At 65.9% G+C, this 55655-nt stretch carries 59 protein-coding genes, 1 tRNA gene and 1 pseudogene (2 of these 61 only partly in view); 45 read left to right on the top strand and 16 right to left on the bottom strand.

Going from position 1 to position 55655, the window contains the following annotated elements:
* Positions 1-155: the 5' portion of an FAD-binding oxidoreductase gene (locus tag WMF27_RS20790; RefSeq protein ID WP_437767145.1), read on the bottom strand. 1252 nt of this gene lie to the left of the window's left edge; the window shows 155 of its 1407 coding nt (coding positions 1-155); the start codon lies at positions 153-155; its stop codon lies off the left edge, out of view.
* A 170-nt stretch (positions 156-325) separates the two neighbouring features.
* On the opposite strand from WMF27_RS20790, the gene WMF27_RS20785 reads away from it, so the two are divergent.
* The 3 genes from WMF27_RS20785 to WMF27_RS20775 all read left to right on the top strand — a co-directional run bounded on the left by WMF27_RS20785 (position 326) and on the right by WMF27_RS20775 (position 3567).
* Positions 326-1312 (top strand): alpha/beta hydrolase, encoded by a 987-nt coding sequence (locus WMF27_RS20785; RefSeq protein WP_437767146.1) that lies wholly within the window; start codon positions 326-328, stop codon positions 1310-1312.
* 558 nt (positions 1313-1870) lie between these two features.
* The gene (locus WMF27_RS20780; protein WP_437767147.1) at positions 1871-2296 is read left to right on the top strand and encodes a hypothetical protein; all 426 of its coding nucleotides are present in this window, start codon (positions 1871-1873) and stop codon (positions 2294-2296) included.
* Positions 2297-2742: 446 nt separating this feature from the next.
* Positions 2743-3567: a CBS domain-containing protein gene (locus WMF27_RS20775; RefSeq protein ID WP_437767148.1), complete on the top strand. Its 825-nt coding sequence runs from the start codon at positions 2743-2745 to the stop codon at positions 3565-3567.
* Between the two features lie 23 nt (positions 3568-3590).
* Here the strand turns inward: WMF27_RS20775 and WMF27_RS20770 are convergent, their stop codons facing one another.
* From WMF27_RS20770 to WMF27_RS20760, 3 genes are all read right to left on the bottom strand, one after another.
* Positions 3591-5402: a hypothetical protein gene (locus WMF27_RS20770; protein ID WP_437767149.1), complete on the bottom strand. Its 1812-nt coding sequence runs from the start codon at positions 5400-5402 to the stop codon at positions 3591-3593.
* Between the two features lie 126 nt (positions 5403-5528).
* Positions 5529-6599: an HmuY family protein gene (locus WMF27_RS20765; protein ID WP_437767150.1), complete on the bottom strand. Its 1071-nt coding sequence runs from the start codon at positions 6597-6599 to the stop codon at positions 5529-5531.
* Entirely contained in the window at positions 6596-8494 is a 1899-nt protein-coding gene (locus WMF27_RS20760; protein WP_437767151.1) for a TonB-dependent receptor plug domain-containing protein, read from the bottom strand. The genes WMF27_RS20765 and WMF27_RS20760 overlap by 4 nt, the downstream gene beginning before the upstream one ends.
* Before the next feature lie 843 nt (positions 8495-9337).
* Between WMF27_RS20760 and WMF27_RS20755 the strand changes: the two genes are divergently transcribed.
* Positions 9338-9412, top strand: a tRNA-Glu gene (locus WMF27_RS20755).
* Between the two features lie 545 nt (positions 9413-9957).
* On the opposite strand, the pseudogene WMF27_RS20750 reads toward WMF27_RS20755, so the two are convergent.
* Positions 9958-11016, bottom strand: a pseudogene (locus WMF27_RS20750) (recombinase family protein); the annotation flags it as partial.
* Positions 11017-11231: 215 nt separating this feature from the next.
* Positions 11232-11726 (bottom strand): RNA polymerase sigma factor, encoded by a 495-nt coding sequence (locus WMF27_RS20745; protein ID WP_437767152.1) that lies wholly within the window; start codon positions 11724-11726, stop codon positions 11232-11234.
* A 403-nt stretch (positions 11727-12129) separates the two neighbouring features.
* Here WMF27_RS20745 and WMF27_RS20740 point away from each other — a divergent pair, with 403 nt between their 5' ends.
* Complete coding sequence (locus WMF27_RS20740) at positions 12130-12903, top strand: hypothetical protein (protein ID WP_437767153.1); 774 nt, start codon at positions 12130-12132, stop codon at positions 12901-12903.
* 11 nt (positions 12904-12914) lie between these two features.
* On the opposite strand, the gene WMF27_RS20735 is transcribed toward WMF27_RS20740, so the two are convergent.
* The 6 genes from WMF27_RS20735 to WMF27_RS20710 form a co-directional block, all read right to left on the bottom strand.
* A complete protein-coding gene (locus WMF27_RS20735) occupies positions 12915-13109 on the bottom strand; it encodes a hypothetical protein (RefSeq protein WP_437767154.1) in 195 nt (64 codons plus the stop codon).
* Positions 13096-13467 (bottom strand): hypothetical protein, encoded by a 372-nt coding sequence (locus WMF27_RS20730; protein WP_437767155.1) that lies wholly within the window; start codon positions 13465-13467, stop codon positions 13096-13098. Before WMF27_RS20730 ends, WMF27_RS20735 begins: the two co-directional genes overlap by 14 nt.
* Positions 13464-13634: a hypothetical protein gene (locus WMF27_RS20725; protein ID WP_437767156.1), complete on the bottom strand. Its 171-nt coding sequence runs from the start codon at positions 13632-13634 to the stop codon at positions 13464-13466. Before WMF27_RS20725 ends, WMF27_RS20730 begins: the two co-directional genes overlap by 4 nt.
* Positions 13631-13846, bottom strand: coding sequence for a hypothetical protein (locus WMF27_RS20720; protein ID WP_437767157.1), 216 nt, complete (start codon positions 13844-13846; stop codon positions 13631-13633). Before WMF27_RS20720 ends, WMF27_RS20725 begins: the two co-directional genes overlap by 4 nt.
* Before the next feature lie 140 nt (positions 13847-13986).
* Positions 13987-16485, bottom strand: a complete 2499-nt coding sequence (locus WMF27_RS20715) for a VapE domain-containing protein (protein ID WP_437767158.1) — start codon at positions 16483-16485, stop codon at positions 13987-13989.
* A gap of 205 nt (positions 16486-16690) precedes the next feature.
* The gene (locus WMF27_RS20710) at positions 16691-16855 is read right to left on the bottom strand and encodes a hypothetical protein (protein ID WP_437767159.1); all 165 of its coding nucleotides are present in this window, start codon (positions 16853-16855) and stop codon (positions 16691-16693) included.
* Between the two features lie 459 nt (positions 16856-17314).
* On the opposite strand from WMF27_RS20710, the gene WMF27_RS20705 reads away from it, so the two are divergent.
* The 3 genes from WMF27_RS20705 to WMF27_RS20695 all read left to right on the top strand — a co-directional run bounded on the left by WMF27_RS20705 (position 17315) and on the right by WMF27_RS20695 (position 19755).
* Positions 17315-18169 (top strand): AlbA family DNA-binding domain-containing protein, encoded by an 855-nt coding sequence (locus WMF27_RS20705; RefSeq protein ID WP_437767160.1) that lies wholly within the window; start codon positions 17315-17317, stop codon positions 18167-18169.
* Between the two features lie 278 nt (positions 18170-18447).
* Positions 18448-18690, top strand: a complete 243-nt coding sequence (locus WMF27_RS20700) for a hypothetical protein (RefSeq protein WP_437767161.1) — start codon at positions 18448-18450, stop codon at positions 18688-18690.
* A gap of 243 nt (positions 18691-18933) precedes the next feature.
* Complete coding sequence (locus WMF27_RS20695; protein WP_437767162.1) at positions 18934-19755, top strand: hypothetical protein; 822 nt, start codon at positions 18934-18936, stop codon at positions 19753-19755.
* 120 nt (positions 19756-19875) lie between these two features.
* Here WMF27_RS20695 and WMF27_RS20690 read toward each other — a convergent pair whose 3' ends face one another.
* Complete coding sequence (locus tag WMF27_RS20690; protein ID WP_437767163.1) at positions 19876-21027, bottom strand: DUF2806 domain-containing protein; 1152 nt, start codon at positions 21025-21027, stop codon at positions 19876-19878.
* Between the two features lie 325 nt (positions 21028-21352).
* Between WMF27_RS20690 and WMF27_RS20685 the strand changes: the two genes are divergently transcribed.
* The 33 genes from WMF27_RS20685 (at position 21353) to WMF27_RS20525 (ending at position 47156) form a co-directional block, all read left to right on the top strand.
* Positions 21353-21862 carry a hypothetical protein gene (locus WMF27_RS20685; protein WP_437767164.1) on the top strand — a complete coding sequence of 170 codons (510 nt, stop codon included), beginning with the start codon at positions 21353-21355 and terminating at the stop codon, positions 21860-21862.
* A gap of 299 nt (positions 21863-22161) precedes the next feature.
* The gene (locus tag WMF27_RS20680; protein WP_437767165.1) at positions 22162-22563 is read left to right on the top strand and encodes a hypothetical protein; all 402 of its coding nucleotides are present in this window, start codon (positions 22162-22164) and stop codon (positions 22561-22563) included.
* Between the two features lie 20 nt (positions 22564-22583).
* A complete protein-coding gene (locus WMF27_RS20675; protein WP_437767166.1) occupies positions 22584-23126 on the top strand; it encodes a hypothetical protein in 543 nt (180 codons plus the stop codon).
* A gap of 116 nt (positions 23127-23242) precedes the next feature.
* Positions 23243-23872 carry a LamG-like jellyroll fold domain-containing protein gene (locus tag WMF27_RS20670; protein WP_437767167.1) on the top strand — a complete coding sequence of 210 codons (630 nt, stop codon included), beginning with the start codon at positions 23243-23245 and terminating at the stop codon, positions 23870-23872.
* Positions 23872-24138, top strand: coding sequence for a hypothetical protein (locus WMF27_RS20665; RefSeq protein WP_437767168.1), 267 nt, complete (start codon positions 23872-23874; stop codon positions 24136-24138). The genes WMF27_RS20670 and WMF27_RS20665 overlap by 1 nt, the downstream gene beginning before the upstream one ends.
* Positions 24139-24204: 66 nt before the next feature.
* Entirely contained in the window at positions 24205-24768 is a 564-nt protein-coding gene (locus WMF27_RS20660; RefSeq protein WP_437767169.1) for a hypothetical protein, read from the top strand.
* Entirely contained in the window at positions 24765-25094 is a 330-nt protein-coding gene (locus tag WMF27_RS20655; protein WP_437767170.1) for a hypothetical protein, read from the top strand. The genes WMF27_RS20660 and WMF27_RS20655 overlap by 4 nt, the downstream gene beginning before the upstream one ends.
* Before the next feature lie 173 nt (positions 25095-25267).
* Positions 25268-26464 (top strand): terminase large subunit domain-containing protein, encoded by a 1197-nt coding sequence (locus tag WMF27_RS20650; RefSeq protein ID WP_437767171.1) that lies wholly within the window; start codon positions 25268-25270, stop codon positions 26462-26464.
* 50 nt (positions 26465-26514) lie between these two features.
* Positions 26515-28032 carry a DUF4055 domain-containing protein gene (locus tag WMF27_RS20645; protein ID WP_437767172.1) on the top strand — a complete coding sequence of 506 codons (1518 nt, stop codon included), beginning with the start codon at positions 26515-26517 and terminating at the stop codon, positions 28030-28032.
* Between the two features lie 137 nt (positions 28033-28169).
* Positions 28170-28769 (top strand): hypothetical protein, encoded by a 600-nt coding sequence (locus WMF27_RS20640; protein WP_437944437.1) that lies wholly within the window; start codon positions 28170-28172, stop codon positions 28767-28769.
* Between the two features lie 40 nt (positions 28770-28809).
* Positions 28810-29844 carry a phage major capsid protein gene (locus WMF27_RS20635; protein WP_437767174.1) on the top strand — a complete coding sequence of 345 codons (1035 nt, stop codon included), beginning with the start codon at positions 28810-28812 and terminating at the stop codon, positions 29842-29844.
* Between the two features lie 18 nt (positions 29845-29862).
* A complete protein-coding gene (locus WMF27_RS20630; RefSeq protein ID WP_437767175.1) occupies positions 29863-30393 on the top strand; it encodes a hypothetical protein in 531 nt (176 codons plus the stop codon).
* Positions 30394-30396: 3 nt separating this feature from the next.
* Positions 30397-30807 carry a hypothetical protein gene (locus WMF27_RS20625; protein WP_437767176.1) on the top strand — a complete coding sequence of 137 codons (411 nt, stop codon included), beginning with the start codon at positions 30397-30399 and terminating at the stop codon, positions 30805-30807.
* 3 nt (positions 30808-30810) lie between these two features.
* On the top strand, positions 30811-31296 hold the full coding sequence (locus tag WMF27_RS20620; protein ID WP_437767177.1) for a hypothetical protein: 486 nt from the start codon (positions 30811-30813) through the stop codon (positions 31294-31296).
* Positions 31289-31669 (top strand): HK97 gp10 family phage protein, encoded by a 381-nt coding sequence (locus tag WMF27_RS20615; protein ID WP_437767178.1) that lies wholly within the window; start codon positions 31289-31291, stop codon positions 31667-31669. Before WMF27_RS20620 ends, WMF27_RS20615 begins: the two co-directional genes overlap by 8 nt.
* Complete coding sequence (locus tag WMF27_RS20610) at positions 31666-32370, top strand: hypothetical protein (RefSeq protein ID WP_437767179.1); 705 nt, start codon at positions 31666-31668, stop codon at positions 32368-32370. The genes WMF27_RS20615 and WMF27_RS20610 overlap by 4 nt, the downstream gene beginning before the upstream one ends.
* A complete protein-coding gene (locus WMF27_RS20605; protein WP_437767180.1) occupies positions 32367-32648 on the top strand; it encodes a hypothetical protein in 282 nt (93 codons plus the stop codon). Before WMF27_RS20610 ends, WMF27_RS20605 begins: the two co-directional genes overlap by 4 nt.
* Before the next feature lie 36 nt (positions 32649-32684).
* Positions 32685-34202: a hypothetical protein gene (locus tag WMF27_RS20600; RefSeq protein ID WP_437767181.1), complete on the top strand. Its 1518-nt coding sequence runs from the start codon at positions 32685-32687 to the stop codon at positions 34200-34202.
* A 56-nt stretch (positions 34203-34258) separates the two neighbouring features.
* A complete protein-coding gene (locus WMF27_RS20595) occupies positions 34259-34633 on the top strand; it encodes a hypothetical protein (protein ID WP_437767182.1) in 375 nt (124 codons plus the stop codon).
* An 8-nt stretch (positions 34634-34641) separates the two neighbouring features.
* On the top strand, positions 34642-34950 hold the full coding sequence (locus WMF27_RS20590) for a hypothetical protein (RefSeq protein ID WP_437767183.1): 309 nt from the start codon (positions 34642-34644) through the stop codon (positions 34948-34950).
* A gap of 175 nt (positions 34951-35125) precedes the next feature.
* A complete protein-coding gene (locus tag WMF27_RS20585) occupies positions 35126-35746 on the top strand; it encodes a hypothetical protein (protein ID WP_437767184.1) in 621 nt (206 codons plus the stop codon).
* A gap of 23 nt (positions 35747-35769) precedes the next feature.
* Entirely contained in the window at positions 35770-37653 is a 1884-nt protein-coding gene (locus tag WMF27_RS20580) for a hypothetical protein (RefSeq protein WP_437767185.1), read from the top strand.
* On the top strand, positions 37653-38546 hold the full coding sequence (locus WMF27_RS20575; protein ID WP_437767186.1) for a DNA circularization N-terminal domain-containing protein: 894 nt from the start codon (positions 37653-37655) through the stop codon (positions 38544-38546). The genes WMF27_RS20580 and WMF27_RS20575 overlap by 1 nt, the downstream gene beginning before the upstream one ends.
* 3 nt (positions 38547-38549) lie before the next feature.
* The gene (locus WMF27_RS20570; RefSeq protein WP_437767187.1) at positions 38550-39959 is read left to right on the top strand and encodes a phage baseplate assembly protein; all 1410 of its coding nucleotides are present in this window, start codon (positions 38550-38552) and stop codon (positions 39957-39959) included.
* 1 nt (position 39960) lies between these two features.
* Entirely contained in the window at positions 39961-40650 is a 690-nt protein-coding gene (locus tag WMF27_RS20565) for a hypothetical protein (protein WP_437767188.1), read from the top strand.
* A gap of 36 nt (positions 40651-40686) precedes the next feature.
* Positions 40687-41154 (top strand): hypothetical protein, encoded by a 468-nt coding sequence (locus tag WMF27_RS20560; protein WP_437767189.1) that lies wholly within the window; start codon positions 40687-40689, stop codon positions 41152-41154.
* Complete coding sequence (locus tag WMF27_RS20555; protein WP_437767190.1) at positions 41154-42647, top strand: baseplate J/gp47 family protein; 1494 nt, start codon at positions 41154-41156, stop codon at positions 42645-42647. The genes WMF27_RS20560 and WMF27_RS20555 overlap by 1 nt, the downstream gene beginning before the upstream one ends.
* 8 nt (positions 42648-42655) lie before the next feature.
* The gene (locus tag WMF27_RS20550; RefSeq protein ID WP_437767191.1) at positions 42656-43129 is read left to right on the top strand and encodes a hypothetical protein; all 474 of its coding nucleotides are present in this window, start codon (positions 42656-42658) and stop codon (positions 43127-43129) included.
* Between the two features lie 5 nt (positions 43130-43134).
* Positions 43135-43821: a hypothetical protein gene (locus WMF27_RS20545; protein ID WP_437944434.1), complete on the top strand. Its 687-nt coding sequence runs from the start codon at positions 43135-43137 to the stop codon at positions 43819-43821.
* A 14-nt stretch (positions 43822-43835) separates the two neighbouring features.
* Complete coding sequence (locus WMF27_RS20540; protein WP_437767193.1) at positions 43836-44525, top strand: hypothetical protein; 690 nt, start codon at positions 43836-43838, stop codon at positions 44523-44525.
* A 7-nt stretch (positions 44526-44532) separates the two neighbouring features.
* Positions 44533-45939 carry a hypothetical protein gene (locus WMF27_RS20535; protein WP_437767194.1) on the top strand — a complete coding sequence of 469 codons (1407 nt, stop codon included), beginning with the start codon at positions 44533-44535 and terminating at the stop codon, positions 45937-45939.
* A gap of 81 nt (positions 45940-46020) precedes the next feature.
* Positions 46021-46344, top strand: coding sequence for a hypothetical protein (locus tag WMF27_RS20530; protein WP_437767195.1), 324 nt, complete (start codon positions 46021-46023; stop codon positions 46342-46344).
* A 509-nt stretch (positions 46345-46853) separates the two neighbouring features.
* Positions 46854-47156, top strand: coding sequence for a hypothetical protein (locus WMF27_RS20525; RefSeq protein ID WP_437767196.1), 303 nt, complete (start codon positions 46854-46856; stop codon positions 47154-47156).
* A 154-nt stretch (positions 47157-47310) separates the two neighbouring features.
* Here the strand turns inward: WMF27_RS20525 and WMF27_RS20520 are convergent, their stop codons facing one another.
* Together WMF27_RS20520 and WMF27_RS20515 are read right to left on the bottom strand one after the other, a co-directional pair.
* Positions 47311-47460, bottom strand: coding sequence for a hypothetical protein (locus WMF27_RS20520; protein ID WP_437767197.1), 150 nt, complete (start codon positions 47458-47460; stop codon positions 47311-47313).
* A gap of 671 nt (positions 47461-48131) precedes the next feature.
* Positions 48132-48818 carry a helix-turn-helix domain-containing protein gene (locus tag WMF27_RS20515; RefSeq protein ID WP_437944431.1) on the bottom strand — a complete coding sequence of 229 codons (687 nt, stop codon included), beginning with the start codon at positions 48816-48818 and terminating at the stop codon, positions 48132-48134.
* A gap of 696 nt (positions 48819-49514) precedes the next feature.
* Between WMF27_RS20515 and WMF27_RS20510 the strand changes: the two genes are divergently transcribed.
* Together WMF27_RS20510 and WMF27_RS20505 are read left to right on the top strand one after the other, a co-directional pair.
* A complete protein-coding gene (locus WMF27_RS20510) occupies positions 49515-51020 on the top strand; it encodes a cytochrome P450 (RefSeq protein WP_437767199.1) in 1506 nt (501 codons plus the stop codon).
* Complete coding sequence (locus WMF27_RS20505; RefSeq protein ID WP_437767200.1) at positions 51017-51508, top strand: nucleoside deaminase; 492 nt, start codon at positions 51017-51019, stop codon at positions 51506-51508. The genes WMF27_RS20510 and WMF27_RS20505 overlap by 4 nt, the downstream gene beginning before the upstream one ends.
* 216 nt (positions 51509-51724) lie before the next feature.
* On the opposite strand, the gene WMF27_RS20500 is transcribed toward WMF27_RS20505, so the two are convergent.
* Positions 51725-52786, bottom strand: coding sequence for a hypothetical protein (locus WMF27_RS20500; protein ID WP_437767201.1), 1062 nt, complete (start codon positions 52784-52786; stop codon positions 51725-51727).
* Positions 52787-52984: 198 nt separating this feature from the next.
* Between WMF27_RS20500 and WMF27_RS20495 the strand changes: the two genes are divergently transcribed.
* Together WMF27_RS20495 and WMF27_RS20490 are read left to right on the top strand one after the other, a co-directional pair.
* Positions 52985-54061: an ABC transporter substrate-binding protein gene (locus WMF27_RS20495; protein WP_437767202.1), complete on the top strand. Its 1077-nt coding sequence runs from the start codon at positions 52985-52987 to the stop codon at positions 54059-54061.
* Between the two features lie 534 nt (positions 54062-54595).
* Positions 54596-55655, top strand: partial view of a glycoside hydrolase family 15 protein gene (locus WMF27_RS20490; protein WP_437767203.1) — the beginning only. It continues 1211 nt past the right edge of the window; only the first 1060 of its 2271 coding nucleotides appear in the window; its start codon is at positions 54596-54598; its stop codon lies beyond the right edge, outside the window.

Genomic DNA, 55655 nt, shown 5'->3' with positions numbered 1-55655 from the left:
GGCAGCGCGAGGGCCGAGGGCCTGGGCTCGTGGACCTTGGTCCAGTCGCGGCCGAACGTCGCGAGATCGGCGGCGTCCGTCGAGAAGAAATCCGCGGGGAACTCCCGCTGGATGGCCTCGAGGAAGGGGCCGGGGAGGCCGGTAAGTGGGCTCATGTTCGGCTCGGTACTGCGGAGCGGTGGCGAGGGCAAGGGCAGGCGATCTTCGCATCCCACCCCGAAGCCGGCGCGCCGAGCGGGTCGCTTCGCCGGCGGGAGTCCGCGCGGCGCGCCGCGCGAGCGTTGCGGCGCCACGACCGACAGGGCATCTTGATCGAGGAGCGCGCATGGACAGGGCGGACCTCGCGGCAATCGTGGCGACCATGGCGGTGCTGGCGCTGGCCGCGTGCGAGCGCGCTGCCAGCGAGGCGCCGCGTGGACCCGGCGCCGCGGGCGCGGCCGAGGGCGACGGGGGCGGCGCGGCCGAGGGCGGCGGGGGCGGCGCGGCCGAGGGCGGCGCGGCCGAGGGCGGCGGGGGCGGCGCCACCCCGGATCCGCTCGCGGCGAGCAGCGGCGCGTCGGGCGCGAGCGAGCAAGGGAACGCGGGCGGGCAGGGCGGCGGCGCGGGCGGCGCGCTGAGCTGGGCGCCGGTCGAGACGGACTGGTGCTCGGCAGGGTGGATCGGCCTGGACGACCACACCTGCTTCCATGTGCCGGAGACCGCGCTCCGCGGCGCGCCGATCCTTTATGTGCTGCACGGGGCCATGGCGCCCGACTCGCTGCCCGTGGCCCTGCAGGCCACCGCCGCGGAGGCCGCCGCGGCGCTCGGCGCCGTCGCCGTGTTCCCGCGCGGGAGACCAGGGCTCTGCACCTGGGATCCGTCCGTGGAGACCTACTCCTGCTGGCCGACGCGCCGCGAGACCGTCGACGCCGAGGCGCCCGCCCTGCTCGAAGAGTGGATGCGCGCAGAGGCGCTGATGGCGCGGATCCTCGGCAGGACGTTCGGCGGGCGTTATGTCATGGGCTTCTCCAACGGCGGCTATTTCGCGAGCTACGTGGCGCTCGAAGGCCTCGTCGCCGTCAACGGCGCGGCGCTCGTCGGCGCGGGGCGCATGGTCATCGAGGAGCACCTGTTCTCCGAGGAGAGGCCGCCGATCTTCATCGCCGTCGGCGTGCTCGAGCTCGCCTCCACCATCGCGAGCGCCGAGAACCTCGCCGACGTGCTGACGCAGCACGGCTGGGAGCACGAGCTCGTTGTGCACCCGGGGCGCGGCCACGAGATCCACGCCGACGATTTCTCTCGAGCCTGGGAGACCTGGTTCGCCGCGCCCTGAGCGGCCCCGCGCCGCCGCCGCGCTCGCCCGGCGGAGGATGGGGTCGACTCGACAGGACCCCTGACGCTCGCGACGCGGGATGCCCGGAGCGTCCTTTTGGAGCACTCTTGCGTACACGAGCGCAGAGGAGATGGGCTGAGCGCGCCGAGCGGGGCGGCGCTGATCGCCTGAGGACGGCGAATGTATCTGCGGTGTTATCGCTCCTTGTCTCACGTTGTCGGCGCAGAGGCTCGACATCGTCGGAGACGCCGCGTCGACGCGCGCCGCGCCGAGAAATCCGCAGCGCGCGAAAGGCGTGTTATTGCCGGAGCCGCCGCGTTGCGCGAGGCGCGCCTGGAAGCGCCTTCTCTGCGCAGTGATCCGGCGCGGGGGACACGCAGGATCACCGCGGGGTCGTGCGCTGTTTAGGAATGTCGGTTTGTCGTTGCCTCGCGCCCGCAGCGCGCGCCCTCGGGCGGCAGGCTCTGCACACCAGCTCTCGGGCATGAGCGCTGCTCTCTCCGCAACCCGACTGGCGCGACGGTCCTGCAGACGTCGCGGGCCGGGCAAGGAGGAGAAATGGTCGAGCTGTTGAATACCAGGTTGATGTGCGTCGCGATGGCGATGGCGGCGCTGGCCACCGGGTGCGCGGTGGGCGCGGGCGAGGCGGACGTCGACGAGAGCGATGCGGACGAGGCCGCGACGGTGGAGGAGGCCTCCCAGGCGCTGTACGGCGACGTCACCGGGGCGCGGAGCTGCAACGGCGCCCCCGGGGGCTTCACCGACCCGAGCTGGGGCTGGGGCAACCCGGGCTTTGCCAACGGGAGCTGGAACGCGGGCTGCGGCAATGGGGTCTTCCCAGGCTGGAACAGCTGGGGTAGCCCGGGCTGGAACAACTGGGGCAACTTCGGGAACTACAGGCCTTACGGCTGGAACAGCCCCTGGGGCGGCTTCAAGCCGCCGTGCGGCAGGCCCGGCTGGGGCGGCGGCTGCGGCAGGTTCTAGCGCGAAGCTCCTGGAGGCCAGGCGCCCCGGGGGGGGCTCCGGCTCGGCGACGGCCGTGCAGCTGACGGCCACGTTCCAGGGCCCCCCACCTGTCGCATTTTAGGACATCGCCGCCTGGCAGGCGCACGTGGCGCGGCAAACGGGTTGAAACCCCGGAAAAGAACAGGAATTTGAACCGCCAAGCGCGCCAAGGACGCCAAGATCGTGGTTTGTTCTTGGCGTCCTTGGCGCCTTGGCGGCTCATTTCTCGCTCGATCGACGTGATCGGTGTCCTGGGTCCGGCGGCCCAGCCGCTGCCCAGCCCGTTGCACACCTCGGCGCAGATCGCGCGCCGAGGCGCGGTGCCTGCGCTCGCGCCAGGCCCGACAGCCCTCGTCGCATGGCGGATCGCTTCTTGCTCCCTCCGGAGCGCGCCGGAGCGCCGGCGTCCTCGAGGAACGCTCGCCATGATGTCTTTTGCGACACCCGTCTCGCGTTACATGACCTGTGAAGTCATCGCGGCGTCCGACATGACGCCGCTGCCAGAGGTGCACCGCACGCTGGGCGAGCGCGCGATTTCCTGCGTTCCGATCCTGGACGCGGCGTCGCGCGCGATCGGCGTGCTGTCGCGCACCGACCTGCTCCGGCTCGGCAGGTTCGAGACGAAGACGAACAGCCGAGGAATGCTGCTCACGTTGCCCGATGTCCCGGCGCGGGCCGTGCTGCGCCCGGGCATCATCACCGTCGGGCGCGCGACGCTGGTCGCGCAGGCGGCGAGCGTGCTGCTGAAGCACCGTATCCATCGCGTGTTCGTCCGCGAGGACGAGGCCTTGACCGGCGTGTTCAGCACCAAGGATCTCCTGCTCTCCCTGGTCGAGGCGCGGGACCCGACGCCGATCGGCGGGCTCATGTCGGCGCCCACGTACACGATCCCGCTCGACGCGCCGCTCGCGCTCGCCGCCGACCGGCTGACGACGGCGCAGGTGAGCGGGCTCGTGGTGGTGGATCCCGGCGGGTGGCCGGTGGGGATGTTCACCCAGACCGAGGCGCTGCTCGCGCACGGCGTGCTGTCCGATTCACCGGTCGAGGACGTGATGAGCCCGGCCATGGTCTGCCTCGACGTCCGGACGCCGCTCCACCGCGCCGCGGCCGCCGCGCACGCGGCGCAGGCGCGGCGCGTGCTCGTGGTGCAGGGGCGGCGGCTCCGCGGCGTGCTGACGGGGCTGGACTTCGCGCGCGCCGTCGCAGGGACGGGCGTGATCACCATGGCCGCGAGATCCAGGGCGGGATAACGCCGGCCGCGGCGAACGCGGCCTCACCGCGCGGCGGCGCGGGTCGCCATCCGCTCGACGACCCCGTCCGCGTCGGCGGTCAGGCGCGCGGCGAGCGCGCGGGCGGCGGCGGGCGAGGCCGACGCGACCCCCTCGACGGCGCCGAGCCGCGCGCGGCGCGGGAGGCGCGGGTCCGCGGCGAGGGCCTGGAGCTCCGTGATCACGCGCGCCGAGGCGGAGGAACGCGTGGCGGCGCGGCCCGCCGCGGTGAGGGCGCGCGCCCTCACGTACGCCGGCGCGCCGGGATCGCGGCCGACCGCGAGCAGCCGATCGGCGTCGGCGCCGGCCGCGCGGAGCAGCTCGTCGAAATCCGCGCCCCGGGCCGCGCTCTGGCCGCAGAAGTGCCCCGCGAGCAGCGCCGCGGCGTGCGGCGGGAGCGCGGCGGTGGAGGCGAGGCGGTCCGGCGCAAACGAGCGAGCCCCCTCGCCCGGAGCCGGCGGCGCGATGGGCGCTCCGCTCGCCGGCGTGTCCGCGTCGGCCGGGAGCGGGACGGCCGCCCCGCCGCCCTGCTCGACGATCCCGCGGTAGAGCGCGCTCGCCCGCACGATCGCCGTCTGTTGCGGCGTCATCGTGCCCGAGAAGTCGCCCCCCGTCGGGAACATGAGATTCCCGAAATCCGGGCAACGCTCCATCAGCGACCCCACGTCGCCGCACTGCGAGGTGTCGTCCAGCGGGTCGCCGAAGTCAGCGTCGAACTCGGTCGTGTGGAACAGCCCGGCGAGGTGGCCGAGCTCATGGCGCAGGATGATGGTGTCGACCGAGGGCTCCTCGTAGAGCGTGACCACGATGCCGCTCAGGTGGGTGCCGTGCTCGACCGCGACCGAGGGCACGGCGGGCGTCACGCCGGACGCCTGCGCAATGCTCCCCCCGAACGCCGTCACCGCGATCACGTTGAGGGCCGGACGGCCGGGGGCGCCGGCCGTCTGCTCGAGCACGCCGGGGAGGACCGCTTCATCGACGAACTCCCACTCCGAGCCGATGTGGTGGACGTTGATGCTGCCCACGCCGAGGCCCACGTACCCCTCGTACGCAGAGAGCAGCGCGCGCCGCATGTACTGCTCGGAGACCGCGTCGCCGGCGATGAAGGCGTTGATGTCGATCTTCCCGCCGTGAAAGCGCCCGTCGAGCGTCTGGCGGTGCCACACCGAGAGGCGCACCGGCTCCGCCAGGGGGCCGACTCCGCCGTTGCCGAGCTTGATCCAGTAGACGCCCGGCGCGAGCGGCGCGGATGCGTCCGCGCCAGTCTGGGGGACGGCCGCCGCGCCGATGCCCTGGTTGAAGAAGGCGGCCATCGTGCCTCGGATGGTGTAGTCGGCCGCCAGCAGCCTGCCGTCGGGGCCGCGGATGCTCTCGATCCCGATCGGCTCGAAGCTCGGCGATGACGCCATGATCTCGGCGACGGCCGTGAAGCCCAGGGTGCCCGGCTGGATGATCACCGAGACGGTGCCGCCGACCTCGACGTTGATGTGCTCTTCCTTGACGAGGGGCGGAATCGGTGGGGCCCCCCCCTCGCCGGTGCTGCCGCCTTGACCGGCACCGGAGGCGCCTTGCGGCGCGGAGCTCGCGGTGTCTCCCGAGCTCCAGGAGCCGCCGGAGCCGCCTGTGCCGTCGGGCGGCGGCTCGAACCCGTCGACCACCACCCTGCCGCCGCAGGCGCCCGCGACGAGGGCCGCGAGCGCGCCCGCGGCGAGGAGCGCGCCTCCGCGCACCTGCGTTGCCCGGCGCTCGCCGCCCGGCTTCCCGTCCACGCGAGACGGATCGATGGCGCTCGATGCCGGTGCAAGCGACGTTGACATAAGCATGCTCCTGCGTTGGCAAGGGCCCTCCCTCACCGCGCGCGCAGTATGCGCGGGCCCTCGCGCGGTGTCACGCGCTGCGCACGCTCGTGACCTCGGCGGGGTGTGCGATGGCGTGAGCGGCGCTCATTCCACTTGCTTGACGCGCATTCTCACCCGACCTGGAGATGCTTCCGTCGCGCCCTCGAAGCGCTCGATGACGATCACGAAGCGCGATACGCCGTCCGCGCCCTGGACGAGCCACGCGGCGTCCTTGGCCGGCGCGGGCGGCGTCGCGCCGGGCTCGAGCCACCGCCCCGTGAAGGCGGTCGCGATGTGGTCGCCGCGGTACGGGAGGGCGGGATCGGAGAGGGCCGCGTGGTCGGCCGCGTCGAACCGCGCCTGCTCCGACGCGGCGGTGCGCGCCTTGACCTCGGCGAGCTCCTCGGAGGCCGACGCATCTGCCTGGAGGTCGACGGCGCGCGTGGTCCCGGGGCCGCCGAGCTCGCCGTTGACGCTGACGAGCGACCTTCGGAAGCAGACGTTCCAATCCGTCGACGTGCGCGCCTCTTCCAGCGTGAGCATCAGCTGCCGGTCGCCCGCGAGGTCGAGGCAAGCGCTCGGCTCGGTCTCGACCGCGTCGATGCCGCCCGCGGTCGCGTCGAGATCCTGGACGTCGACGGTCGGGCCGGAGCCGTCGGGGAGCACCTCGGCGTAGCGGAGCTGGTAGAGCGCGGTGACCGGCGCCCCGTCCACCTCCCCGTAAAAGGAGACGATCTGGAGCTTCCAGTACCTGCCCTCGTGCTCGATCGCGTGGACGTGGTAGCGGCTGAAGGCGACGTGCTCCTCGCCGTCGTAGGCATACCAGCGCGAGAAGGCGCCGCCGGAGTCGTCCGTGAGCAGGAAGGGGGTGCTCGGCAGCTCACCCGCTCTGTAGTCCTCGAGGCCGAGCGGCAGCGCCCCGCCTTCGCCGGGGCCGCTGAGGCCGCTGTTGGTGAAGACGTCGTAGCCCGAGAGCGCGAGATCCCAGTCGGTGGACGCCGCGCCGTCGCCTTCCGGCAGCGCGATCTCCGGCGTGGCGAGGCGGAGGAAGACGCGGCCGGTGGCCGGCACGTCGACCTCGAGGAGCGCGCCGTCGCCCGTGGTTCCGGGGTCTCCGCCGTCGCCGCACGCCGGGGTGAGCAGGAGAAGCGCCGCCGCGACCGATCCTCTTGTCATGAGTCCTCCCACGGTAGATCGGCGCGGACGCCGACGTAAAACGTGCGCCCCTCGAGGGGCCGGTGATCGCCGCGGCGATCAGGGTCCTTCTGCGCGCCGAGCAGGTTCCTGACGCCGAGGTACGCCTGCGACGAAGGCCAGAGCGGCCGCGCGAGCCGCGCGTCGAGCGTCGTGAACCCGGGGGCGTACAGGTCTCCCTCGGCGCGCGAGTCTCTCTCGACGAAGGCGCTGCTGATGGTCCGGAGACGGGTGACGAGCTCGATCCGGAGCGGCAGATCGGCGCGGAGCGACGCCTGCGCCGTGTGCGGCGGTTTGCCGGAGAGCGGCTGTCCGGGATCGGCCGTGTCGTCGCGTGTCCAGAGGTAGGCGTAGCCGGCCTCGACGCGGAGCCACGGTGTGGCCTGGAGCGTGGCCGAGAGATCGAGGCCAGCGGTGCGCGCCTCGGCGATGTTCGTGTAGGTGTACGTATCGACGCCGTCGGAGGAGCCGACGGGCTTCGGGTCGACGTCGATCAGGTTGTCGACCCAGTTCGAGAAGGCGCCGGCCCGCGCCGTGATCCCCTCTCGGGGGATCCATGTGACATCGCCGTTCACGCCCCAGGACGTCTCGGGGGCGAGCTCCGGGTTGCCCTCGAGGATGTAGCCGAGGCTCGAGTGGTCGAACGAGAAGCCGAGCTCCTTCGCGCTGGGGGCGCGGAATCCCCGCCCGCCGGAGACGCGCACCGTGAGCGATGGCGAGGGCCGGTACGCGAGGGCGAGGCGCGGGGCGACGACGCCGCCGTAGCGGACGCGGAGCTCGCCGCGAATGCCGGGCATGAGGGTGAGCTCGTCGGTGAGCTTCCACCCGAGCTGGCCGTAGAGCGCGGCGCTGCCGAGCCGGGTGCTGGGCACCTCGTCGTTCGGTGGGATCTCCTCGGCGCCGGAGGTGGTCACGTCGGTGATCTCGAGCACCTGGTCGAGCGTCTCCACCTCGGCGCGCGCCCCGGCGACCCAGGTGCGCTGCCCGTCGGCGACGGTGGCGATCGCCTCGTAGCTCTGGAGGGTGCCCGAGCGCTCGCGCAGCTCCTCGTAGGGCGAGCCGCGCTGGTCGCGGCCGCTCGACCGGAAGGCCCATTGCTGGCCTGCGGCGAGGCGCAGGCTGGAGCCGCCGCCGAGGTCGAGCGTCTCGGCGAGGTGCAGGGTGACGCGGTCGGTCACCTCGGGGAGGTCGTAGAGGTAGACCCCGAGGACGGGCCGCTCTTTTTGCTCGATCCCGTCCTGCTCGTCGTGGATCCAGCGCGCGCGGAGCCGCAGGTCGACGCCCCTGCCGAGCGCGGCGCCGGCGCGCAGGCCGAGGAGGGTCTGGGAGCGCTCGGGCAGGGCGGTGGGGGCGTCGGCGCCGGCCTCGGGATGGGCGAGGTTCTCGGCGGGCTCGACCAGGGAGAGGCTGTCCTCCCGCTGGAACGAGGCGTCGGCGCTCACCCAGGCGCGCTCGCTCCGGTAGGCGCCCGAGCCATGGAAGAGGAGCCCGGCGCGGCTCCGGCCTTCGAGGCGGGCGCGGCCGCTGAAGCCCGGGTGCTCGGGGGGCGCGGAGAGCACGTTGACGACGCCGCCGATGGCGCTGGTGCCGTAGAGCGAGCTGGTCGGCCCGGTGACGAGCTCGATGCGGGAGACGTCGCCGAGCGGGAGGGACGAGAGGTCGATGGCGCCGCCGGCGTCGCCGATGACGCGCTCGCCGTCCTCGAGGACGAGGACGCGGTCGAGGTCGAAGCCCTGGATCTGGATGGCGCTCGGGTTGCCGAGCGCGCCGTAGGCGCTCGGGTTGACCTGGACGCCGAGCTCGCCGTCGAGCGCCTCACCGACGTTGATGGCGCCGCGGCGCTCGGCCTCGTCGCGGGTCACGACGCGCGTGCGCACCGTGGCGCGCTGGCTGCTCTCGGGGGTGCGGGTGCCGGTGACGACGACCTCGAGGGGAGGCGGCGCGGCGGGCGAGGGGGGAGGAGGCGAAGGGGAAGGAGGAGAAGCGGTGGGCGGAGAAGCGGGAGAGGCAGGCGGAGAAGCGGGAAGAGGCGAAGAGGAAGGGGGCGCGGCCGAGGGCTGCGCGGAAGGGAGCTGCGCGAGCGCAGGGCGCGAGAACGCGGCTGGGACGAGCGCCGGGAGCGGGCAGAAGGCGAGCAGCGCGGCGCGCGTCAGGCGCCGACGCCGGGGCACGGTCCTCCCTGGGACATCGGAACGGCAGGCTCGCGGCGCGGGGACGGCAGCATGGGGAGAGAGCTCGGCCTGTGCGGCGTTCGGTCGATGGGGTGAGGTGGGGTGGGGGATGGTCGCCCGATTCAGGGCGGTCGTCCAGCGGTTCGGGGGCGGGGTGGTGGGGGCATTTGCCCAGAGAGATGTCACATGAAGGCGGGAAGGCGGGAAGATCATTGATGATTTTCTTCCCGCCTTCCCGCCTTCATGTTCAAATGACCCCACCACCGGGGGCGGCGGGCGCCGTGGGCGGGGTAGATGGCGTGCAGCGGGAGCAGGGGAGGAGCTCGCGTCGGGACGGAGGCTCGTGGCGGGCGAACGGCGAGCGGCGATGCCGAGCGACCAACGCCTCGGGGGGTGGCCTGCGGTGCGCCACGAGAAGCCGCGCGGTTGGCGCGGGCTGCGGGGGTCGCGGGGCGGGAGCGGGCCCGGCGGCGGAAATCCCCAACGGGCGACGCGAGTTGGGCTTGCATTGCTCGACGACGGACGGTAGGGTCCCGCGCCGAATCGCCGGTCCCCATCGTCTAGCCCGGCCCAGGACTCAGCCCTTTCAAGGCTGCTACGCGGGTTCGAATCCCGCTGGGGACGCTGCTCATACCGCCTCCGAGAAGCCCCGCCTTACCGGTGATCTTGAAGCGGCGGCCCTCGGGAGTCTCCGTGGGCGTGAAGGTGAGCGGACCGGCAAGAAGCGCTTCCAGGAGCTTCCGGCCTTCGTCCGGGTGACGCCGAACCAGGGCCCGAAGGTCCTCAAGACGTTGGCGGGCTTCCTTCTCAAGCCGTCTAACCTCGAGGTCGAGAACGGACGGCGCCGTCTTGAGGGCCGAGACCTTGGCCTCCACCACGGCAAGGGACTTCTCCCGCTCGCTCATCATGGCGACCAGGGCGTGCGGGGCCTCGGACGTGGCCACGATCGCCTCCCCGAGGCGGCTGATCTCTGTCCGAAGCTTCCGGGCTTGCCTCTCCAGCTCCTCAATGTTGGAGCCGTTCGACGAAGCTCGCTCGGCCAGCCGGAGGCGGAGCTCTCGGAGGGCGCGCGTGATGACGTCTTCGGTCAGAACGTGCTGCTCGATCCACCCGAGGACAGCGGCATCAACCGCTTCGACGGGGCGGCGGAGGGAGCTGGAACACGACCCGCGGTCCCGGTGATAGCCGCAGACGTACACCTTGATCGGCGTATAGCTCGCCCGGCCGTTCATTACCTGCACGGGGCCGCCACAGACGCCGCACCGAGAGAACCCGCTCAGAAGGTACTTCGGGAGCGCGCCTGAAGCTCGGGCCCGGCCGAAGGCCACCTTCGTCACCTTTCGGGCCTGAACGGCCTGCCAGAGCTCCTCCGAGACGATCCGAAGCTCCGGGACCTCGACCCTGGTCCACTCGGACTCGGGCCGGTCCACGCGGACCTTGGTGCCGCCCTTATAGGTCTTCTCCTTTGCGCCCCACACGAGAACGCCCCGATAGCGCTCTCGAGCGAGCATGGGGGTGATCGACCCGGTGCACCATGAACCCGTGCCTCTGCCCCCTGCACGAGGGGAGGGGATGCCCCGGGCGTTGAAGTCCTTGGCGATCCTCTTGGTGCTCTCCCCGTCTGCATACCGACGGAAGATCTCGCGAATGATGGCCGCCTGTTCCTCGTTGATCTTGTACTCGACGCGAACCCGCCGATCGCCGTCCTTCACCTCGACGTTGTCGTAGCCGTAGACCTTGCCGCCCACGACGAGACCCTTCCGGGCCTTCACCATCAGGTGCTCGTGGGTCCTCTGGCTGATCTTCTCGCGTTCGAGCTCGCTTCCGAAGTTCCTCACCGCGACGATGATCTTCGTGGTGGGGTTGTCGAAGCGGACCTCCTCGTCCCCGGCGTAGTAGAAGAGCCGGACGCCGGCATCGAGCAAGTCCTGGATCACAAGGCCGGTACGGAAGACGTCGCCTCCGAGGCGGGACTCATCGCGCAGCACGACCACATCGAAGGCTCGGGCCTTGGCCGCGTTCAGCAAGGCCAAGAGGGCCGGACGCTTCTTGAACTCGGCCCGGCTCTTGGCGTCGTCCACGAAGATGTGCTCGGGTGCGAGGGTCCAGCCCTTCGAGGTGACGTACCTCGTGGCCTCCTCGCTCTGCACCTCTAAGCTCGCTGCCTGGTGCTCCTCAGTGGACCGGCGGACGTAGAGGGCTGCCCTCAGCCCAAAGTCATTTCCCATGGTCATCCCCATCTCTGGCGTGTGGATTGTTCAACTCGGCGATGAGGAGGTCAGCGAGCCGCTGAACGAACGCGGTCAGGTCCTGCGCCAGGGGAAGATCGGCGACGGGATCCGGAGCGGAAGGGGCCTCGGTCTGAGGCCCTCCTGCACGCGTTGTCCGTGTCGGTCTGCGAGGCACATAGGGAGGTACACCGGCTCGCTGAAATCCTACGCGGCTACCGGGTCCTCGCGCTCGCCCGGGTCAGCATCTGGCCGAGGAGCTGCCGCCCCCGTCGAAGCCGAGATGCCGCGGTCGGGACCGGGACGCCGAGGAGACCGGCGAGCTCGGTCGGCCCGAGGCCGATGCCCGCTAGGCGAAGGACCGCACGCAGGTGATGCGGCAGCCGGCCGATGGTGAGGAACCCCTCAAGGGCGCCGAGCCGGTCTACCGGGTCGTCCTCGATGATCGGCTCGGGGATGGCCGTCAACGGGTCGGCCATGCAGACCTCCCGGCGTCGGAAGGCCCGGCCCCGGTAGTGGCTCGCCTCGTGCCAGGCGATCGACCAGAGCCATACCCACAGGGCCCGCCGAGGCTCGCCCCCCGGCTCAGGCCGATAGCGCGCCTGGACCTCGATCGAGGTCCAGGCGCCGAGCATCACTTCCTGGAGGACGTCGGCCACGTCCTGCCGCGGGACGCCGTACTTCAGGAGGAGGTGACGGAGCTGCGGCACGAAGGACGCGAGCTCCTTGACGGTCGGGTAGGCCGGTGGATACCGCTCGGCCCGAGGAGGGCGGGTGCCCCTCCTGGACGAGGGGGGCGATCGATGGACAAAAGAATCCCGTTCCGGCGCGCTGGGCGCAGGGTGTAAGAAGACCATGTCGTACCTCGGTTAGTTCGGGGAACGGCCACGCCCCCGGTCGGTTGCCGCCGACGCGGGGGCACTTCGCAAACTCTCGAGACTGGATTGGATGCGTCGCCGACTGGGAATGGGATTTTTTTGATCCACCCAGGAAGGGCGGAACCAGGAAGGGCGGAAGCGCCCACACTGTGGCCGATTGCCCTACACCCAAGATGCACCTTCAGGCCAAGCGGAGGGGCTGGGGCTCGTGCTCGGCGGGAGCTATCCTAGAGGGATGAGGGAAGACGACTTTCCGCTCGATCTGGAGACCTTTCTCGGTTCGACCGTCGAGGTCCTCAAGCACCAGGGTCATGAACGCGAGATAGCCATCATCGTCAATGCCAAGCCGATCATTCAGTTGCTGGAGTACGATAACTGGAACGGCGGCATCTACACCTGGGGACTCAGCTTGGAGTCGAGCGCCTACTTCTGCTCCCCCGTCAAGGCGGAACGGCAGAAGTCGGAGGAGATTATCAAGGAGGCGGGGAAGGAGCTCTTCGCAGACCGTGAGGACCACTCCTTTGCTCAAGTCACCCTCGTACCGCGAAGAGACAACAATCCTCGGTGGAGACAGGACGCGGACGACTACCTGAGGGGGAAAGGCGTCAATAACCAGGGGCGCGTTCGCAGCACCAACATCCCCCCTCATGAGCACGAGGGCCTATTCTTTCGGTCCCCGGCTGAGATCAACCTCTATCAAGCCCTCAAGAAGCTCGGCGTAACGTTCGCGCCTCTCCCCGTGTTCCTCCGGGGTGGCTCCAATTACAAGCGCATAGAGCCCGACTTTGTTATCATCAAAGATGGGATGATGATGGTTGTGGAGATCGACGGAAAGTCATTTCATCAAGAGAGTCCAGCGGACGCTCATGAGAGGCTCCGCATCCTGGATCACGAAGGAGCCAAGATCGAACGCGTCAAAGCCGAGCAATGCTCTACCCTGGAGAAGGCGAAGGCGTGTGCAGACGAACTTCTGAGCATACTCAAGAAGCGTCTTAATCAGAAAACGTAGCTCACGGGCCTTCATTGGGAAGGATCGGCCGCGGGGATCAGGCCGATCTCGCGGGCCCGCTCGACGAGCTCCGGCGGGATGGCCCCGCCCCTGAGGATCGACCTCAGTCTCGCGGGCGTCGTCCCAAGGGCGCGGGCGGTCTGACCGACCCCGCAGATCTCGATCGTCGCCTCGATCTCCCGGAGAAGAGCGTCACAGCTCGTCATCGGAGCCCCTCCTGTAGTGCCGGGTTAACTGGGGTCGCCGCATCGACTTCGCTCCCGAGGCGATCAGCTCTTTCATGCGCTCGAACGCCCATCGTTTGACGCGCCCATTCGCGGCCCATCGGTAAAGGGCCGTCTTCGATATCCCCAAGTGGCGGCTGGCCGAGGCCGGGCCGTCGAGCTTCGCGATCAGCTCACGAAGAACCTCAGGGTCGATGTCGACCCACTTACCCCGCTCACGCGCAGCCAGGATCTCCTCCTGGAGTCTCCGCACGCGGCCGGCGAGGTTCGGGCCCTCCGCCTCGGCCGTCAAGGCCGCGAGGAGGGCCGCGGCCCGGAGCTGCTCGATCTTACGGGTCACGTGAACAGCTCCTCCGCCGTCAAGCGGGCGTTGAAGCGGTCGATCGCGGCCTCGATCTCCCTTCGGGATCTCGCCGGGGCGAGCTGGTGTATGGCCGTCCGCGTCCTGCGGCGGGAGATCCAGAGGGTCTCGCGGATGCGCGCGATCTCGAACCCCGCGTAGCTCATGGCTCGACCTCCGTCGTCTGGGGATCCCTCGCCGGGCGATCGTAGGACTCCTGAAGTCGCGTGATCCCCTCGAGAATCCGATCCCAGCTCCTGCTCGCGACCGTCAAGACCGCGAGCAAAAGGTGATCGCGGCTCGGGTACGTCGTCCTCTGCCCCGTCTCCGTGTTGATCAAGTGGAAGCCATCGCTATCGAGCTCGGTCCGGTAGGCCATGGTCGGTGTCTCCCCGTTCTTCGAGCGGCGAGTATCTTCGCCGCTTTCACCAGGAGCGCTTTTATAGGTAGTTTATTGAGAGCGGGGACGGGCCCGGTCGCAATGCCCCGGGTCGCCCCTCCTTCGTTGGGTGCTGAGGGTCAGACGTCGTAGGGATCGATCATCGAGTCGCTAGCATCCCCCGCCATCGGCTCGACCTCGTGCCATACACGGACCACGCGACCGCTCGGGAGCCTCTCCAGGCTCATTACCACCGGAATCGCCTTCTGGAACGCTCCGACGGCCTCCTCCTGCGCCGTGGAGAGCGTCCTGGTGGCAACGAGGGGTCCCGCGTGATCCGGGCCCAGGTACACCCGCTTCGTCACGCCGTTGACCTTGCGGATGTCCAGCTTCCATCCGAGCACCTTGAGCGCGTTCGAGACCCGGATCCGGTCGCTGTGGTCTGCGTCCTTCACCTTGATTTCCAGAATGTCGGAGAGCACGTCCTCGATAGTCGTTTCCTTGAGAAGGCGGGTCTGGAGACCCGCCGCGATCAGGGGCTCCCAGGTGTCGGCTCGACGCCGCTTGTCCTGCTCGATGGCGAGCAGCTTCTCCTCCTCGTCCGTCGGCCACCACTGTTCGCCCTGCTGGAAGCGGGCGTGCGCCTCCGCCCAGAGCTGATCTCGATCGCGGCGGAGCCCATCGAGATCGATCTTCGGCGAAGTCACACCGCACGTGACCGGAAGGTACCGACGGTTCCCGGTAGGATCACTGAGGTATTGCTGGTCGTTGGTCGTGAGGCCGAGGACGCACTGCCGCTTGAGCAGGATCTTGCGGTTGCTGTACTTGGGCACGATCTCGTCTTCGTCCTTGGTCACGAACTCCTTGAGGTGCCGAGCGTCCGCCTTCGTGAGGATCGACCCCTCGTCAAAAACGAAGATCCACGATCCTTGGAGCTTCATGGCGGCCTCCTTGTTCTGGAGATCGTCCTGCGTGGCATCCGAGTACCACTCGCCGCCGAGCACCTTGAACGCACTAGTCTTCTTCACGGCCTGATCGCCTTCAAGAACGAGCATGAGGTCGGCCTTGCAGCCCGGCCTCTCGACGCGAGCGGCGGCCGAAATCATCCACACTCGGGAGACGATCCGGTGGTATTCCCGCAGCAAGGGATCGGCCGCGAAGTACGTCTCCATCATGGAGTCGAGCCGAGGGACGCCATCCCACGTGAGGCCGCGGAGGTACTCACGGACCGGATGAAATCGGTGATCCATCCCCACGACGGTGAGCGCCGCCTGGACCTTCTTCTCGGGCAGGTCGACGATGTCGTGCGCCCGGGTGAGATAGCCGGAGAGACGCGTGTCATCGGCATCCGACCACGGATCGCCCACCTTGGTGTTCTTCGCGTCCGGGTAGACGTCGGCCCATGGTGGAGCCGTTCGAAAAATCACACACTGCTTGAACTCGTCGTAAGCGACGAGTCCCTTGAGCTTCGAGTCATGACGCAGAGCGATCTCGACGTTGTACGCGACGGGCTTGACGACGCCAGAGGAGGTCGTTCGCAGCTCGGACTTCCACTCGGGTCCCTCTTCCTTCGCGCGGGCAGACAACTTCTCGGAGAACGTCGTGACAGCTCCCTTGAGCGCCGCCCTCGAGATGTCGCAGGACTTCGCGATGGCTGCGGCCATATCTAGCGCCCTATCACCTCCCACGTTGAGGCACGCCTGGAAGAAGAGGTCGTCCAGTAGAGGAGCTGCCGCCTCGGATCGAGCTGCACGAAGGTTAATGCCCTTGATCGCGAGGGCGATCCGCTTGTTCGGATCGGCGGGGACGGCCTCATCGACGAGCTCCTGGAACGCCATCTCCCCGTTCCTCGAGATGAAGTCATCCGGTCCCTGGTCGTGCTCCGTGAAGAACTCGCCCTTCTCGATCTCGACCTCCGTGCTGTGTCGGTAGGGGATCCGGACGAGCCACACGTCGGCGCCCTCCTGAGCGAGAGCCTTCCAGACGTAGCTCGCCCCGAGAGCCACCATCACGTTGTTCGAGACGCCGGCGTCGAAGACGATGAACGTCTTGCGGCCCTTCCAGTTGACCCGTTTCATCTCCTTGGTCGCGACGATCTCTTCATGCTCGCGCAGCTCCTTGGGATCGTGGCATCCAGCAAGGACGCCGCCGAGCCCGAGAGATGCATACCCATGACACGTGAGCGAGATCGCCTTGAGCGGAGCCTCGGTCACGTAGAGGGGGATCGACGTGTCTGCCGCAGCGTCGAGAGCCTCTGGCGTCCAGTAGGGGACGACCCTGACGCCCGCCTGAGCGAGGTAGCGCGGGATCTCGTGGGACGACATCCCGTCGTCCGAGTAGACCGTGGTCTTATCGACTCGGATGCGGATGCGCTCAATCTTGTCGAGCGCGGCCGGGTACGGGATCGCGATCCCGGTGGTACCCGCGTAGTGCGGGAGGCCCTTGTACCTCGGCTCCACGCCGAGCTTCCTGAGCTTCTCCTCCCACTTGTCTTTGCGCGGGAATGTGACGCTGTAGAGTCCCACCCGCTCGGCGTACTCAGCCGTGATGGCCCTCGCCTGGAGGATGTCGGAGTGCTCCGCCCAGAGGCGTGGCTTATCATTGCTGCGTCCTGGTGTAGTGCTATGATCGTCAGACACGTTAGTACCCCATGTCGACCCGGCCCCGCATGGCAGCAGGCCGGGTCGACGTCCATTGGGGCCCCGTCTCGTGGAGCCCGTGGAGCGCTGGGGTAGCCGCGTCCCAGGTGCCCCCTCCCGTGCGGTGGTTCCGGCGGTGTTCCGGCCGGGGAGGGGATCGGCGAGCCTTGTCCGCCGTTACCGGCGGACGGCGAGCGACTCTATATCAGCCGGTAGGCTGCTCCTTTGCCGTCCGCTCTTCGAGAGCGTCGAGCGCCCTCGCCACGGCCTCGCCGAACGTCACGTCGAGACGAGCGGCTGCGAGCCGGAGGCGAAGGTGCGTGTCCTCGGAGAGGCGGACGAGGCGGTTGCTCCGGTCTTCCGTCTTCATGCAGGGAGTGTAAACCCGGATAACGGGCATGCCACGGAAATCGTACGTCCAGAGTGCGAATCTTCGACTCGTACTCTCTGTTCAGTAGCTGTACGGTCGAACGCTTCCAGAATTTCCCGGTTACGGTTACGGTTACAATCCTCCTCTGAAGACATTGATCCTCGTTTTACAGGGGGGAGGTACAACGATGATCCACCCCCCTGTAAAACGGATCTCGTAAGAGTGCAGAGGGGGCTCGTAACCGTAACCGTAACCAGATTTCGGCCAAAAACGGCCAATCAGCCCACGGCGCCCCCTCGTCGGCGCCGTGGACGCGCATGCCCTCGGGAGCTCGACCGTCTCTGGCCGTTCCGGCACTCCCCGGGCCCGATGCTTGCCATTTCATGACGCGCACGACGCAATGCGTTATGGTTGAAGGGCTGGATGCTTGCCCCGAGCTCCGGTAAGCTCCGTGTCCGCATGTACTCGACGTACCGCAAGATCGAGACGTTCGCTGACGTACCCTCGGCGGGACCGCTCGACGCCAAGGTTCGCGAAACCCACAGGCTCGATTTCAAGGAGACCGCCTCGCCCGAAAAGACCGCCGAGCACGCGAAGGACATGGCCGCGTTCGCGAATACGTTTGGCGGAGTGATCCTTATAGGCTCGAGGGTGGACGCCGGGATCGTTGAGCACCCGGGGATCTCTCGTCCCCATGCCGCCCGGCTGGCGGAGGTCTACGAGCAGGCGGCGAAGGAGATGTGCTCACCGTCGCCCGTCGTCAACGCCATCATCATCACCGTGCCGGGGAATTCCCAGGTGCTCCTAGCCGTGAACATCGATCCCTTCATCGAGGGGCCTATTGGCGCAAAGTTGAAGGAGCAGGATGCCTGGGTCTTCCCTGTCCGTGAGGCCAGCCACACGAAATACCTCAAGCCGAACGAGCTACCCATGTACATGAGCCCTAAGGTCCGCCGAACGCTTCTTCTGCTCGGCTGCATTCGTGATGGAGCTTCTATTCAGCTATGGATGCAACCGAAGGGCGAGACTGCAAACAAAAACCGCTACAGCGAACTTGTTCATGGTCCCCTGCCTCTTGAGGCCCGAGATGCAATCAAGGGAGCCGTGGAGCTCGCCAAAAATTCGGTGCATTTCGGGTTATCAGAGCCCAATCATTTGAATATGCAGCTGGTCGTTTGTGCGCCGTTGACCGACATAGAGGATGTTTGGCAAGCACACGACGACAAATGGAACATTCGCTTGGGTGGTCGTATCATCACCCCTCCAACTGGATCGAAATCCTTGGAAGTGCGCTACTGTCCTGTCGTCCGCTGATCCTCCGGACGAGCGATAACGTTCTCCGACGACGGCAGGCCCACCAGCCTCGCTCACCGCGCTTCCTCATGGGTGTCCTCCTCCCCTCCCGGGATGAGCTTGGCCGGCCCACCCGGGCGCGTGTGCCCCTCGGAGGGCGGCCGAGCTCTCCGAGGAGCTCCGGCCGAGCTCACCCGGTGCCGAAGCCTGAAGCGAAGCAAGTGTGACGCATTGCATCATGAGATGCGTCATGGCGGAGGGGCTGGATGCGGGACGCAGGCAGGCGTAGTGGATCGGGCATGAACGAGATCGACGGCAAGCACGTGATGGTTCTATTTCGCAAACCGCTCAAGGTGGGCAACCTTCACGCCACCGGCGTGAACGGTACCAGCGGGGGTGTTGGTACGCTCATCCCGATCAATAGGATCACCAAGGTCTGGGGGCTGGAGGGCGAGGACATCACCGATGCCTCCGGACTTAAGGGGAAGACACTCGTGGTCAACAGGAGGTCCGTCAACACGATCGTGGTTGCTGACGACTGAGGACGGGGGACGTCCCGTCCAGCTCCGCCATCGACATCGATCCCCCCTCGTCCTGCCCCTCGTGCCTATCCATCTCGGCTGGAGCAGGTTCCGCCGCTGACGCGGACGATGCAGTACGTTGCCTGCGTCACGTCCAGCGAGAGGGCGCCGTGGGTGTCGCGCTGATGACACCCACGGCGTTTCGGCTGGGGAGCGACTCGCTCAGGCTGTATCCATCGCGCGTAGAGAGGGCCGCAACGGATCATGGGCCAGCACTCTGGATTCATCACACTTCCATTCCCGAACTTGTCTGCCATTCTTTCCTCATCAGCCAGTGCGGAAAGATACCGGTGTTCGATCCCCGCCTCCGCATCGACGAAGGACACGACCAAGCTCGAACCCTGGGATCCGACGTGTGAGGAGGAGATCGACAAGCTTACGGACGCCTTCAACCGAGATCAGCCGAAGCTAGACGCCCTCCCTACCGACGAACGAGAACGTCACCACGCGGTCATCGACGCATTTGTAGATCTATTTCATATCATTATGATCTATTTAAAAGGATTTGATGAGATCCTTGGCTACGGCAACGAACGATTGGCGCGCGAAGTCGGCACCGAATGCGTGAAATGGGTGAAGGGTCGCCCATCATGGCGAAGCACGGCACGAATTTCTGGAATTGTGGCCACCCACAGCTGCTCGATCTTGGAAGAGTACATCGTCTACAAGGCCAAGAAGAAGTTAACTCCGACATTCATTTCGGAGCGTGGTGCCGAGCTCGTAAATCGTTGGCATGCGTCCGCAGCGAAACCCAAAAAGCACGATGGGATCCGGAAGGCATTGATGAAGGCTATAAAACCGTCTGTCTTTGCAGAGCCTTCGGCATGGGCGGGTGCGGTCTGTGATGTCTTTTCGATCGGGATGGCGCCTAGCGTTGAGAGTACCCTGTTGTGCATGATCAATTACCGAAACCTCTACGTTCACGAACCGCAAAGCGCATTTAAGGCCAGCCTCCACCCTTTTGAGATGACGGCATGGAGCAAGGCGGCGTTCGTGTTCGCACACGACTTGGCTCTCGCCCCCTGAACTGCCCTCCGCACCCGACCAACAGGCCGCACCCATCTGCACCAGGCTCACGGCCTCGTCGTCCCGCTCCTCGCTGCTCCGCGGCGGGACCAGCCCCACATGCCCGGGCCGCCTCGAGCGTCAGCCAGCCTCCTTATTTCCGGGAACGCGGCCGGGGTTCGCCTGTGTCGCTTCCTCTCCGCTTCCAGTCGATCCGCTTCCTGCTGAATCAGATGTGGCATCCTTCGGCGCGTCCGCGGGGCGGGCATCGAGGACCTCAGCGTTGAAGCCTTTTCGCTGGGCAGCCGCACAAAGGGCACGAACGTAAACATCGTTCGCATCGGGGAAGCTCAGGCGAGCCAGCTCGATACCTGCCGTCGTGAGCCGGTAGATGTGACCTACCAAATGATTCCTAGTAGGAGGGGCATGGATGTGAACGATCCTGCCTCGGTAAGCTAGCTTCCAGGAAAGCGGCTCTGCAAAACCTCCTCTCATGAATTCATGTTCCTGTAGAAGCCTGAGGTCGACGAGCTTTCTCGCTTCGAACACACTGACATCCGCTTCCTTCCGGAACTCTGGGTCGTTCGGGAGAACAATCTCGCCCTGATTGGTGCAAAAACCACAGTACTTTTGAAAGAGCTGAGCATCTGCCGACGTCATGTTGCGAAGGGTTTCGATCGTTAGGAGAGAGAACGTTCCGGGTCGAGCGATCTCTCCCGCCAGGAGTTTTCCCCAGAGGCGCTGCATGTCTGCTTTCGAGACATCCTTCACATTGTCGAAGATGCGCGCGTACACATCGGGATCGACTGGCTCGTCGGAAACCTGGGCGTGGGCAGGGAGCGCCTTGATCGTTTCTTGCGTCACCTGCTTGATGTTGTGGAGGCGCCTTTCCTCGACGAACTGGAACGGGCCACGGTGCGCTGAGGCCAGAGCTGCCGCCTCAGGTTCCTCCCAGATGACCTCGAAGTCGGCCTCAGCGATCTCTTCTGGCACAGCGAGCTCGGATCTCAGATTCTGCTCGAGCAACCCGATCTCATGCTCGCCTTGGATCAGGACCTTCCGCTCGTCGATGGTCGAGCGGGATTCAATGATCTTCACCTCGGCATCCGCTCTTGCGGAGATCAGTTTCACCTTGGCATCGGCTTCCGCTGCGATGATCCTTGCCGCGGATTCTTCTTCTGCCTTCTTGCGGACAATCTTCACGCCGAAGTAGCTCTTGAGCATGCCGAAGAGCTTGTTGATACCCTTGAGATCGGCCTTGACGTTTGCGTTGACGGTGAGGAGGGAAGGCATGGCATCGGGGAGGCTACCCTAGCCTCGGCGGTGGAGGGAGACCCAGCGCGCCCCCGTCGTCCACCCTCCTCGTGCTCCACGTGGCCGAGGAGCTCCTCGCCCCCGTCGTCCAGCTCCCCGTCTGCGGCGGGCACGCCCGGGCACGTCGTCCGGCTTCCGGACCGGCGGCCCCTGACCTTCCGGTCAGTGTCCCGAAAAATGGAAATTCGACCACGACCGCGGCCGGTTGACAACCCACTGAAATTTCGAAGGTTCTCGCTTCTGCTTGTTCACAATGTGATTTTTCTTACGTTGATCGGGGCGCCCCTCGCTCTGTAGGCGGGGCATGAGTAAGCCGAGGGGCCGGAAGGCCCACCAGAAGAGCACCTCCGTCAACATCAACCCCGTCAACGCCGCCGATCCGGACGACCTCCCGTCCTACTGGGACGCGTTGCGACTGCCGCCATGCCCTGCCCCTTCCCAGCCGGAGCCGGAGCCCGAACCGGAGGCCGCCCCCACCCAGCTCCCTCGTTTCCCCCGGTTGATCCTGTTCGCTCAGAATCTGAGGCGCCGTACCCTCCCGCTCCCTCAGTACCTGGCAGTGCATGAGGTGATCCGCGTCCTCGGTCGGCGGGAGAGAGAGGGACTGCGTTCTGCATCCCGGGCTCTTCGGCAGCCGCAGTACCGGGTGGTGGCTACCTGCCTCTTCCTGGGCCTGATGGCGAGGATCGTCGAGGATGACCCCGACCTCGACGACGCCCTCACCACAAATGACGCCGTCGTTGCTTTCTTCATCGGCTTCGCTGAGATCTTCGGTCACCTGCCGAACGGCGTCAGGTTCCCCCGTCCGGTGTAGCCCCGCCGGCGATCGACACCCGCGGTCACGCCCCCTCTCGGACCCATTCCGAGAGGGGGCTTTCTTCTTCCGTATCCCTCGTCGACATGAAATCTTGACGTGGGGAATCCGTAATTGCTTGTTTGTTCGATTTCGTACGTCATACTTCCAGACGTACGATGGCTTGTGCTATTTGCAGACATGAAGCTCGTGCGGAGATCGAACGAATCCTCCGAACCAACGAGATGTCGCTCCGAAAGTGCGCTCGGAAGTACGGCATTTCCGATCACACGACCGTCGATCGGCACAAGAAGCACTGCATGCCGAAGGCCCGCATCGTTCCGATCAGCCAGTACGAGGGCGAAGAGGACGACATCCCCGTCCAGCGGACGAGGCGCACCCCCCTCACCACCAAGCAGATCGATCTCTCTGGCAAATCGGCCAAGGAACGCCTCGAAACCCTGCTCGATCTCACCGTGGGTTTGGTCAACACAGGGCCGGAATTCAGCCGTCTTGAAGCCCTGAAGCAGGCCAAGGCGCTGATCCTCGACATCGATTCGATCGAGAAGGTCGAGCAGCCCGCAACCCAAAAGGGTCCTGACGCCTCGGCCCTAACCGCTTCGATCCTGGACAAGCTCGACAAGCTTCAAGGTTCGGCGTCCCAGACCGACGCCGAACCGACTTCACTTCCTTCAGAGAGCGCCGCCCCCGCAGTTCATTGAGGTTCTGGCCTATGAGTGCGATGTACTACCCGACGGGCACGAGCAACCTTACCGACAGCCATGGCAAGCAGCAGGTGATGCCAGCCGTCGCGGCTGACCGGTCCCTTCGAGTCACGGTTCAGCAGCCGACCGCCTCCCCGAAGCCCGCCCGGATCGCTAGGGTCGTCCATCTGGCCTCGGCCACCCTTCCAGCGTCCGGCGCGTGGACCAACCAGGCGGCGTACGCGATCCCCGATGGCGTCTCCGCCGTCAGCTTCATCACTACCTACACAAGGGGAGTTGCGAACGGTCAGCCCAAGTTCCGCATCCTCGTGGGGAACGGCACGGAGGAGGGCGACATCAGCGTCATCGACCCGATGGTCACGGCGTCTCAGCCGTTCGGCCTCCAGAGCGCGTACGCACAGGTGGTCCTCGGGACCGTACCCCAGGACGGCAACCCGGTCAGCCGCGAGCTCACCGTCCTCGTACGCGGCGGCTGGACATCGATCCGGATGATCGCGGCCGAGCACGGCGTGACGGCAACGCCAGGGACGCTCGCCATCGCACTGACGGCGGCCTACTGACCATGATCCGCAGCTCCGTCGCGCAGCCCATCGGAGATCCCCTCGAGGGATACCGGAGCCAGGGGATCTCCCCGGTGGTCGCCCCCGGCCTAACCCACTGGTTTCGAGGTGACCGCGTGAGCCTTAGCGCGGGCAAGGTCTCCTCGTGGCTGGACCTCTCCGGGCGGGGCAATTCGGCGACGCAGGGATCGGGGTCGGCACAGCCGACCTGGGTCGATGGCGCCATGAACGGCAGGCCCGTCGTCCGGTTCGACGGGACCAACACCTTTCTCTCCGCTCCGATCGGGCCAGCAGCAGCTCCACGGACGTATATCTTCGCGTTCAGCTCGACCCGGGGGACGTCGAATCGGGTCTTCGATCATGCGACGACGACGTACCCGATTTTCGGGTTCTACTTCGACGGATCACGACAGCTCTACTTGGGTTCCGCGAACAACTACAAATATTTCTCGACGAGCCCCAAGCCGAGCGACGGGGTCCCGCACGTCTGTGCGCTGACGATCACCGGGATCGGCCAGAACGACATCGCGAACGCGGCCTTCTATATCGATGGGGCCGCGATCACCCCGAACACACCCATAACGACGAGTTCACCGAACGCGACCGTCTCGACGATGCTGCTCGGCGGGTCGACCAATCGCTTCCTCGGGGACATCGCCGAGTTCGCCATCTACGACCGCGCGCTCTCGAATGAGGAGAGGGCTCGGATCGAAGTCTACTTCATGACCAGCTACGGGGTTACCTGATGTATATCGTCTTTACTTCAGAGGCCGCTGCGCACGAGTTCCTTGCGGTCGTCGATGCCGGGCTCGGGTACCCGATCCCAAGCATTCACCCGATCACGAAGGAGATCGTCGGGTGGACCACCACGTGGGCCATCCCAATGAAGCATCCGGAGCGGGATGAGTGGGCGATCCCCTACGGCCCCGAGATCGCTGCTTGGTTGGGCGATCACGTGCCGGTGGAGATCGACGAGACGTGGTGGCCTCCCGTGTGGATTCCGCCGGGTTGATCCCCAATCATCAGATGTAGATCGGATCATAGCTTCGTCATCCCAGACCGCGGCGAGGCTCCAACAGTGAAGAAGCGCTCGATACACCACGACGACCTCGAATGGCTCTTCTGGAACTGCGAGTCCGAGATGGGCTTCAAGTCGAACTTCAACTCGCTGATCCTTGCGTCCAAGTACGGGACGAAGCGGACCCGGATCGAGGACGGTGAGCTCGTCAACGGCGTCATGGAAGACATCCACAACGAGGATGCCATGATCGACGCCCTCGACACCCGTAGGGCCCTCGGCCGCATGGCTGCGGCGGCGAAGAACCGCCGGGTGATGGCCATCTACTGCGCCCTCCCGCCGCGGGCCAAGGCCGTGCTGGAGGCGTACTACGAGCCCCGGCAGTACCCGCCCGAGGTCCGGGAGGTCTTCGGAGGCCTGGCCGGCGTCCTCCACCTCACGAGGACGGCGCAGGGGATCAAGCGGTTCACCCCGGCATGGGTGGCTTCGGCGGTCGTCCGCAAGGACCCCATCGTCCGGCAGCTCCAGCAGGAGGCATCCTCCCTCTACCAGGCCGCCCTCGCCGCCTACGATCGACGGGCCAAGCACCTACGAGCTCGGGAGCAGGAGGCCGTCAGCCTGTGAACCGCCTCCTCAGCGTCGACCAGGTAGCGCAGATCCTCAACATGGATCACCTCGAGCACCGCTTCGTCCAGCGGCGGCTCAGGGTGTACGCCGCGGAGCGGCAGACGGAGTTCCAGTTCTTCAGGCTCGGGAAGTTCTACTACACGACCTTGGAGGATCTCCGGCGGCTCATCCCCGAGCTCTTCGCGCACGAGGAGCGGGACGCCGACTCGATGCGCTCCAGGATCGAGGCCCTCGTCCTTGAGGTGAAGGCCCTCAAGCGGAAGACCGAGGTTCTTGAGAACACGCTCTTCCGCCTTCAGACCGAAGCCAAGAAGGGGGCATGAAGGCGCGGCTGTGGAACCCGGAGGGCGAGTCCCGGGCGTCCCAGCTCGCCTCACGACCCGCTCACGAGCGGCAACGGTTCCTCGCGTCCTTGAGCCCGGAGGAGCTCGATGCTCTTCCGCACTGCTGGCCTTTTTGGGCCCGACCGCGACAGCTCCCACCGCCCTCGGTGGACGTGAGCATCCCCGACTGCCCCGAATGGCGCTATTGGGTCGTCTTCGCAGGCCGTCGCTGGGGTAAGTCCAGGACCGCGGCTGAGTGGATTCGCCATCGAGTTGAAACGGGCAACGCCCGCCGGATTCTCCTCGCCGGCCCAAACTATCAGGACGTCCGCAAGATCCAGGTCGGTGGTCTACAGGCTGTATTCCCGCCCGAACGCCGCCCAAGATACATCCAATCGAACCTTGAGCTTCGCTTCTGGCCGTACACCGACGACGCTCCTGTGGCGGATATTCGCACGAGCGAGAAGCCCGACGGCTTCCGCGGCTTCGAGTGGGACACGGGGTGGGTCGATGAGTTCGCCTCGTTCTACAGCATCGACGACTGTTGGTTGCTCATGAACCCGGCGCTGTCAGGGATGACTCCAAAGGGCGGCAACCCCCAGGCGATCTTCACGACGACGCCACGAAACAAGAAGGTCCTCCATGACCTCTTGGACGATCCGCGCACTGTCCTTACACAGGGGGCATCAAGGGACAACCTTAAGAACCTCCCGCCTGGAACGATCGAGGCGATCGAGTTCATCTACGGTGACTCCGACCTCGCTGGCCAGGAGCTGCTCGGCCAACTCCTTGGGAATGAGCCCGGAGCGCTCTTCCGCAAGAAATGGTTCGACGACAATCGAGCGTCGGCCCCGCTCCGCTTCAAGCGCAAGATCGTCGCCGTCGACACCTCGGGATCCGGCAAGGAGACGGCCGCGGAATGTGGAATCATTCTCATGGGACTCTCCGAAGGCGGCCAGACCGCGTACATGCTCGGGGATTACAGCCTCCGAGCTTCGCCTGAGGAGTGGGCGAAGGAGATGTATAGGGTCTATCAGGAGCACGGGGCGAACGAGATCCTCTACGAGAGCAATTACGGTGGCGAGCTGATCCCCACGATGTTCCGCCAGATGAAGCTGAGCGCCAAGTTCAAGCCCGTCCCGGCGAAGGGAACCAAGGCTGAGCGCGCTCAACCGATCTCAGCTTTGACACAGGGCGGGAAGATCAAATTCGCCTCGACCTTCAAGGAGTTCGAGATGCAGTGCTGCACCTGGACCCCCCGTGACAAGCGCTCGCCCGATCGGATGGACGCCTACGTCCATGGGGTGACTGAGCTATTTCCCGCGATCCAGGTGGCGAGGGGTAAGCTCGAGATCCCCGGCTTCTGGTGATTTCTCGCCAGGTCGTGCGAATTCGCGCATGGGCATACACGAAATGATGCGTGCGGTACGGCACGCTCTCGAAGCGGCATCCCTGCTGCGACCCCGAGCTGTTCCGTCGGTACGACGCCCTCTACAGGGGCGGCTCGGCCTTCAGGAAAGCCATCGGCTCGTTCCTGTTCCAGAACCCTCTGGAGCCCGCCGAGGCGTACCAGCTCCGGAAGCGAGAGGCGGCCTACCGCAGCTACGTCGGCCCGATCATCGACTTCTTCGCCGCGCAGCTCTTCTCCTCGCCGTTCCTTGTGAGGGCGACCCGGGACGGCGAGACCCAGGCCCCGGACCCCTTCTACGCCGAGCTGCGGGAGGACGTCGACCTCGCCGGGACCGACCTCGTGGCGTTCATGAAGGGCCGCTTCACCACGGCCCTGGTGAAGGGCTGCTCGTGGTGGCTGGCGGAGCTGCCCGACGACGGTGGGCTCCCCGTCGAGTCAAAGGTGGACTGGGAGGCCCGAGGGCTCGGCCGGGTTCGGCTCTGCCCCCTCGAGCCCGACGACGTCCTCGACTGGGAGTGCGACGACTACGGGCAGCTCATCTGGATCATCACGCACAGGCGCGAGATGCGTCGGGACGATCCCCGTACGGAGCGGACCATCGTCACCGAGACCTGGCGGATCTTCGATCGTGAGACCGTCGAGACGTTCCGGATCCAGTACGATCCCAAGAAGCGGAAGCTGAGCCCGGAGGACGAGATCCCCAGCCTCGGCGCCGTCCCCCACAGGTTCACCCGGGTGCCGCTCATCTGCATGAGGCTGCCCGAGGGCCTCTGGCTCATGAACCGGGCGGCCGATGCTCAGATCGAGCACTTTAGGCTGAGCGCCGCCATGGGGTGGGCAATTAAGCGCACCTGCTATCCGATGGCGGTCTTCAAATCGAAGGACCCGCAGAACCCTCCTGTGACGGGTGCCGGCTACCTCCAGATGATCTCTACGGAGGAGAGCTTCGAGTGGGTCTCCCCCTCGACTGCGTCCTTCGACATCCTCCAAAGCGAGATCGCCGCTCAGAAGGACGAGATCTACCGGATCGCCCAGCAGATGGCCGCCAGCGTCAATAACTCAGCCGCAGCGTTGACCCGCTCCGGTGAGTCCAAGCAGGCGGACATGGCGGCGACCGAGATCTGCCTCCATGCGTACGCCACCGAGGTCAAGGAAGCCATCGAGGAAACCTTCGAGCTGATCTCCGATGGCCGAGGGGACACCGATCTCCGCTTCAGCATCGAGGGGATGGACAAGTTCAACCTCGACGCCGTGACGGTCACGCTCACGAACATTCAGACGGCCAAGACCCTCGGCATTCCGAGTCCAACGCTCCACCGAGAGCTCGGGATGAAGGCGGCGGACCTCCTGCTGCCGAACGCCTCGCAAGAGGTGAAAGACCTCATCCGTGAGGAGATCGAGAACGCGGAGGTGCAGACCTCGCAGCCGACTCCCACCACGGAAACGGACGAGGAGCAATCCTCGGACGACGCGAGCGAGGACGCGCAATCCTCGCAACCCCACGGTTCAGGCTCCGACCTGAACTGACATAGCGCTGTTCCCCTACGGCCGGGGAGCAGGGCGGAGGACCCAAAATGGCTGACGTGCAGACCGACGCACAGGTCACGACCGATCCGAAGGGCGGAGATGCATCCGCCGAGTTCGACCAGCGGCTCTTGAACCACGTGAACGCTGCGGTGGGATCGCAGCTCAAGCGCATCGTCCCGAAGTTCCTTGAGGAGGCCCTCGGACCTCACATCACATCGCTGAGGGAGCAGCTTCAGCCGAAGCCAGAGCCCAAGGAAAAGGGCGCTCCGTCGGCTGTGGATCCCGAGATCTCGAAGCAGATCGAGGATCTCCGGACCCAGCTCAAGAAGGAGCGGGAGACCACTGCGCGGGAGCGTCGGGCAGCACGTGAGGAGAAGGCGTTCGCCGAACTCCGAAGCGAGCTGAACGGCAAGGTCCGGCCCGAGGCCGTCGATACGGTGGCGAAGCTCCTGTTCCACGCCGACCGGCGTGTGGTCGTCGGCGATGACGGATCGCTCGCGTTCAAGCACGGCGACGCTGAGTACGACCTTCGTGGCGGCCTCGCTGAGTACCTCAAGAGCAGGGACGCTGCGATGTTCCTGCCCGCTCCTGGGTACGGACAGCCGCCGAAAAAGCCTGGCCTGAAGGTCCCGAGTCGAGCCCCGGGCGACAAGCCGCCTGCGGCCGAGGATCCCATGAGTCGGACCCTCCGCATGCTGGGGAAGCTCGAGGCGAAGGCCGGCGAGAAGATCCTCTGATTCCAGCAGCAAACACTTTCTTTTTTCAAGGTGACTTAACATGGCTGATACGCTGCAAACGCTGGCGCTGATCGTCCTCGCGCAGAACTACCGCGGGGATATCGTTCGCCAAGTCAACCGCCAGTCTGTGGCGCTCAAGGTTCTTCCTTTCGTTCGAGGCGAGGGGAAGAACGTGGCCTTCGTGCCCGAGGGTTCGGGCGTCGTAGCTGAGAACTACGCCGAGGGTGCGGACGCCGAGAACTTCGGCTCGGACTCGCAGGTGGGTGCAACCCTTCACTGGGCGATGTACAGGGCCAACTTCCACGTCAGCGGGCTGGCGGAAGCCACGGCGGCGACCTCGGCCACGCCGGAAGGGAACCTGCGCCTCTGGGCTCGCAACATGGTGAACGGGGCGGCTGCCCTCGCCTCGCTCATCAACGGGGCGATCTACACGGGAGCTGGCACCGGCACGCTCCTGACCGGTTTCGATGCCGCGATCGGTTCTGCGAGCAACACGTACGCGGGGATCGACCGCTCCCAGGTGGGGAACGCGTTCTTCAGGCCGAACGTCTTCGCTCCCGGCTCGGCCACGGCCCTCACGTTCGATCTTCTGCGATCGGACCTCTCGACCATCTACCAGGCGTGCGGCACGCGTCCCGATGTCGCGTTCGTCCATCCCAACGTCTACAACAAGATCGGCGCTCTGTTCGACGCTCAGAAGTTCTACGTGATCCCGACGCAGCAGGAGATCATGACCTCCCGCGGGAAGGTCTCCCTGGAGGGCGGACCCGGCGCCATCAGCTTCGAGGGCTGCAAGTTCATCGAGGACAAGGACGCAACGGACGGGAAGATCTACTACGTCAACACGAACCACGCTCGGATCGAGTACCTGCCTGTCGACCTGTCCACCATCCCCGGCCTCGACGACGAGGTGATGGACATCACGGCCGATGACGGCTTCGGCGTCACGCCTCTCGGCATCCGTCTGGAGATGCTCTCCAAGACGGGCGATTCCGACAAGGCCCAGATGAAGACGTACCTCCAGCTCGTCGTGGATCGCCCCAACGCCTGCGGTATCCGCAGCAACATCGCCTGAGCGGACTGAGGTCACGACATGGCTACCTCCATTCGCAGGCTCACGCGGCTCGAGGCTGAGCAGGCCATCGCGGTCCAGAACGCCCTCCGGCTCGATCTGCTCAAGCTCCGCGCTGGCGTGGTCTTCCACGCGGACGCCTCAACCGGCGTCTCGCTGGCGGATCTCACGGCTGGCTCCTCGACGGCAGACCAGGTGGCCTTCACGCTCGCCTGCTCTGCCGCCTACACGGCCCACATCGCTTCCACATGTAGTGCCACCACGGGACAGGGGGCCCACCTGGCGGCGGATGCGACGAACGTCCTGACGACGCCCAACCCGACGGACCTCACCTCGTGCAACGCGAGGATGAACGAGATCAAGGCGGACTACAACCTCCACCGTGCCTCGACGACCTTCCACCCGGTGGCCGACTCGACGAACACGGTGACCGCTGCGGACGCGACCAATGCGGCCTCACTGGCGACACTTGGTAATGCGGTGAAGGTCGCTCTGAACGCCCACTTCGCCGCAGCGTTCACGCATCAGGCAACCCTGCTCGTCTCTCCCTGATCGATGCCGTTCACGTCCGCTGAGGCCACGCAGATACGCCACTTCCTCGGCTACCCCCAGGTGTATCGCCAGAGCAACCCCCGGCTCGAGTCGGCCATCCTCGTCGTCGGAAACGACCCCGACGCGACCGTGCTCGTGCAGGGGCTCCTGGCCAAGATCGAGGCTGTCCGGACCGAGATCCAGGGGACAGCCCTCGCTTCTGCTGGCCTCAAGGCCCTCGATAAGGGCGACGTCGAGCTCTACCCGGACAACCAGCAGACGCGGGGCATGAAGGCCATCGGCCGGACGCACGTGGCCGAGCTCTCCGTCATCATGGGCGTCCCGATCGCCAACGACATCTTCGGGACGCAAGGGTACTCCGGGGACGCCTGGAAGGCCCAGAACGCCAGGCCAACTCTCACGGGGCTCGGCTGAGGCATGAGCGTTCGTACGGCCTTCCTGCCCATCCTCGATAAGTACCGAGGCATGCTCGACACGGTGTGGGATCTCCGGCGGTACGACGTCGTGGTGAGGATCAACACGTGGACCCCTGGGACCCTTCCGGGGGCTCAGGGTTCGACGAAGGGGCCTGTCGACACCCCGCTCCTGGTCAACGGCGGCCGCGTCAAGGTCGAGCAGCTCACACAGCGAGACATCATCGCGTCCGGCGGGCTCTATCAGGATCAGGACCTCAAGATCGGCCCGCTGACGCCTCCGTACACGAACGCGCAGGGGCTACCAGCCGGCACGAACCCCACGGTGTTCGATCCGGTGATATCCGGCAGCAACACCGAGGTGCTCTTCAAGATCACCGGGCCCGGATACCCCACCGGAGCCTGGTTCAAGAAGATCGGGCAGGAGCTGCCCAAGGCGAACTTCGCCTACTACCTCATCGTGAGGAAGACCGCCGCTCAGCATGTCTGACCCGTTCGAGGAACTCATCACAGAGATCGACCGGGCCGTTGAGGCGGGCCTCGACAAGGCGGCCGAGAGAGGGGCCGGCTTCGCGGGGCTCGCCACCAAGGGTGAACTCGCCCGGTCGATCCAGGCGAAGCGGACCGGACAGTTCGAGCGGGAGATCTCGACGGACAAGCACTACGCCGGGTTCGTCGAGAATGGCCGCCCCGGCTTCAAGATGAAGACGAAGGTCCTCCACTTCTTCGTCAACGGAGAGGAAGTGTTCGCCCGCAGCGTGGGCCCGGCGAAAGCCCGGCCGTTCATGGCTCCGGCGGCGAAGTTCCTCGACGCGGAGGGCCCGGCCATCGTCGAGCAGGAGCTTCGGCAGGTGCTCCGGTGAGCTACGCTGGCTTCCGTATCGGTCAGTTCACGTCGCCCCTGACGAGCGCGACGACGAACAGCCTGCTCCAGGACGCCGACCCGGCGCTCCACACCGCGCTCGCCTACTACCAGGCGATGCTCTCGACCCACCTGGGGGCGAGGTTCAACGCCGAGGTCACCAGGGCGGGGCTTCCTGAACTCACGGGCAGGATCTCCACGCTGGCCATCCCGTACGACCCGCTGCCGTTCCTGACCCAGGCGCAGTTCACGCCGCCCTTCCTGGCTCTGTTCGTCGTCTCGGAGCGGCCCAGCGAGAAGACGAGCAACTGGTATCACCTGGAGGAGAGCTGGAAGCTCCAGTGGGTCCTGCCGCCTCTGGGCCCGGCCCAGTACCTCCAGCTCTACCCGTTTCTCCGGGCCGTCGCGAAGGTCATCCTGGACCGAACGGAGCAGGGGTACGACCCGACGTACCAGAGCGGCGCCCTGGTGTTCGACGTCGCCGGCATCGAGGAGATCAAGATCTCCGAGGCTCGCTACGGCTCCCTTCAGAGCCTGAACACGGAGCTCTTCTTCCCGACCGTCGAGATGGATCTGACCGTCTTCGAACGGAGGATGGAAGCGCCCGGCGTGGAGAACCTCACCGAGATCGGCGGGACGGTCAGCGTTGCGGACCAGAGCGGATCTCAGACTCTCATCGAGTTCCAAGAGGACGTTACATGAAGCTCAGAGTTCTTCCTGTCGGGACCGCGATGGTCCCGGACTTCGAGGCGATGGAGGCAGGCATCCTCCGGTTCGTCGGCCGCAAGCACGATCCGACGGTCGGAAAGAACGGCGGATGGGTTCCCTCCGAGGAGCCCGTCACCGTCCCCTTCCGGGCTGAATACGTCCAGGAGATTCAGGCGGGGACGCTCGCTCCGGTCGATGAAGAGACGGCCCGAATCTGCGGCGTGTCGTTCAAGGCTCCTGAGGCGAAGAAGCCTCGGTCGAAGCCTGAGTGAACGGCTGATTCTCAACTTTCTTAGGGGAACTCCAACATGACTTCGATCAGCCTCGTCGGCCTGTCCTCAAGCGACCCAATCCCGGGTGAATACGCAGAGGTGAACTTCGCCCAGGGTGAAGCCTCCCTTGGAACGGGCGTCTACCCGGCGCTCCTCCTGGGCGGGAAGACCTCTGCGGGCTCTGCAACCGCGAACACGGTGATCTACGGGCCCGACACCCCGGTCTCGATGAGCACCGAGTCAGACGTGATCGCGCTCTTCGGACCCGGCTCCGAGCTGCACCGGATGTGGCGCAGGTACACAGCGGTCAATACGACGACCCCCGTCTACGCCATCGCCATCCCCGAGGGGTCGAGCCCGGGAGCCGCGACGGGAACGATCACGTTCACCAACTCGGCGACCGGAGCTGCCACGGGCCGGATCTACGTCGGCGATGAGTTCTGCGAGTTCGGGATCGCGACCGGCGACTCGGTGACCACCATCGCGGTCGCCGCAAAGAACGCCATGAACGCGAAGACCCACTGGCCGGTGACGGCGGACAACTCTGCTGGGGTCCTGACGATCACGGCCAAGCAGGCCGGCCTGCGGTCCAACTTCGTCCGCTACTTCGCGCAGATCCGGCCGAGCGGGGTCGGCACCACGGTCAGCCCGACGGCCTCGACGCTCACCTCGAGCGGGGCGGTCTCGGATAGCAACGCCACGGCCCTGGCTACGATCCTGGCCAAGAGGTTCTACTACATCGTCTCCGCCGCGGAGGACTCGACCCAGCTCACCGCCCTCCTCAGCCAGGTGAACACCCAGGCGCTCGCGGTCACCGGGATCCGGCAGCGGGTCTTCGCCGGCTCGGTGGACACCCTCTCGAACGCCATCGCCATCAGCACGGCCCTCAACGGGGCCCGCGCTGAGCTCGTGTGGCTTGCCCAGAGCGACGTGCCTCCCTGCGAGCTGGCCGCCAACATGGCGGCCGTCTACGCCCTGGAGGAGGCGCCCCTTGTCCCCCGCCTGAACTTCAGCTCGTACGGCGACGACGCGAAGACCCAGACGAACTGGAAGGTGAAGGCGCCCCTCTCCGGGGCCGCTCCGACCAGGGCTCAGATCCTCAGCGCTCTGAACTCCGGCCTCACGCCGATCGGCGTCAGGACGAGCGGGGCGACCTACCTCGTGAAGCGCATCACGACGCGGTTCCTGAACGGGTCGAATGTGGATCACCGCATTCGAGACGCCCACAAGGTCACCATCTGCGACCGCTACACGGACGACCTGATCGCCAAGGCCGCTGCTTCGCTCCGCGGCAAGCAGATCGCCGACGACCCGAAGAAGAACGAGCCGGTCCCCGGTCCGACGGTGGTCACCCCCCGCGTGTTGAAGGCGCTGATCAACCGTGTCACCCGAGACTACGGCGAGAACGACCTGCTCCAGCGTGTGGGCGAGATCATCAACGGGACGCTCGCTATCCGGGAAGCGTCTCCAACCACCAGGCTTTCGGCGCAGATCCCGCTCCAGCCGATCGACATCCTGGATCAGGTCGCCCTCCAAGTGAACCAGGTGGCCTGATTCCCGGCGGCTTCGTTCCAATTCGAGCACTTCCTTACACGAACAGGACTTAGAACATGGCTAACCTCGACCTTTACACGAAGGCGCAGGTCTACGTGAACAGCGCGCTGCTTGCGGAGGAAGCCTCTGTCTCCATCAAGCGGAGCACCGGCGCACAGCAGGTCAAGACCGTCGCCAAGGGGTTCGCAGGTCTCTCGCCGGGTTCGCCGATGTGTGAGATCTCGGTGAGCAACGCCGTCCCATCGGCTGACTTCGAGCTCGACCCCGGGCAGTTCATGAAGGACCTCGAGGTGGTCGAGGTGACCATCTTCGCCGCGGGCCGGACGGCGACGACCAAGGGCTTCATCACCGACGACAACTTCAGCCACGCGGTCGACACGGCCAGCAAGCTCGACTTCACGTTCGTCGGCCAGTTCCCCGAGTGGGACTGAGGTGTTAGATGGCTTCCTTTGCGCAGTATACAAACGCGACTGTCACCTTGAAGGGGGCGTCCCTTGAGGATGTGACGGCCGTCACAGTCAAGCGGCATGGCTCCAAGACCCGCATCACCGTGGTCAGCGCTGTCCCAGCGGCTGGCTTCGAGGTGCTCTGGGGGGAGAGCAAGGAGCCCGTCCAGGTCTCCGTCTCCGCGGCAGGCAAGACCATCGAGGTTCTTGGAAGCGTTGTCGAAGACTGCTTCTCGTACTCCGTCGCTTCCGGCGCACAGTACAGCTTCACCCTGGAAGCCGACGCCACGTCCTGGCAGTGACCATCTGACGTAACCGGGGACCAGACCTCCTCGGCCGCGCACATCACAACCTAATGCACTCGGGGTCGTCTACCCTGAGTGACTACCCTGCGGGAGCGACTGCTGGGGATGGCGTGGTCTGGACGCCCTCTTCACGGTCGCTCCCGCTTTTTTTCGTTCCTGAGGTCAGCCAGACATGATGCCTCCCCCCGAATCCGAGATCTCCGCGGCCGAGCTGTGGCTTCAGATCACGTCGGTCCCTCGTCCGTACCGCCTCGTGCCCTTCCCGAGGAAGGCCCCGGACGGGAAGGCGATCGGCGAGATCGCCATGGTGGTGCTCACGCAGGAGGAGTCGATGGCCGCCACGGCTTCGACGGAGCGCTTCGTGAGGAAGATGCTGAAGGAGCAGGGGGCGCTCCCTCAGAACGGCGAGGTCTCGGCCGGCTACTCGACGCTCTTCGAGAACCGGTGCTCATGTGAGGTGCTCTTCCGGGCCTGCAAGCGGAAGGAGGACATCTCCCGGCCGTTCTTCCCCAGCATCGAGGCCGTCGCCCAGAAGCTCACGACGGACGAAATCGGCGTCCTCATGTTCAACTACACGAGGGTGCAGAGCGAGCTTGGACCCATCGTGGGCAAGATGAGCCAAGAGGAGATGGACGCCTGGATCGAGCGGCTGGCCGTAGGAGGCAGCTCGTTCCCTTTAGATTCCTTGTCATTGGCAGCTCGGAGTCAGCTCATGCTGTATATGGCCTCCCAGTTGTACAGCTCACGGATGGCCAGCTCCTCGCCTGGTACGCAGCCAGAGACCGTTACCTGAAGAAGCAACAGGCGGCGAAGTAGATGTCGACTCCCGTTTCGATCATCCTCCGGGCCGAAGGGGTTGCCGAGGTTCATTCGGCGATCCGCGGCATCCGGCAGGCGTGGGTCGAGATGGAGCAGGAGGCGACCGCCGCTGCTCTCCGGGAGTCCAAGAAGCGCATCGACATCTACAAGGCGGAGCTCGACGCCGAGCGGAACGCCAGGCGCGATTCGAGGAGGAGACGAGACCACGATGATCTGGACCGGGCCTTCGGCCGATCGGGTCCGTCTGCTCGGTCAGCGATCACAGGGACGAATACAGGATCCACGGTCCTCGACTCCTTCATGAAGGGAGAGGGGCTCGCCGGCGTGGCGAAAGCCGCTGGGGTTGCCGGCGTTGCCATCGCGTCGCTGAGCAAGGCGATCGATCTCGCAGCAGCCGCCCTGAAGCAGTTCGCCAGCTTCGTCCTCAGTGACGTCATCAAGCCGTCGCTCGAGCTGGAGACGGCCGCGGTCCAGATGGCCAACAACTCGGGCGGGAAGCTCACGGCAAAGGAGATCGAGAACAGCGTCCGGGCCACCTCGATCCGAAGCAACATGGATCCGATGGCCATCCTGAAGGCCGCTGGAGACTTCCAGGACCTGACGGGTGATCCGAAGCTGAGCTTGGGCATCATGAACTCGGTGGCCACGATCGCGAAGGGGCGCGGCTTCGAGCTTCCCGTCATGACCAACATGCTCGGTACCCTTTGGAAGCCGGGCATGCAGCAGGGCGAGCTGGAAAACCTCATGCTCACGCTCATCGCGCAAGGTGAGAAAGAGGGGAGCAGCATCACCTTCGGGAAGCTGGCCGGTCTTGGTGGACGATTTACCGCGCCGACGCAGAGCTTCGCTGGGGACTACGGGACCAGGATTGCCATGGCGGGAGCGCTGCTACAGACGACCAAACCCAAGATGGGGTCTGAGGCGTACGCGGCGACTGGTCTCGCTCGGTTCACGTCCGAGAGCTTGCAGTTCGCCAAGGCTTTCGCGCCCGACTCCATCATGAAGGACGAGAGCGGGGTCGAGAAGATCGTTGACCCTGCCAAGCTCATCGCGGACATCTACCGGAAGACATCCGGCAACGTCGGAGCCCTCAAGGACATTGGGTACAAGAACGTAATCTCAAGGAACTTCATCGGCTCCTACAAGGAGACGTTCGACGCGGCGTTCGACAAGGCACGGGCGTCAGGCAAGAGCGAGAAGGACTCGCGCGAGGAGGCAGCTCAGGCCGTCGAGCAGTTCATCAAGGGCTTCGTCACCGCGAACACGACGATGGCGGACGAGGAGAAGAAGCGGAACGCCGTCCTCCAGACCAGTGGTGAGAAGTGGGAAACCGCGATGAACCAGATCAAGGAGAAGCTCCTTGAGATCATGCCGACGGTTCAAGGTTTCATCGACGACTTCGCTAAGGCTGCTCCAGATATCGCCGACGCTGCCCTCACCCTAGCCAATGCCCTGCTCTGGGTGGCGGACATCATCCGCAGCATCCTGAAGCCCTTTGCCTCCTCGGACGACGACCCTGTGGAGCCAGGCCGGCGCGGCAAGTACGAGCTCAACCCGGAGAGCGGCCAGCTCGAATTCGTTGCTGCCTCGCAGCTTCGGAAGACCGACGACGTTCTGAACCCGCTCGGGCTCACGAAGGACGAGCAGCGGAACCTCGGAGCACGATTGGCTCTCCCGAAGTCGGAATCCAAGCCGAGCGAGCCCTCGCCTCAGCCTCCTGACCTTGGGACCGTAGGCGGTCCGCTTCGGCTCAACCTCGAGAAGGTAGACGTCAACGCCGACAAGACTGCGGACAAGCTGGACCGCCTGAACAAGTCGCTCGACGACTTTCACTCCCAGATCAATGCGATCAACCGTAGTGAGCCCTTCACCAAGCGCTGATGGCCGCTGACGTTCTATCCCAACTGCTCGGAGCCTCGTGGCGTGGCATCTCTGTGCCGGCCATCCTGGTAACGACGAAGGGCGGACACGGGGTCGTTGCGCACAAGCGGATGGACCGGGACGGGTGGCTCATAGAGAACACCGGGCGCAATAGCGCGATGTTCAGCTTCAAGATCCCCTTCGTCAACACGATTACGCGGGGGCCGAACGAGACATGGAGCGAGCTGTACCCCAAGACGTACAGAGAGTTCACGGCGGCCCTTGAGGATCGGCAGCCGGGCACCTTGGTGCACCCGGACTACGGCGAGCGGCTGTGCTCCACGGTCGACTGGGAGGTTGTTCTCGACCCCGACTTCCGCGGCGGACCCACCGTTCAGGTGACTTGGATGGAGACGGCGGACGAGGACAAGGCATTCGCCGGCCTGAGCTCCGACTTCGCTATTGCTGCTTCTTCGGCTGTGGAGCTGGACAACATCGTCGGCATCCTCCCCCCGGCTCAGAAGCCGAACCTGGACGGTTTCGGGTCCTTCACCGAGTTTGTTCGCAGTCTTCAAGCCGTCGGGGACCAGATCGACCTCGCGAGGTCGAAGGCCGTCGCGAAGATCGATCGCGTCGTCTCCCAGGTGCGCCGGCTGGAGGATACCTACGGACGGGTGAACGTTGGGTTCCGGGACACGTCGAACCGCTTCATCTCGGCCATGCACTCGATCCAGCAGTCGCTGGCGACGAAGTCCACGGACAAAGGCTTCTACGTCATCCCGAAGTCCACGACGGTCACCTCGGTGGCCCTTCGGTTCAGGAACTCCGTGACCGAGATCCTGAGCCTCAACCCTCTGCTGGCTGGGTCGCCTGTCGTCTCGGCACACACGGCGATTCGCTACTACATCAAGTGAGCCATGCCACTGCGTGATGGGCAGAGCGCGCTCGACCAGGTCGTCCTACGGCTCCCGGACGAGGGGATCGAGATCAGGAACTGGACGAGCTACAGGTTCACCCAGAACTTTCAGATCCCAACGCCAGCATGGTCGTTTACCCTGCCGCCATCGGTAGCCGGGGGAGGCTACAGTAGCTTCGACGATCCCGAGCCCACGGGCGCTTCAGGCCCAGGGAAGGAGCTCCTCACGGGGATACAGACCGGAGCACGGGTGGAGATCTCCCTCAACGATCGTCTTCAGTGCACGGGGTACATCGAGAAAGTCACGTCGGAGGTGACGCCAAATGGCGGAACCCTCTACACGATCGAGGGGCGCGACATCCTCGGTCCCGTCGTTGATGCCTGCATCGACCCGGCCTACAAGTTCACATCGGGTTCCACGATCCTCGATTGCATCCTCGGCGTTCTCGCGCCCTTCGGGATCGATACCGTGTACACGACCGACGACCTCAACGTCTCGGTCATCACAGGGCTGCCTAAGGGGGCTTCGGGGACACGTCAGAAGGTCAAGGTGAAGATCCCGAAGCGGGTAGCCAGGGCTGACGGGACCATCGAGCTTCAGTACGACACGAAGGACAGTACGGTCGTGGTTGATGCGCGCCGTCGTGACCTCAGGCGGATCACCGTCAAGCAGATCAAGCCAAAGATGGGTGAAGGTGTCTTCGCCTTCCTTGACCGGATCCTGCGCCGGTTCGGGCTGATGATCTGGGCCGCGGCCGATGGTAGCGGCGTTGTCGTAGACGCGGCGACGTTCGACACGTCGACCATGATCCACAGGATCACACATCGCAACGGTTTGACCGACGAGAACAACGTCCTCACAGGTTCCGTTGTACGAGACGTCACCGGCCAGCCGAGTCTCATCGTCGGCTTCGCCACGGGCGGTGGGCAGGCGGCGGACAAGACGCGGAACAAGGTCATCATGGTGAACGAACTCGTAGCCTACGAGTACGACGCAGATCTTAACCTGAAGCCGATCGATCTCGTGCAAGACATCAAGGCGCGGTACAAGGGCGCCAAGGTGATCCCTCCGCGTGAAGAGGTGATCGGTCTCGAATTCCTTGGGAAACATCGTCCCGCCCCGATGTTTATCAAGGATGACGAAAGCTACGACATGGAGCAGCTGGAGTCCTTCATCAAAAGGAAGATGGCCGAGCTCCAACAGAAGTCGCTCGTCGCGACGTACGAGGTGGCTGGCCACACCTACAGGAACTGCCCTTGGGCGGTGAACACGATGGTCGACGTGTTCGATGAGGTCCAGGACGTGATGGAGCCCATGTGGTGCGTCGAGAAGACGTTCAAGAAGTCACGCGCAGGCGGGACCACCACCACGATCAAGCTCATTCGGCCCAAGACCTTCCAGATCAACTGACATGCCCGTAGATCTTCTGTCCGACATATTCGAGAACGGCGCCGACGTTCTCGGGACGACCATCGACAGCCGAGGGGTCATCCTCGCGCAGACCGGCGACGCGGTGAACTCGGAGGTCCTCTCGGACAACGCAGAGTGGTGGCAGCACGTGGGGTTTGCCTCTCGTCCCGCGAAGGCCGAGCCAGGGAAGCGAGCCTGCCAAGGGATCACGCTGAACCAGGGGTGCAACGATCTCTGCATTGCCTCTCGAGACACACGCGGGACCAAGAACTACGGCACCCTCAAAGAGGGTGAAACCTGCGTATACGCAGGCGGCCCGAACAACACGGGGACCGGCCGAATCCTTCTGAAGGATGACGGCTCCACATCGACGATTATGATCCTGACGCAACGGGGGAACGGAGCGGCGGGGGAGCCCATCAGCATCCAGGTATCGAGCGAGGGGAACGTTATCATCACGGCGGGCTCGAAGGGGACGATCACGATCGACGGCTCTGGCGTCTCCCTCGGAACCTCCGCTTCGGATGGCGTCGTCCTCGGCCCGGGTCTTCAGGCGTACATCTCCAGCCTGACCACGCTGCTCACGCAAACCATCGCGGGGGTGAACGGCCTCGCTCCCGGCTCCGTGACGGCAACTCCTCCGGTCTTGGCGTCTACTGCCATCAGCACGTCGGTGAAGTCAGCGAGGTAATGGCAGGACCTTGCTTGCCTTAGCTTCTTTGTTCCCATGAGCAGCAACTTGGGTATTGGCGCCTGCGGGTTCGGGTCCTCCAGGTATGGGTTCGGTTCGCCTGCGCAGGTGAATTCTTCCACGGCCGAGCTCCTGAGAAGGCCGGACGGCACCTACGGCGACTGCGCACTGATAGACACCCGTTCGGGCGATTTCGTGCTCGACGATGCAGGAAACAAGGTCGGGTGGGAGTCGCTGAGTCAGATGGTCTACCTCGCCCTCCGAACGGCCCTTGCTTCTTCAGCAGTGCAGACGATGGGCATCGAGCTTCCGACGGGGGTCATCACGGACAACATCGCTACCCGGAATCGGCAGGCGGTTGAGGCCGCCCTCAAGTCCATGACGGCCCGGAACCTCATCAGCATCATTGACGTGACCACGGCAAGAGTCACGCAGTCTGGGGTCCAGGTTGCCGTGAAGTGGAAGGCGCTCTCGACGGGTAAGGTCGAGACGACGTTCGTCTGATGGCAACCACGATCGAGACCCTCAAGATCAAGTCGCTGGAAGACATCCGGGACGACTTCCTGAGGACCTACCGCAACTCCCTCATCAAGAGGGGGATTGCAAACCCCAATGTCTCCGAGGGGACGGAGATCTACCTGCGGGCCACGGCATTGGCGCAGCAGATCTACGTCGCCTCCAGCAACGTCCCGCTGGCGGCCAACGCTCAGATGGCGGACACGGCGCAGGGAGATGACCTCGTTCGGGTCGCCCGCTTGTACAAGCTGAGCCTGCGTCCTGCCGGCCCATCCTCCGGCCCTGTGGTTCTCGACGCGACGGTCAGCACACCGAGCGCGATCCCGACGGGGGCGCAGTTCCTGGACCCGGCCGGCCTGACCTACCAGGTCGAGGTCGGCGGCCCGTATGCCGACGGCGACGAGATCCCGATCACGAGCGTGGACACGGGGGCCTCGACGAATCTGCCGGCCGGCACGGTCCTCCGGTGGACGGCGCCCCCGCCGTTCGTCCAGCCGATCGCGGTCGTCGGGGCGGGAGGGCTCACCGGCGGCGTGGACGCCGAAGACTACGAGGGCCTTCGGGCGCGGCTCCTGGAGCGGCTCCAGTCGCCGCCCAACGGCACGAACTGGCCGAGCATCACCTTGGCCGCGGAGCAGGCATCGACGGCCGTCCAGAAGGCGTTCGCCTACTCCGGTTGCAACGGTCCGAGCACGGTCCACGTTGCCGTCGTCAGAGCACCCACGAGCACGAACAAGCACCGGGACGTCGATGCCCTGGTGCTCTCCGGGACGATCGTCCCGGCCGTGCTCGCCGCCTTCCCGGAGTTCGTGGAGGTGGTCGTCACCACGGTGCAGAACCAGGAGGTCGACGTCTCGATCGGCCTCGCGCTGCCAGCGTCCCCGAAGGCAAGCCCAGCGGGACCGGGTGGGGGATGGACCGACGGGAACCCGTTCCCCGTACGAGCATCGCCTGGCTACTCGGCGGTCTTGGCGGTGACGAACTCGACGAGGTTCGTCGTCGCCTCCGACATCCCGCCCGTCATCGGCTCCCAGGTGTGCTGGTTGAGCCGAGACGACTGGACCCTTCGGACCGCGAAGGTGACGTCCTTCATGGCTGCCCCGAACTACGACGTCACGATCGACACGCCCTTCGTCTCGACAAACGGCGTCTCGGTGGCGGTTGGAGACTACATCTTCCCGGCGGCCGAGAACATGCCGGCGTACGTGGCGGCCGTGCTCGACGGGTTCGGCAAGCTCGGTCCCTACGAGAAGACGAGCAACGCGAGCCTGCTTCCCCGGGCGTACCGCCGTCCACTCGCCGCGTCGAGCTGGCCGGCCGGGTTGAAGAAGCCGTTCCTCCGCAACCTCTCGGACGCAGGAGATGAAGTCTTCGACGTCCAGTACCTCTATCAGAGTGCGGTAACGCCGCCTCTGCCGGCTGCCATCACGGACGGCCCCTACATCTTCGTTCCACGGCAGATCGGGTTCTACCCGGTCTGAGCACCACCATGGCCCTTCCTGACAAGAACGACTTCGCTGCGCTCGGGGGAGAGCTGGTCGACTACTCGCCGCCCGAGGATCCCACGACGGACCTCTCGGCCGAGGCGTCGAACGAAGCCCGATCGGACACGGCGGCCATGACCCGCATGATCGAGCGGGCGTTCGTCTCGTTCACCACGAACGGGTCTACGGCCACGGTCACCGACCATGATGCCGTCTGGGGCAACGCGCTGGAATACAAGCCGACCATCTCAAGGACGGGGGCGGGCAACTACCTCGTGACCTGGCCGACGACCGTGGCGGATGCTCGAGGTGTCACCCGAAGCCTGAACCTCCGGTTCGGGGTCGGGAACGTGGGGGAGAGCCTCTTCTTCGCATCGGTCATTCGGGTCTCAGCCAACTCGATGCGCATCCGGATCACGCGGAATAACACCGCGACGGATCCGGACGCATCCACCGTCATTACCCTGGTCGTCTGGTGAAATAGATGGGGAACTTCAACCCGTCCCCCGAGAAGTTCGGCGCCGAAGAAGGGCACATTGAGGAGCATCTCCTCAACTCCCTTCTCGAAGCGGACGGGACTGCCTTCACCAAGGAGGTCGATTCCTACGTCTGGGCCGAGCGGAACGCCGAAGCCCGAGCGCTCGCCTACCTCTGGCACCTGAACCGGAGGATGGCGAATCAGTGGGACCCGCTCCGGATGACGGACTTTCTTCCGCGGTTTGAGAAGATCCTCGGCATCCGGCCTCCTCCCAATGAGACGGACGTCGGGCGTCGGGCAAAAGTCCGGGCGAAGATGGAGGCTTACGGCGCACCTCCAACGCAGCAGGTGGTGCACGATCTCCTGACGGTCGTGCTCGGGAGCATCTACGCTGGCCTCGTTCATACCCCTTCGTCGCAGGCGGTTGGCCGCGTCCCTGGAGGAGCCACCGTTCCTGGGGGTGTCACTCTGGCTAATGGCGATTGGTACTCGACCATCGCGCACTTGGCGATCAAGACGGTGCAGCCGGCCGGACTCGACGATGCGACCTTCTACGATGCCGTTGCACAGATCGCGTTGTTCCTCAGCGACCTTCTACCCACCTGGGTGACGTTCGACTGGTTCCTCGATGGTGTCCACGGGGCGGGGTTCTACCTCGACGAGGACAGAAACCTCGATAACCAGCGCTTCTAGACGAGGCTCAACTTATGGCGCTTACGAGAATCAAGAACCCGGATTGGGGGGTCAACGAGAAGCTGACGAGCGCGCAGATCAACGCGCTCGATGCCAACGTCACGAACGCTCTCGACAAGCGTGCGGGGCAGACGGACACGCTTGCCTCGACCGTCACAGCGACGGGCCCGTTCACGGCCAACGACTTCACGCTGGGTAGTAGCGGGAAGGTCAAGTTCTCCGCTCCTCGTTCGTTTACCACGGTGATGCGCAGTTCGTTCGTCCCGATGACGACGAACTGGACCGGCTCCGACTTCGCCGGACTGTGGCGTACGACCAACACGTCGTCGGCCTACGGGTACATCACGCTCGACGTCGAGCACGGGGCCGTTATTACCCAGATCAGTGTCTACATCGAACCGGCCAACGGTCACTCGAATCTCCCGGACATCATGCCCGGGATCACGCTGTACCGAAAGCCGGTCAGTTCGGCCGCCGTTTCGCTTGGATCGCAGAGCGATCTGTCAGCAAGCTCACCGGCCTACCAGACGATCCACCCTATCACGCTCAGCGGCCTCAACGTGACGGTGGATCGGATGACGTACAAGTATGTGGTGGGGTTCTCGTCTGAGGGCGATATCGGTTCGTCGTACGCCGTCCTTGGGTTGAAGGCCGTTCACGGATGCGTCGTGACGTACACGCTTTCTCAGATGAGCGACTTTTGAGGTTTCGATGGCTTCGCCGATCTGCACAGTGAATGGGTCGAGCACCCTGAACGGGGTCGACGTCCCAGCAGGGTCGACCGTCACGATCGCCCTTGCGGACACCGCGGGCATCAAGAGCTGGTCAACCTCGTGCATCAACACGGATGAGCTGCTCTCGTCGACCACGGTCACGGCCGGGCTGACCATCGACCATGTGGCGAAGAACGCCACGTTCACCGCACCCGCAGCGGGGTCGGCCCTCATCTTCCAGTCGAAGGTGAACAACGGGCTCGACGCGAACGGCCGTCAAGATCCCAGCCTGACGACGACGTTCGGCGTCTATGTGCTGACCGCGACCGGATACCGGGTCGGGGCTTTCGACGAAACGTTGGAAGGGTCCAGCCAGTTCGGCTGGATCTCGAAGTTCAACGCGCTCATCCGCGGCGTGGTGGTGAACCCGGCTTCGGCCGGGACCGGCATGAGCTTCTCCGCCGGAGCGTACAATGTCGGGCAGAACGCCGACGGCTCGATCGTCGTCAATGCGGACGACATTCAGCTGAAGCCGGCTTACCAAAGCCTCCTTGACAACGCTACGTCCAGCGCCACGGCGAACGCTCTGGTGAGGAGGGACGGGTCCGGTGGTGGCGCCTTCGCCTCGGTCACGACGCCCACGATCAAGCCGGCCGACACGGGGGCGAGCTCGGGGACAACCCTCCTCGTCTCGGCGAGCAACACGACCACGGGTAGCCCTGGTGCCGTAACCATCAGGAGCGGGGTCGCATCCTCGCCGTCGTCAGGTCAGGGGTCCGGAAACGTTACGATCCAGTCGTTCGACAAGGACAGCGCGTTCCAGACTGGCACTGTCCAAATGTTCTCGGGGTCGAACTCTGTCGGACCTAGCGGAGCTGTGTTCCTTGAGACCGGTACGGCCGGAACCAGTTCGGGGTTGATATATGTCCACTCGGGGGTGGCCTCGGGTGCTGGAAATAAATCGGGGGATATCTTCATCGTGCCTGGATCCGCAAGTGCGCCAGCCACTCGCGGGAACATCGTCCTGATCGACACTGCGACCCCCAGCCAAACGGTCGCGAACGGGCAGGGGGTCATCGGGATCGGGAACGTCACCTCGATCCCGACCTCGAACCCCGTCGGTGGTGGGTGCCTCTACGCACAGGCTGGGTCCCTCCGGTGGCGAGGCTCGAGCGGCACCGTCACCACGATCGCCCCCGCGGATCCTCACTGCACCCAATGTGGGAGCGACTTCTCGCTGGAGTTCGAGAACGCGACCTGGGGTGACGAGCTCACCATCTGCTTGCCCTGCATGCTCCGGTCGCTCGAGCAGCTCGGCGTCGACATGGGGTTCGCTTCCAGGCGGAAGCACAACCCGGAGGTCACGCCCGAACAGCGGATGCAGTCGACGGAGAGCCCGGAGTGACGTCCCGGGCCCGGGCACTCGAGATCGTCGGCTGGACCGATCTCGAGTGCCTTGTCGAAGCCGATGTCTACGGAGTTAGCGATGGAACTATCTAATGTTGAATCGGCCCTTCTGACGACCATCGGGGCTGGTTTCACGAGCCTCGTGGGTTTGATCGTATGGGTCGTACGATCGGTCGTACCCCGGATCCTGTCGACGCTTGAGGACAGGACGAAGGCCCTCGTCACCGCGGTCGAGCGTATCCCCGACGCGCTGGATAAATTTGAGGATCGCTTGGCGGCGTCGGAAGCGAAGATCCTCGCGAAGATCGAGGAGAAGCGCTTCGATGATCTCAAGGAAGAACTGCGTCGTCGCCTGCCCGCCGATGACACCATCCCACCGATGAGCAACAAGCGGGGTGGGTGATAATGTGGAGATCGGGCCGACGGCGGTAACACTCGCGTGTGCCACGACCTCCGTCTGCCTGCTGATCCGAGTCATCGTCCGAACCGTCCGACTCGGCCTCCATCTCGACGCCCTGGAGGAAGAGATCCTTCACGTTCAGGCGGACCTCATACGAGTACGAGAACGGCTGCGTACGCGGTCCCGTTCGTGATCCCGAGCTCCGCACGAGGTGTCGGTCGGACGAGGAGGTCACCCATGCCCGGCTAGCGATCCCTCCCAGTTGACCGAGCGAGCTCACCAGGAGCGCGGAGCTCAAGGAGAGCTCCCGCCGATGTCGCGTGAAGGCGCGGCTCCCGCCCGCCCACAGCCACACGTGTAAATGTCGAGCTACAACGTGTGTCCGTACGTTATCGTACATAATCGCCTAATGTGCGGCGACGTGATCTAAGGTGTGTGTTCTCGGCTACGGAGTGGGACGTCTTGCCACACGTTCAGGCGTGTGCTTCCGTGGCGCCTGGAGGTGCCACGTGATGGATCCCGCTCAGCTCCTGGGACTTCTGCGGAAGGACAACGAGGGGCAGCAGAAGTGGAAGGCGCGCTTCGAGTACCCTTCCCACGACGCCGCCCGGTTCGTCATGGACCAGATTCATCCTGACGAGAATTTGTCCGTTCCTGGTATAACTGCGAGGCTTGACGGGAGCTCGAACATCGTCTTGTTCACGTTCGAGCCAGGCAGGGTCGGCGACCTCGCGATCGTGGCGCAGGCGAACGGAGGCACCTACCTCCTGACTGGGCTCGACCGGCTGCCGCGCTCGCCGATCCCGGGCCTCTGAGGCGGGCTCTACGCGGCCAGGATCGAGATCTCTTCCAGGGGCAGGATGAGGAGGGACCCGCTGGGGACGCAATTCATTAATCATTTCAATAGCTTGGTAACGAGCTGAGCGTCGGCTGGAGGTTCAGGTCGATGCCGCACGAAGTGCGGCAACGCTACTGGGCCTCCGGGTCTCCGAGCGCTCCTTCTCCGGATTCAGGACCGAGCAGCTCTACCTCGCTCCAGAGCGCGTCGAGATCGAGCGAGAGTCCCTCCAGGTCGGGAATACTGCCGACGATCCCGTCGGCCGCCGAGCGCGCGTGCACGCAGCGGCGGTCGGTTCCTAGCTCGAGAGCTCGAGCGTCCTTATCTTGCCGGTCGAGATCCCGGTAAGTGCGCTCTGACCGATCACCTCGCCACGGTAGGTAGCACGGCGCCTGCGACACATTGCTTGTCCGACGAGTTTACGAGACCAGCACGAGAACGGCAATCGGTACCCAGGCTCGGCCACGGTCGAAACGTGGCGTCCGTGCTTTTGACAACGAGACGGTCGTCGTCTCGTTGTCAGGCATCGCGCGATACCTGATTCGGCCGAGGTCTTACCACGATGAATGCCATGTATCCCGTAGGCGTCGCCAAGACGCTCGCCACCAAGCTGGGGAAGCACAACCCGCCCCAGCCTGGTGCTCATGACCACGGCGTCGATGCCGATACCGCCCATCAGGGCTGCTGCGGACATCTGGCGAGGGCCGAGCCGGTCGCGTGCGAAGCACACTTCCGTGCGATGATCCGGCGATGGAAGAGCGGGACAGGCATCGGTGATGCGGGGCGCGGCGAAACGGCATCCCGTCAGGCCTGCCGAACGAGCGACAACACCCACGGAACTTTCGCCCTCATCCCGTCGATGCCGACGAGCACGGCCCCCTCTCCCTCGACAAGAGGAGGTTCCGGGCTCGATTCAACGCGTCGCGACGATCTCGTGCGTGAGTGGAATCTTCTACTCCGTGAGCGCGGCGTCGGCGGTCCGTTCCATCTCCGCGGCGCTGGTGGGCCTCGCAACTCTCACGCGCTTGAAGGGCCGGATCCCGCCGGACGAGACGAGGCTGTACTCGGCGCCCCTCGCTGTCCCGGCTCTCGCCACGCGGCCGCGAGCGACGAGCGTGCGAAGGGTGACGTACACGCTCCCGTTCGGTAGCCCGCTGCGCGCGGCGATCTCCGTCGCCGTCCCTCGCACGAGGGAGCGAACGGTTTCGAGCACCACAGCCTCCCGATCGCTCGTAGAGGCTCCCGTCGCGGTCATCGTGCCAGCCGTGGTTCGGTCCGCGACGGATGCCGGTGCCGAGGTCCTCCTCGTGGACGGAGCCGTCGTCGGGGAGCTTGACGCTCCCGAGGGCGCGCCCTGCTTCCCGCTCCTCGTAGGCCTCGCCACGCTCCTTTTGGCGTGCGCGGGCGCCTTCCGGGGCTTCGGCCGGCGCGCCGAGGAGGCGTTCGCTGCTGGCCGTTCCAGATCGGCCAGCATCGTCGTCACGGTCCGGTGCGCTGCGGCGCGGTGCTCGTCCTGAACTCGTTCGACCAGGTTCAGGATGTCCTTTACAAAGCGGTCCACCCGCTCCTTGATCGCATCCGAGGCGTTCATGGGGAGCGCCGTAGTAGCACGAACGCTCCGACAGTCGAGAGCTTGCAAGCAAGCTGGGTCGGTCTGGGCAACCGGGTGGTGCCGACCACGTGCGCGAGGCGCCGGATCCCGAAGGCCGTCCGCGCACGCCGCGCCGGCATGTCTCCGGCAACGTCGAGCGCGCTCTCGGGTCAGGCCCCGCCGAGCGGACTCGCCAGGCGCGCGGGAACAAGCGTCCGGTCGAATGCCGCTGCCGCGCGCCTCCCGGCACCGCTCACGCCATGCAGGCGAAGGGAGCGGGGAGGGCCTTCCGGGCATCCTCGGGGTGGCGATCCGCATCGAGCGCAGGCCACCGAGGCGCCTCTTCGCCTCGGCCGCCGTTCAGCGGACCGCGTGTCTTCTCCCCCGGAGGCTCGCTCCCCGCTGCGGCAATCCAGCGAGGCGACGTCACCGACACGCGTTCAGGGCGGCCGTGCAGTTGCCGAGTGCCGCGCACACCCACGAGCCCGGGGCCCGCGCAGCGCGTGTCCGGCAATGCGGTGTTGAACGTAGAGGTGTTTACCCCACGGCAATCGGCGAACCTCGGTTCGCGCCTCCGGGGAGCGCCGTCGCGAACCCCGCTGGCATCGCTTCGTCCGTCCTCGGCAGAGCTGCCGCCGGCCGAGGGCGATCCGCGCGCGGGGGTAACGACGGACAGCAAGAAGGCACTCCTCTTGACAGTGGTCATAACGCTCGCTCCTATGCGAACCTTGGAGTTACCATCCCATGCAAAATACATCTCGATCGCAGGTGGATAGCAGCGCCCCCCAGCCGCTCACCGGCCGCGCGCGGCGGAAGATCGTGCGGGCGCTCGTCCGTGCCGAGTCCCGGTCCAACGGGGCGGGGCCGCCGCGGCTGGGGGCGATCGTGCCCGGCATCGGTACGGCGATCGCGCTGCTGGCCGACCCGACCGAGCTCCAGCGCGCAGGCCACGAGGCGCTTGGTGATGTATTTACCCTATCGCTGTTCGGGCTCCCGCTCACGTTCGTCGGCGGGAAGGACGCCACACAGCGCTTCATCGACGCGGGTGAAGAGCTGAACCTCGTGGACGCGTACCGGCGGCTCGCCGGCAGGGTCCTCGGCGAAGACCTCTTCGTCGAGGTCCAGCCCCACGTGCTCCGCGCGCTCTCCGGCGCGTCCGTGCGTCGCCAGAGCGGCCCCCTCGCGGATTTCACGGCGCGGTTCCTGCGCGCGCGGCTCGCCGGCGGCGAGATCGACGCGCTCGCGCTCGCCAACGACCTCGTGCTGCACATGGCTTGCCGGTTCGTGTGCGGCGACACCATCTCCGAGGCGCTGTGCGACGAGCTCGCGCGCCAGTTCCACATCCTCGAGAGCGAGCTGAACCTCACGGGCTTCTTCCTGCCCATCGAGACGCCCTCGGCGAAGCGCCGCAAGCAGGCGCGGGAGCGCATCCTCTCGATCTTCATGAGCGAGGTGCGGCGCGTGGCGGCCGAGGGCAGCGCCGACCCGGAAGGTTATCTCCATGCGGTGATCAAGAGTTCCCTCGGGGACGAGCCCACGGCCGCGACGCCCGAGCAGCTCCGCAATGCTGCGCTCGCCGTGATGGGTGCGGTGTTCGGCGCGCACACGAACACGGCCATGAGCCTCGCCGCGAGCCTGTCGGAGCTGCTGGAGCACCCGCGGGCGCTCGCCGCGGTGCTCGAGGAGCAATCTCGCGTCCTCCAGGATGGGCAAGCCCTCGATCTCGGCGCGCTCTGCCGCATGCCTGTCTTGCTCCGCTCGATCAACGAGTCGCTGCGCCTGCATGGCAACGGCGGCCTCTGGCGGCTCTCGCGGAGGCCGGTGGAGCTGGGCGGCCACCTGATCCCGGCCGGCAGCCTCATCGGGATGTCGATGGGGCTCGTCAACGGCGATTCGTCATTCTACCATGAGCCGTCTCGTTACGAGCCCGATCGGTATTGCGACATGAAGACGGACGCTTTCCAGAGCCCCGCAGTCAAGGAGCGGCGGTTTGGCGCGTTCGGGCTCGGCCATCACCTCTGCCCTGGCCGGACGCTCGCCTACACGATGTTGGGAATTTCGCTCACCGTGCTCCTGCGCGACTTCCGGATCGAGGTGCTTCGCCGGCCGCGCGCATGGCTCGACCTCATGATGGGCGGCATGGCACGCCCGGTCGGTCAGCTCCGTCTCCGTGTGACGCCTGCGCGCCGCGCGCCCGCAGGCGTGATCTCGCGCTCGATCTCGGTGAACGGCGAGGTCGGTTCACCATGACCCATCAAGTAGACGACCCCCTGGACGCTGGCTTCATGCAGCTCGCCGTGGACGCCTCGAGCGACGCCCTGCGCGCCGGCAACATGCCGTTCGGCGCCGTGCTCGTGCAAGGCGGCCAGGTGCTCCAGGTGAGCTTCAACCAGCGGCGCACGGCCAACGCAGGGCAGGGGGACTGCACTGCGCACGCCGAGGTGGTGTTGATCCGCGAAGCGACGGCGGCGCACGGCCCGGAAGCGCTCGCGGGCGGCACCGTGTACGCCAGCGGGGAGCCTTGCGCCATGTGCTCGGGGGCGTTGTTCTGGGCGGGGGTGAGCCGCATCGTCTACGCCGCCAGCACGCAGGACATCATCGCGGCGCTCGGCGGGCGAGCGTTGCCGGTGCGTTGCCACGAGGTGCTGGCGAACGCCTCGCCCGCCGTGCGCGTGGAGGGGCCGATCCTGCGGGAGGCCGCCGTGGCGCTGCTGCGGAGCGCCGTGGAGCGGCCGTAGCCCGCTCCGCGCCCGACAGGCGGAGGGTTACTGGAAGGAGACGCTCGATGTCGTCCGCGATCTCGAGACCGGGCGCGCGGTGGGCGCGCACGATCTCGGCCGCCGCGCGCTCGGCCTCGCGCCGTGATCCGCGCCGCGGCTCGTTCACGGCGGTCCCCACAGGCTCCGTCGCTACGCAGCGCGCGGGGCCTCGCGGGGCGCGCGCGACGTATCCGCTCAGAATACGATCGTGGAGTACGGGCAGCGCTTCTTGATCTCGTCCGCATCGCACGCCTGAGGTGGCATGCAATCAAACGACGGCGGACAGCTCGGGTCCTGCTCGCAGCCGCACCCGCACTCGTTGGAGACGTAGGTCAAGCCTCCGGTGCAGGCGAAGTCGATGAGCGCGCACTCCTCCGGGCTGGTGCTCACGTACTGGCGCCACCACTCGCTCGATGCGTCGCATCCGCAGTAACGCTCGGTGCACGCCACGCCCCCGCCGGCGGTGCAGGTGCAGGTGTTGCAGCCGTCAAGGGAGGGGAAGCTGTCGCCCTGCTCGTACCCCACACCTCCATACGTGCAGGCCTCCAGACAGCCTTTCTCCGTGCATGCGACGCTGCCATCCCCGCCGCACGTGCAGGTGTTGCAGCCGTCGAGGGCAGGGAAGCTGTCGCCCGGCCTGTACTCCACGCCTCCATAGTTGCAGCCCTCCGGACAAGCCACGTCCGTGCACACGATTTCGCCGTCCGTGTTGCACGTGCAGGTGTTGCAGCCGTCGCCCGGTGGGACCGGCGCCCCCGCCGCGTAACCGATGCCGTCTCGTTCACAGCCGTGACACGCGATCTTGGTACAGCCGACGCTCCCGGAGCCCGAGGGATCGCAGGTGCAGGTGTTGCACCCGTCGGACGCCGGGAACGACTCACCGGGCATATAGGCGAGCCCGCCGTAGGCGCAGCCGCCGGTGCACTCCACCAGGGTGCAGGCGACGTTCCCGTCCTCCATGCAGAAGCAGCTGTTGCACCCGTCCCCGGCAGGGAACGACTCGCCCGGCGCGTGGGTGACCCCGCCCCACGTGCAGTCGGAGGTGCACGCCATATCGGAGCAGGAGACGCTCCCGTCCTCCGAGCAGAAGCAGCTGTTGCACCTGTCACGAAACTCGTCGCCGGGGCTGTACTCGACGCCGTCGTACTCACAGGTCGTCCACCCGAGCGGCCCGCAGCCCGCGAGCGCGCCGGAAAGGGCGATCGCGAGCGAGAACACGGGGCCGAGATGAAGCCACGTAGGTCGAAGGTCTGTCATTGGATTCGCTCCTGTGCCAAAGAGTGCCAGGGCCGCGCGTGGGAAGATCCCGAGAAAGGCGCGCGGTTTGATGCAAGACGGCGTTCAAGAAAAACCTGTGCCAGGCACGTCGAGGGCCACGCGTTCTGACGCATGCGCCAGTTCTTCGGCAAGAGGAGAGTCTTGTATTATAACGGATAATCGTCTAACATAACGGATATGACTGCTCCGCATCCCCTCCCTGGTGACCTGCTCCGCGCCGCGTTGCGTGCCGTCCACCTTTTCGCCCTGCTGGTGTCGTGCGCCGCGGTGGGCTGCTCGCGCGACGACGCTTCGCGCGCCTCCGCCGCCGGATCGGAGGGCGAGTTCGAGACGCTCGAGCTCCGCTATCAGGGCAACAACGGCACCGTGTCGCCGATCGAGCTCGCCGAGGATCTCGGTTACCTCGCGCCGATCCGCCTGAATTTCGTCGGCAGCACGGTGAGCGGCCCGCAGAGCGTGCAGGCCGTGGTCACCGGCGACACCGACTTCGGCGGCGCCTTCAACGGCGCCATCATCAAGCTGATCGCGGCCAAGGCGCCCATCATCGCCGTCGCCGGCTACTACGGTGTCGACGAGCAACGCCAGAGCGGCTTCTACGTGCTGAACGACAGCCCGCTGTGCACGGCGCGCGATCTCCTGGACAAGACGATCTCCATGAACACGCTCGGCGCTCACAGCGAGTTCATGGTCAAGGAGTTTCTGTCGCGAGGCCAGCTCGCGCCGGAGGAGGCCCGGCGCGTCACGCTGCTCGTCGTTCCCCCGGTGAACGGCGAGCAGCTGCTCCGCGAGAAGCAGGTCGACGTCGCGTCGCTCGGCGACATCTACCGCGATCGCGCGCTCGAGCGCGGCGGCATTCGCCCGCTGTTCTCGGACTATGAGCTCTACGGCAAGTTCACCGCGGGCAGCTACGTGATGAAGACGAGCTTCATCAAGCAAAACCCCAGGACCGCGCGGCGCTTCGTCGAGGCGACGGCCAAGGCCATCGAGTGGGCCCGCGACACCCCGCGCGAGACGGTGGTGGCGCGCTGCATCGCGCTGATGAAGAAGCGCGGTCGGAACGAGGAGGACTCGGCCATCAAGTTCTGGCGCAGCCACGGCGTCGCCGGCAAGGGCGGCCTGATCGCGGAGCGCGATTTCCAGGTCTGGATCGACTGGATGGTCAAGAGCGGGGAGCTCAAGCCGGGCGAGATCGCCCTGAGCCGCGTCTACACGAACGAGCTCAACCCCTACGCGAACGACCAGGCCGCGAAATAGGCAACGTCGGACGCCGAAGGGACGGCCTGGCGTGCGTGCCACGTTCTCTGTAAGGTCGCCGCGCGGCCGTTGCTCGAGACAGCGGCGCGGAGCGCTGGACGAAGGCGTCGATCAATCGGATGCGCTGGCCGAACGAACGTGGGCATCGCGCGATGACGCTCTGGTCTGCGAGCCCCACACGCGGCTGTCCGCTTCATGGCGCTCTTCCTTGTTCACCGCGCGCGACAGCGGCAACCGGCCTGCCTTGCGGCAGCGCGCGCGGGCGGGATGGCGGAACGCGCGCTGCCGAGGGGAACGTCGGTGCTCACGCCGGCGCGCGCAGGAGACGCACACCGCGCCGCGCTAGGCCGATGACTCCAGCAGAGGAGCGTCGGCCATGCGTTGAGGGCGGTGGGTTGGGCGTCAATGGACCGGGCGTTGCATGTTTCGAGACCGACGCGCTGCGCGTTCATCGCAGCTCGGAGCCGGTCCATGCGAATTCTCGGGAGAACGTTGCTGGTCGCAGCCCTTGGGGCCTCGCTCCCGCTCGCTGACGTGGCGAGCGCCGCGACGCCCTCCGGCGCGGCGCCTGGGTCCTCGTCCGCGGGAAGCTGGTCTCACGGCTCCAAGGATCTCTTCGGCGCCGCGTACGAGAGCTACGACGAGGACCTGAAGTACTCGGCGCGCTCCGACACGGCCCCGATCAGCAATGTATGGTTCACCGGAGCGAGCGGCGTCCTGACCGAGGTATTCTGGCCGACGAACGATACCCCGCAGACGCGGGACAGCCAGCTGCTCGTCACGGCGGCCGACAGAGCCCTCTTCGAGGAGCGGCGAGACGCACGGCGGAGCGTCCGCTGGATCGAGCGCGGCGTGCCGGCTTTCCGGGTGATCACGGAAGATCCGCGCGGCAGGTTCAAGATCGAGAAGATCATCTTCGCCGATCCCGACCGCGACGTGGTCCTGCAGCGCCTGAAGATCACCAGGAAAGTCCGAGGGCTCAGGTTCTTCGTCCTTCACAACCCCAGCGCGGGGAACACGCCGCTCGGCGACAGCGCGATGGCGAGCACCGGAGGCGCGCCGGGGGCGGGGCTGTTCGCCTGGCAAGGCCCCTTCGCCCAGGCCCTCGTGGCCTCCATTCCCTGGCGCGACGCCACAGCCGGCTTCTCGGGCGCCGAGAGCGACGGCTACCGGGACCTGCAGAACCACCGCACGCTGACCACGCACTACCGCGACGCGAGGGACGGGGACGTCGTGCTGACCGGGGAGCTGGATCTCCCGCTTTCGCCCGGGGTCTGTGAGCTCACGCTGGCGCTCGGCTTCGGACGCGACATCGACCACGCCCACCGCGCCGCCCAGGCGTCGCTCCGCGAGGACCCCGACGCGCTCCTCGACAGGTTCCGCGCCCAGTGGCGCGCCTATCAGGCGTCCCTCCGCCCGCTCGGGCGCGCTTCGCCCGACCTCGCGCGCCTCTACCGGAGCTCCGTGGCGGTGATGAAGTCCCTCGAGGACAGGGCGCACCCTGGGGCCTTCATCGCGTCGCCGTCCGTGCCCTGGGGCGACGTCAGGCTCGACCGGGCGAGCGCGATCTCGCCGAGGACCTCGAGCAGGGTCA

The organism is Sorangium sp. So ce281, from assembly GCF_051527395.1.
GTDB classification, from domain to species: domain Bacteria; phylum Myxococcota_A; class Polyangia; order Polyangiales; family Polyangiaceae; genus Sorangium; species Sorangium cellulosum_B.
The sequence above is the reverse complement of the archived record's forward strand: the minus strand, read 5'-3'. Positions and strand labels throughout refer to the sequence as shown.

Excerpts from the sequence above, each read along its gene's own strand:
- WMF27_RS20785 (WP_437767146.1), top strand. The coding sequence starts at position 326 with ATGGACAGGGCGGACCTCGCGGCAATCGTGGCGACCATGGCGGTGCTG.
- WMF27_RS20780 (WP_437767147.1), top strand. The coding sequence starts at position 1,871 with ATGGTCGAGCTGTTGAATACCAGGTTGATGTGCGTCGCGATGGCGATG.
- WMF27_RS20775 (WP_437767148.1), top strand. The coding sequence starts at position 2,743 with ATGATGTCTTTTGCGACACCCGTCTCGCGTTACATGACCTGTGAAGTC.
- WMF27_RS20770 (WP_437767149.1), bottom strand. The coding sequence starts at position 5,402 with ATGTCAACGTCGCTTGCACCGGCATCGAGCGCCATCGATCCGTCTCGC.
- WMF27_RS20765 (WP_437767150.1), bottom strand. The coding sequence starts at position 6,599 with ATGACAAGAGGATCGGTCGCGGCGGCGCTTCTCCTGCTCACCCCGGCG.
- WMF27_RS20740 (WP_437767153.1), top strand. The coding sequence starts at position 12,130 with ATGAGGGAAGACGACTTTCCGCTCGATCTGGAGACCTTTCTCGGTTCG.
- WMF27_RS20735 (WP_437767154.1), bottom strand. The coding sequence starts at position 13,109 with ATGACGAGCTGTGACGCTCTTCTCCGGGAGATCGAGGCGACGATCGAG.
- WMF27_RS20725 (WP_437767156.1), bottom strand. The coding sequence starts at position 13,634 with ATGAGCTACGCGGGGTTCGAGATCGCGCGCATCCGCGAGACCCTCTGG.
- WMF27_RS20720 (WP_437767157.1), bottom strand. The coding sequence starts at position 13,846 with ATGGCCTACCGGACCGAGCTCGATAGCGATGGCTTCCACTTGATCAAC.
- WMF27_RS20710 (WP_437767159.1), bottom strand. The coding sequence starts at position 16,855 with ATGAAGACGGAAGACCGGAGCAACCGCCTCGTCCGCCTCTCCGAGGAC.
- WMF27_RS20705 (WP_437767160.1), top strand. The coding sequence starts at position 17,315 with ATGTACTCGACGTACCGCAAGATCGAGACGTTCGCTGACGTACCCTCG.
- WMF27_RS20700 (WP_437767161.1), top strand. The coding sequence starts at position 18,448 with ATGAACGAGATCGACGGCAAGCACGTGATGGTTCTATTTCGCAAACCG.
- WMF27_RS20695 (WP_437767162.1), top strand. The coding sequence starts at position 18,934 with ATGGGCCAGCACTCTGGATTCATCACACTTCCATTCCCGAACTTGTCT.
- WMF27_RS20690 (WP_437767163.1), bottom strand. The coding sequence starts at position 21,027 with ATGCCTTCCCTCCTCACCGTCAACGCAAACGTCAAGGCCGATCTCAAG.
- WMF27_RS20685 (WP_437767164.1), top strand. The coding sequence starts at position 21,353 with ATGAGTAAGCCGAGGGGCCGGAAGGCCCACCAGAAGAGCACCTCCGTC.
- WMF27_RS20680 (WP_437767165.1), top strand. The coding sequence starts at position 22,162 with ATGCCGAAGGCCCGCATCGTTCCGATCAGCCAGTACGAGGGCGAAGAG.
- WMF27_RS20675 (WP_437767166.1), top strand. The coding sequence starts at position 22,584 with ATGTACTACCCGACGGGCACGAGCAACCTTACCGACAGCCATGGCAAG.
- WMF27_RS20665 (WP_437767168.1), top strand. The coding sequence starts at position 23,872 with ATGTATATCGTCTTTACTTCAGAGGCCGCTGCGCACGAGTTCCTTGCG.
- WMF27_RS20635 (WP_437767174.1), top strand. The coding sequence starts at position 28,810 with ATGGCTGATACGCTGCAAACGCTGGCGCTGATCGTCCTCGCGCAGAAC.
- WMF27_RS20630 (WP_437767175.1), top strand. The coding sequence starts at position 29,863 with ATGGCTACCTCCATTCGCAGGCTCACGCGGCTCGAGGCTGAGCAGGCC.
- WMF27_RS20625 (WP_437767176.1), top strand. The coding sequence starts at position 30,397 with ATGCCGTTCACGTCCGCTGAGGCCACGCAGATACGCCACTTCCTCGGC.
- WMF27_RS20620 (WP_437767177.1), top strand. The coding sequence starts at position 30,811 with ATGAGCGTTCGTACGGCCTTCCTGCCCATCCTCGATAAGTACCGAGGC.
- WMF27_RS20615 (WP_437767178.1), top strand. The coding sequence starts at position 31,289 with ATGTCTGACCCGTTCGAGGAACTCATCACAGAGATCGACCGGGCCGTT.
- WMF27_RS20605 (WP_437767180.1), top strand. The coding sequence starts at position 32,367 with ATGAAGCTCAGAGTTCTTCCTGTCGGGACCGCGATGGTCCCGGACTTC.
- WMF27_RS20600 (WP_437767181.1), top strand. The coding sequence starts at position 32,685 with ATGACTTCGATCAGCCTCGTCGGCCTGTCCTCAAGCGACCCAATCCCG.
- WMF27_RS20595 (WP_437767182.1), top strand. The coding sequence starts at position 34,259 with ATGGCTAACCTCGACCTTTACACGAAGGCGCAGGTCTACGTGAACAGC.
- WMF27_RS20590 (WP_437767183.1), top strand. The coding sequence starts at position 34,642 with ATGGCTTCCTTTGCGCAGTATACAAACGCGACTGTCACCTTGAAGGGG.
- WMF27_RS20585 (WP_437767184.1), top strand. The coding sequence starts at position 35,126 with ATGATGCCTCCCCCCGAATCCGAGATCTCCGCGGCCGAGCTGTGGCTT.
- WMF27_RS20580 (WP_437767185.1), top strand. The coding sequence starts at position 35,770 with ATGTCGACTCCCGTTTCGATCATCCTCCGGGCCGAAGGGGTTGCCGAG.
- WMF27_RS20575 (WP_437767186.1), top strand. The coding sequence starts at position 37,653 with ATGGCCGCTGACGTTCTATCCCAACTGCTCGGAGCCTCGTGGCGTGGC.
- WMF27_RS20570 (WP_437767187.1), top strand. The coding sequence starts at position 38,550 with ATGCCACTGCGTGATGGGCAGAGCGCGCTCGACCAGGTCGTCCTACGG.
- WMF27_RS20565 (WP_437767188.1), top strand. The coding sequence starts at position 39,961 with ATGCCCGTAGATCTTCTGTCCGACATATTCGAGAACGGCGCCGACGTT.
- WMF27_RS20560 (WP_437767189.1), top strand. The coding sequence starts at position 40,687 with ATGAGCAGCAACTTGGGTATTGGCGCCTGCGGGTTCGGGTCCTCCAGG.
- WMF27_RS20555 (WP_437767190.1), top strand. The coding sequence starts at position 41,154 with ATGGCAACCACGATCGAGACCCTCAAGATCAAGTCGCTGGAAGACATC.
- WMF27_RS20550 (WP_437767191.1), top strand. The coding sequence starts at position 42,656 with ATGGCCCTTCCTGACAAGAACGACTTCGCTGCGCTCGGGGGAGAGCTG.
- WMF27_RS20545 (WP_437944434.1), top strand. The coding sequence starts at position 43,135 with ATGGGGAACTTCAACCCGTCCCCCGAGAAGTTCGGCGCCGAAGAAGGG.
- WMF27_RS20540 (WP_437767193.1), top strand. The coding sequence starts at position 43,836 with ATGGCGCTTACGAGAATCAAGAACCCGGATTGGGGGGTCAACGAGAAG.
- WMF27_RS20535 (WP_437767194.1), top strand. The coding sequence starts at position 44,533 with ATGGCTTCGCCGATCTGCACAGTGAATGGGTCGAGCACCCTGAACGGG.
- WMF27_RS20530 (WP_437767195.1), top strand. The coding sequence starts at position 46,021 with ATGGAACTATCTAATGTTGAATCGGCCCTTCTGACGACCATCGGGGCT.
- WMF27_RS20525 (WP_437767196.1), top strand. The coding sequence starts at position 46,854 with ATGGATCCCGCTCAGCTCCTGGGACTTCTGCGGAAGGACAACGAGGGG.
- WMF27_RS20510 (WP_437767199.1), top strand. The coding sequence starts at position 49,515 with ATGCAAAATACATCTCGATCGCAGGTGGATAGCAGCGCCCCCCAGCCG.
- WMF27_RS20505 (WP_437767200.1), top strand. The coding sequence starts at position 51,017 with ATGACCCATCAAGTAGACGACCCCCTGGACGCTGGCTTCATGCAGCTC.
- WMF27_RS20500 (WP_437767201.1), bottom strand. The coding sequence starts at position 52,786 with ATGACAGACCTTCGACCTACGTGGCTTCATCTCGGCCCCGTGTTCTCG.
- WMF27_RS20495 (WP_437767202.1), top strand. The coding sequence starts at position 52,985 with ATGACTGCTCCGCATCCCCTCCCTGGTGACCTGCTCCGCGCCGCGTTG.